The organism is Streptomyces sp. DI166 (genome assembly GCF_900091315.1).
GTDB lineage: Bacteria > Actinomycetota > Actinomycetes > Streptomycetales > Streptomycetaceae > Streptomyces > Streptomyces fuscus.
Genome location: NZ_FLSP01000072.1, coordinates 1 through 44,715, shown reverse-complemented (window position 1 = coordinate 44,715; position 44,715 = coordinate 1). Strand labels below are relative to the sequence as shown.

At 71.0% G+C, this 44,715-nt stretch carries 43 protein-coding genes and 1 pseudogene; 22 read left to right on the top strand and 22 right to left on the bottom strand.

Translation table 11 applies throughout. The features are described from left to right. Positions 1 to 67: 67 nt before the first annotated feature. Positions 68 to 757, bottom strand: a complete 690-nt coding sequence (locus tag GA0115233_RS28915; RefSeq protein WP_093723263.1) for an SDR family oxidoreductase — start codon at positions 755 to 757, stop codon at positions 68 to 70. Between the two features lie 225 nt (positions 758 to 982). Between GA0115233_RS28915 and GA0115233_RS28910 the strand changes: the two genes are divergently transcribed. The 8 genes and pseudogenes from GA0115233_RS28910 to GA0115233_RS28880 all read left to right on the top strand — a co-directional run bounded on the left by GA0115233_RS28910 (position 983) and on the right by GA0115233_RS28880 (position 6,730). Beyond that, entirely contained in the window at positions 983 to 2,548 is a 1,566-nt protein-coding gene (locus GA0115233_RS28910) for an acyl-CoA carboxylase subunit beta (RefSeq protein ID WP_093723262.1), read from the top strand. After that, on the top strand, positions 2,545 to 2,778 hold the full coding sequence (locus GA0115233_RS28905; protein WP_093723261.1) for an acyl-CoA carboxylase subunit epsilon: 234 nt from the start codon (positions 2,545 to 2,547) through the stop codon (positions 2,776 to 2,778). Before GA0115233_RS28910 ends, GA0115233_RS28905 begins: the two co-directional genes overlap by 4 nt. Further along, a complete protein-coding gene (locus GA0115233_RS28900) occupies positions 2,775 to 3,698 on the top strand; it encodes an MBL fold metallo-hydrolase (protein WP_093723260.1) in 924 nt (307 codons plus the stop codon). Before GA0115233_RS28905 ends, GA0115233_RS28900 begins: the two co-directional genes overlap by 4 nt. An 86-nt stretch (positions 3,699 to 3,784) precedes the next feature. Further along, positions 3,785 to 3,901, top strand: a pseudogene (locus tag GA0115233_RS40720) (YceI family protein); the annotation flags it as partial. Between the two features lie 103 nt (positions 3,902 to 4,004). Next, positions 4,005 to 4,388 (top strand): cell division protein SepF, encoded by a 384-nt coding sequence (locus GA0115233_RS28895; RefSeq protein ID WP_176711977.1) that lies wholly within the window; start codon positions 4,005 to 4,007, stop codon positions 4,386 to 4,388. A gap of 124 nt (positions 4,389 to 4,512) precedes the next feature. Further along, positions 4,513 to 5,700, top strand: coding sequence for an AAA family ATPase (locus tag GA0115233_RS28890; RefSeq protein WP_093723259.1), 1,188 nt, complete (start codon positions 4,513 to 4,515; stop codon positions 5,698 to 5,700). Beyond that, positions 5,697 to 6,023, top strand: a complete 327-nt coding sequence (locus tag GA0115233_RS28885) for a nucleotide pyrophosphohydrolase (protein ID WP_093723258.1) — start codon at positions 5,697 to 5,699, stop codon at positions 6,021 to 6,023. Before GA0115233_RS28890 ends, GA0115233_RS28885 begins: the two co-directional genes overlap by 4 nt. Before the next feature lie 230 nt (positions 6,024 to 6,253). Next, positions 6,254 to 6,730 (top strand): DUF6099 family protein, encoded by a 477-nt coding sequence (locus GA0115233_RS28880; RefSeq protein ID WP_093723257.1) that lies wholly within the window; start codon positions 6,254 to 6,256, stop codon positions 6,728 to 6,730. 469 nt (positions 6,731 to 7,199) lie between these two features. Here the strand turns inward: GA0115233_RS28880 and GA0115233_RS28875 are convergent, their stop codons facing one another. Next, entirely contained in the window at positions 7,200 to 7,409 is a 210-nt protein-coding gene (locus GA0115233_RS28875) for a hypothetical protein (protein WP_093723256.1), read from the bottom strand. A 200-nt stretch (positions 7,410 to 7,609) separates the two neighbouring features. On the opposite strand from GA0115233_RS28875, the gene GA0115233_RS28870 reads away from it, so the two are divergent. The 3 genes from GA0115233_RS28870 to GA0115233_RS28860 all read left to right on the top strand — a co-directional run bounded on the left by GA0115233_RS28870 (position 7,610) and on the right by GA0115233_RS28860 (position 12,672). Next, positions 7,610 to 8,530 carry an LLM class F420-dependent oxidoreductase gene (locus GA0115233_RS28870; protein WP_093723255.1) on the top strand — a complete coding sequence of 307 codons (921 nt, stop codon included), beginning with the start codon at positions 7,610 to 7,612 and terminating at the stop codon, positions 8,528 to 8,530. A gap of 147 nt (positions 8,531 to 8,677) precedes the next feature. Continuing rightward, positions 8,678 to 10,138: a 3' terminal RNA ribose 2'-O-methyltransferase Hen1 gene (locus GA0115233_RS28865; protein ID WP_093723254.1), complete on the top strand. Its 1,461-nt coding sequence runs from the start codon at positions 8,678 to 8,680 to the stop codon at positions 10,136 to 10,138. Further along, positions 10,135 to 12,672: a polynucleotide kinase-phosphatase gene (locus tag GA0115233_RS28860; RefSeq protein WP_093723253.1), complete on the top strand. Its 2,538-nt coding sequence runs from the start codon at positions 10,135 to 10,137 to the stop codon at positions 12,670 to 12,672. Before GA0115233_RS28865 ends, GA0115233_RS28860 begins: the two co-directional genes overlap by 4 nt. Before the next feature lie 90 nt (positions 12,673 to 12,762). Here the strand turns inward: GA0115233_RS28860 and GA0115233_RS28855 are convergent, their stop codons facing one another. Further along, positions 12,763 to 13,656: an NAD(+)/NADH kinase gene (locus tag GA0115233_RS28855; protein WP_093723252.1), complete on the bottom strand. Its 894-nt coding sequence runs from the start codon at positions 13,654 to 13,656 to the stop codon at positions 12,763 to 12,765. Continuing rightward, a complete protein-coding gene (locus tag GA0115233_RS28850) occupies positions 13,653 to 14,657 on the bottom strand; it encodes an SPFH domain-containing protein (protein WP_093723251.1) in 1,005 nt (334 codons plus the stop codon). Before GA0115233_RS28850 ends, GA0115233_RS28855 begins: the two co-directional genes overlap by 4 nt. A gap of 135 nt (positions 14,658 to 14,792) precedes the next feature. Between GA0115233_RS28850 and GA0115233_RS28845 the strand changes: the two genes are divergently transcribed. After that, positions 14,793 to 16,019: an arginine deiminase gene (locus GA0115233_RS28845; protein ID WP_093723250.1), complete on the top strand. Its 1,227-nt coding sequence runs from the start codon at positions 14,793 to 14,795 to the stop codon at positions 16,017 to 16,019. A gap of 75 nt (positions 16,020 to 16,094) precedes the next feature. After that, the gene (argF, locus tag GA0115233_RS28840) at positions 16,095 to 17,108 is read left to right on the top strand and encodes an ornithine carbamoyltransferase (protein WP_093723249.1); all 1,014 of its coding nucleotides are present in this window, start codon (positions 16,095 to 16,097) and stop codon (positions 17,106 to 17,108) included. A 195-nt stretch (positions 17,109 to 17,303) separates the two neighbouring features. Here argF and GA0115233_RS28835 read toward each other — a convergent pair whose 3' ends face one another. Continuing rightward, positions 17,304 to 17,744 (bottom strand): ATP-binding protein, encoded by a 441-nt coding sequence (locus GA0115233_RS28835; protein WP_176711976.1) that lies wholly within the window; start codon positions 17,742 to 17,744, stop codon positions 17,304 to 17,306. A gap of 311 nt (positions 17,745 to 18,055) precedes the next feature. On the opposite strand from GA0115233_RS28835, the gene GA0115233_RS28830 reads away from it, so the two are divergent. After that, a complete protein-coding gene (locus tag GA0115233_RS28830; protein ID WP_093723248.1) occupies positions 18,056 to 18,883 on the top strand; it encodes an enoyl-CoA hydratase family protein in 828 nt (275 codons plus the stop codon). Between the two features lie 3 nt (positions 18,884 to 18,886). After that, positions 18,887 to 21,217 (top strand): bifunctional salicylyl-CoA 5-hydroxylase/oxidoreductase, encoded by a 2,331-nt coding sequence (locus GA0115233_RS28825; protein WP_093723247.1) that lies wholly within the window; start codon positions 18,887 to 18,889, stop codon positions 21,215 to 21,217. A 4-nt stretch (positions 21,218 to 21,221) separates the two neighbouring features. Here GA0115233_RS28825 and GA0115233_RS28820 read toward each other — a convergent pair whose 3' ends face one another. The 5 genes from GA0115233_RS28820 to GA0115233_RS28800 form a co-directional block, all read right to left on the bottom strand. Beyond that, the gene (locus GA0115233_RS28820) at positions 21,222 to 22,439 is read right to left on the bottom strand and encodes a sulfate adenylyltransferase subunit 1 (RefSeq protein ID WP_093723246.1); all 1,218 of its coding nucleotides are present in this window, start codon (positions 22,437 to 22,439) and stop codon (positions 21,222 to 21,224) included. Between the two features lie 2 nt (positions 22,440 to 22,441). Further along, positions 22,442 to 23,341 carry a sulfate adenylyltransferase subunit CysD gene (cysD, locus tag GA0115233_RS28815; protein WP_093723245.1) on the bottom strand — a complete coding sequence of 300 codons (900 nt, stop codon included), beginning with the start codon at positions 23,339 to 23,341 and terminating at the stop codon, positions 22,442 to 22,444. After that, positions 23,338 to 23,889, bottom strand: a complete 552-nt coding sequence (gene cysC, locus GA0115233_RS28810) for an adenylyl-sulfate kinase (protein WP_093723244.1) — start codon at positions 23,887 to 23,889, stop codon at positions 23,338 to 23,340. The genes cysD and cysC overlap by 4 nt, the downstream gene beginning before the upstream one ends. A 119-nt stretch (positions 23,890 to 24,008) precedes the next feature. Further along, positions 24,009 to 24,830, bottom strand: a complete 822-nt coding sequence (locus GA0115233_RS28805; RefSeq protein WP_093723243.1) for a PaaX family transcriptional regulator — start codon at positions 24,828 to 24,830, stop codon at positions 24,009 to 24,011. Between the two features lie 15 nt (positions 24,831 to 24,845). Further along, on the bottom strand, positions 24,846 to 26,450 hold the full coding sequence (locus GA0115233_RS28800; RefSeq protein WP_093723242.1) for an AMP-binding protein: 1,605 nt from the start codon (positions 26,448 to 26,450) through the stop codon (positions 24,846 to 24,848). A gap of 143 nt (positions 26,451 to 26,593) precedes the next feature. On the opposite strand from GA0115233_RS28800, the gene GA0115233_RS28795 reads away from it, so the two are divergent. Further along, the gene (locus tag GA0115233_RS28795; protein ID WP_093723241.1) at positions 26,594 to 27,748 is read left to right on the top strand and encodes an acyl-CoA dehydrogenase family protein; all 1,155 of its coding nucleotides are present in this window, start codon (positions 26,594 to 26,596) and stop codon (positions 27,746 to 27,748) included. Further along, on the top strand, positions 27,745 to 28,143 hold the full coding sequence (locus GA0115233_RS28790; RefSeq protein WP_093723240.1) for a RidA family protein: 399 nt from the start codon (positions 27,745 to 27,747) through the stop codon (positions 28,141 to 28,143). Before GA0115233_RS28795 ends, GA0115233_RS28790 begins: the two co-directional genes overlap by 4 nt. A gap of 7 nt (positions 28,144 to 28,150) precedes the next feature. Here the strand turns inward: GA0115233_RS28790 and GA0115233_RS28785 are convergent, their stop codons facing one another. Next, positions 28,151 to 28,336 carry a DUF5999 family protein gene (locus GA0115233_RS28785; protein ID WP_093723239.1) on the bottom strand — a complete coding sequence of 62 codons (186 nt, stop codon included), beginning with the start codon at positions 28,334 to 28,336 and terminating at the stop codon, positions 28,151 to 28,153. A gap of 244 nt (positions 28,337 to 28,580) precedes the next feature. Here GA0115233_RS28785 and GA0115233_RS28780 point away from each other — a divergent pair, with 244 nt between their 5' ends. Beyond that, entirely contained in the window at positions 28,581 to 29,006 is a 426-nt protein-coding gene (locus GA0115233_RS28780) for a DUF6299 family protein (RefSeq protein ID WP_093723238.1), read from the top strand. A 55-nt stretch (positions 29,007 to 29,061) separates the two neighbouring features. Here the strand turns inward: GA0115233_RS28780 and GA0115233_RS28775 are convergent, their stop codons facing one another. Next, positions 29,062 to 29,613: a DUF305 domain-containing protein gene (locus tag GA0115233_RS28775; RefSeq protein ID WP_093723237.1), complete on the bottom strand. Its 552-nt coding sequence runs from the start codon at positions 29,611 to 29,613 to the stop codon at positions 29,062 to 29,064. 77 nt (positions 29,614 to 29,690) lie between these two features. Next, complete coding sequence (locus GA0115233_RS28770; protein ID WP_093723236.1) at positions 29,691 to 30,086, bottom strand: DUF6153 family protein; 396 nt, start codon at positions 30,084 to 30,086, stop codon at positions 29,691 to 29,693. 147 nt (positions 30,087 to 30,233) lie between these two features. Here GA0115233_RS28770 and GA0115233_RS28765 point away from each other — a divergent pair, with 147 nt between their 5' ends. Then, positions 30,234 to 31,916: an N-6 DNA methylase gene (locus GA0115233_RS28765; RefSeq protein ID WP_176711975.1), complete on the top strand. Its 1,683-nt coding sequence runs from the start codon at positions 30,234 to 30,236 to the stop codon at positions 31,914 to 31,916. 10 nt (positions 31,917 to 31,926) lie between these two features. On the opposite strand, the gene GA0115233_RS28760 is transcribed toward GA0115233_RS28765, so the two are convergent. Genes GA0115233_RS28760 through GA0115233_RS28750 form a run of 3 tightly spaced genes read right to left on the bottom strand, consistent with a single transcriptional unit; the run spans position 31,927 to position 37,173 of the window. Further along, complete coding sequence (locus GA0115233_RS28760; RefSeq protein WP_093723234.1) at positions 31,927 to 34,065, bottom strand: UvrD-helicase domain-containing protein; 2,139 nt, start codon at positions 34,063 to 34,065, stop codon at positions 31,927 to 31,929. A 52-nt stretch (positions 34,066 to 34,117) separates the two neighbouring features. Then, entirely contained in the window at positions 34,118 to 35,365 is a 1,248-nt protein-coding gene (locus tag GA0115233_RS28755) for an McrC family protein (protein ID WP_093723233.1), read from the bottom strand. After that, positions 35,362 to 37,173, bottom strand: coding sequence for an AAA family ATPase (locus tag GA0115233_RS28750; RefSeq protein WP_093723232.1), 1,812 nt, complete (start codon positions 37,171 to 37,173; stop codon positions 35,362 to 35,364). Before GA0115233_RS28750 ends, GA0115233_RS28755 begins: the two co-directional genes overlap by 4 nt. Before the next feature lie 78 nt (positions 37,174 to 37,251). On the opposite strand from GA0115233_RS28750, the gene drmB reads away from it, so the two are divergent. Beyond that, positions 37,252 to 38,598: a DUF1998 domain-containing protein gene (gene drmB / locus GA0115233_RS28745; RefSeq protein ID WP_218063560.1), complete on the top strand. Its 1,347-nt coding sequence runs from the start codon at positions 37,252 to 37,254 to the stop codon at positions 38,596 to 38,598. A gap of 5 nt (positions 38,599 to 38,603) precedes the next feature. Continuing rightward, complete coding sequence (locus GA0115233_RS28740) at positions 38,604 to 39,704, top strand: AAA family ATPase (protein ID WP_093723231.1); 1,101 nt, start codon at positions 38,604 to 38,606, stop codon at positions 39,702 to 39,704. Positions 39,705 to 39,744: 40 nt separating this feature from the next. Here GA0115233_RS28740 and GA0115233_RS28735 read toward each other — a convergent pair whose 3' ends face one another. The 4 genes from GA0115233_RS28735 to GA0115233_RS41230 form a co-directional block, all read right to left on the bottom strand. Next, the gene (locus tag GA0115233_RS28735) at positions 39,745 to 40,608 is read right to left on the bottom strand and encodes an immunity 49 family protein (protein ID WP_255310388.1); all 864 of its coding nucleotides are present in this window, start codon (positions 40,606 to 40,608) and stop codon (positions 39,745 to 39,747) included. Next, on the bottom strand, positions 40,605 to 41,465 hold the full coding sequence (locus tag GA0115233_RS28730; protein ID WP_255310387.1) for an immunity 49 family protein: 861 nt from the start codon (positions 41,463 to 41,465) through the stop codon (positions 40,605 to 40,607). Before GA0115233_RS28730 ends, GA0115233_RS28735 begins: the two co-directional genes overlap by 4 nt. A 180-nt stretch (positions 41,466 to 41,645) precedes the next feature. Further along, a complete protein-coding gene (locus GA0115233_RS28725) occupies positions 41,646 to 42,506 on the bottom strand; it encodes an immunity 49 family protein (RefSeq protein ID WP_093723229.1) in 861 nt (286 codons plus the stop codon). Beyond that, positions 42,481 to 42,645 (bottom strand): hypothetical protein, encoded by a 165-nt coding sequence (locus GA0115233_RS41230; RefSeq protein ID WP_176711974.1) that lies wholly within the window; start codon positions 42,643 to 42,645, stop codon positions 42,481 to 42,483. Before GA0115233_RS41230 ends, GA0115233_RS28725 begins: the two co-directional genes overlap by 26 nt. Positions 42,646 to 42,934: 289 nt before the next feature. On the opposite strand from GA0115233_RS41230, the gene GA0115233_RS42450 reads away from it, so the two are divergent. Continuing rightward, positions 42,935 to 43,306: a hypothetical protein gene (locus GA0115233_RS42450; protein ID WP_369691385.1), complete on the top strand. Its 372-nt coding sequence runs from the start codon at positions 42,935 to 42,937 to the stop codon at positions 43,304 to 43,306. Between the two features lie 167 nt (positions 43,307 to 43,473). Here GA0115233_RS42450 and GA0115233_RS42445 read toward each other — a convergent pair whose 3' ends face one another. Both GA0115233_RS42445 and GA0115233_RS28710 read right to left on the bottom strand, forming a co-directional pair. Further along, the gene (locus tag GA0115233_RS42445) at positions 43,474 to 43,707 is read right to left on the bottom strand and encodes a hypothetical protein (RefSeq protein WP_313895838.1); all 234 of its coding nucleotides are present in this window, start codon (positions 43,705 to 43,707) and stop codon (positions 43,474 to 43,476) included. Between the two features lie 301 nt (positions 43,708 to 44,008). Then, positions 44,009 to 44,488 (bottom strand): ATP-binding protein, encoded by a 480-nt coding sequence (locus GA0115233_RS28710; protein ID WP_093723227.1) that lies wholly within the window; start codon positions 44,486 to 44,488, stop codon positions 44,009 to 44,011. Positions 44,489 to 44,715: the final 227 nt, after the last annotated feature.

Here is a 44,715-nt window from a genome sequence, read left to right as displayed (position 1 = left end):
ACCCGACCGCCGCGCGGACCGGAACGAGGGCCCTGCACCGCCCCCGGAGCACGAACCGGCCCCCGGATCAGGCACGCCCCGTAAGTGCCTGCCCCGTCGGTCGGTGGGTCCGTACCATCGCCAGGACCGCCTCCGCCACCCGTTCCGGTGCGGACGGGTCCGCGCTGTCTGTCGGGCCGGAGGCCACGGCGTGCACCCGTACCTCGGAGCCGGTCAGTGCCGCCAGCATGCGGGTGATGTTGTTCAGGGCCGTCCTGCTCACGGCGTACGGGACGGAACCGTCGGCCGGGTCCTCCTCCGTCACCGTCGCCACATTGACCACGCACCCGTCGCCGCCCGCCCGCAGATACGGCATCGCGGCCACGCACATCTGCCAGGTCCCGAGCACATTGACGTCGAAGACCTCGCGCAGCACCTCGGCGTCCGCCGCCCGCTCCCGCCGTACCGCGCCCGCGGAGTTCACCAGCACATCCAGCCGCCCGTACCGCGCCACTACCGCCGCGACCAGCCCCTCGGCCTCCTCGCGCACCGACACGTCCGCCGTACGCCACATCGACCCCGGCAGCCGACGCGCCAGCCGCTCCGCGGCCCGCCGGCCCGGCGCGCAGTTCACGACCACCCGCATGCCCTCGGCCGCCAGCCGCCGCGCGACGGCCGCGCCGACCCCGCAGGCGCAGTCCGTCACCAGGGCGACCGGCGCCCCGGCCGAGGGAGTGGGACCGGCTCCGAGGGGCTCTGCACCGGACGGGTACGTCATGAGACCACTTCCCTTCGTCCCCCGAGGCTTTCCCCCGTACAGGTCCGCGCACGTTTCCGTGCGGACGCCCTGATTCTGCTTCGCCCCGGTGGAGCCCGGCTCGACGCCGTCGCGGACGCGCTTAAGCCCCACTCCACCAGCGCTCCAGCCCCCCGACGCACTCTGTCCGCCACGCGTTCCGAGAAGGGGCCGAACTCGCCTCTGGACGACTTGTGAGGAGCGTCAATGGACCGCACTACCCCTCCACTCCGGGAACGGACGGCCGAACTCCTTGAACTGCGCGAGTCGGTGCACCGCGGTCCCTCGGAGCGGGCGACCCAGGCGCAGCACGCCAAGGGGAAGCTGACCGCACGTGAACGGATCAACCTGCTCTTCGACAAGGGCACCTTCACCGAGACCGAGGGACTGCGCCGCCACCGCGCCACCGGCTTCGGCCTGGAGGCCCGCCGCCCGCACACCGACGGAGTGATCACCGGCTGGGGCCGCATCAACGGCCGCACCGCCTTCGTCTACGCGCACGACTTCCGGATCTTCGGCGGCGCCCTCGGCGAGGCGCACGCGCAGAAGATCCACAAGCTGATGGACCTCGCGACGGCGGCCGGTGCCCCGGTGATCGGCCTGTGCGACGGTGCGGGGGCGCGGATCCAGGAGGGCGTCACCGCGCTCGCCGGATACGGCGGCATCTTCTCCCGCAATGTGCGCAACTCCGGGGTCATCCCGCAGATCAGCGTGATCATGGGCCCGTGCGCGGGCGGCGCCGCCTACTCGCCGGCGCTCACCGACTTCGTCTTCATGGTCCGCGGCACCTCGCAGATGTTCATCACCGGCCCGGACGTCGTCCAGGCGGTGACCGGCGAGGAGATCACCATGGACGGGCTCGGCGGCGCCGACCCGCACTCCACCTCCTCCGGCGTCGCCCACGCCGTCTTCGACGACGAGGAGGAATGCCTGGAGAACGTCCGCTTCCTGCTCTCCCTGCTGCCCGCCAACAACCGCGAGGCGGCCCCCGCCGTCGCCGAGTCCGACCCCGCCGAGCGGCGCACCGAGGCACTGCTCGACCTGGTCCCGGCCGACCCGCGCGCCTCCTACGACGTCCGGGACGTGATCGAGGAGATCGTCGACGACGGCTTCCTCTTCGAGGTGCACGAGAACTGGGCCCGCAACGTGGTCTGCGCCCTGGTCCGGATGGGCGGCGAGGTCACCGGGGTGGTCGCCAACCAGCCGATGGTGCAGGCCGGCGCGCTGGACATCCAGGCGTCGGAGAAGGCGGCGCGGTTCGTGCGGTTCTGCGACTCCTTCAACATCCCGCTGCTGACACTGGTGGACGTGCCCGGCTTCCTGCCCGGCGTGGACCAGGAGCACGGCGGGATCATCCGGCACGGCGCGAAACTGCTGTACGCGTACTGCGACGCGACCGTCCCGCGGGTGCAGCTGATCATGCGCAAGGCGTACGGCGGCGCGTACATCGTCATGGACTCGCGTTCCATCGGCTGCGACGTCTCCTTCGCCTGGCCGGTCAACGAGATCGCGGTGATGGGCGCGGAGGGCGCCGCGAACGTGGTGTTCCGGCGCGAGATCGCCGCCTCAGACGACCCGCAGGCCACCCGCGAGCAGCTGGTGAAGGAGTACCGCTCGGAGCTGATGCACCCCTACTACGCCGCCGAACGCGGCCTGGTGGACGACGTCATCGACCCGGCGGAGACCCGCGCCCGGCTGATCGACGCCCTGCGCACGCTGCGCCGCAAGCACGCCGACCGGCCGTCCCGGAAGCACGGGAACCAGCCCCAGTGAGCGCGACGGACTCGGAGGAACGGGTGATACGAGTGCTACGAGGCGAACCCACACCGGAAGAGCTCTCGGCCGTGCTCACGGTCCTGCTGGCCCTCTCCGGCCGGCCGGAGGGCCAGGCGGAGGGCGAACCCCTGCCGACCCAGCCGCCCGCGGTGTCCTGGGCCCGGACCACCGGAGGGGGGACGAGCTGGGCGGCGCCGGGCTTCCCGTACTGGGCGGCCCTGTCATGAGCGTCACGACCCTGCGCACCGAGCTGACCGAGGTCGCGGACGGTGTGTACGCCCACCTCCAGCCGGACGGGGGCTGGTGTCTGAGCAACGCGGGCGTGGTCGCCGGTCCCGAGGGCCTGGTCCTCGTCGACACGGCGGCCACGGCGGCCCGCGCGGCGGCCCTGCGCGAGTCCGTCGAGGGCCTGCGGCGCGGTCCGGTGAAGGTGCTGGTCAACACCCACCACCACGGCGACCACACGCACGGCAACGGCGCCTTCCCCGGCGCCACGGTGGTGGCGCACGCCCGCACCCGCGCCGAGATGGCCCGCAACGGCCTTGCCCTGACCGGGGTCTGGCCGGACGTGTCCTGGGGTGAGCTGTCGGTACGGCTGCCCGACCTCACCTTCACCGACCAACTCACCCTGTACCAGGGCGAGAAGGAGATCCGGCTGCTCCACCTGGGCCCCGCGCACACCAACGACGACGTGGTGGCGTGGCTCCCTGAGGACCGGGTCCTGTTCGCCGGGGACATCGCGATGTCGGGGGCCTCCCCCTTCGTCCTGATGGGCTCGGTCTCCGGCTCCCTGGCGGTGCTGGCCCGGCTGCGCGCGCTGCGCCCCCGCACGGTGGTGTGCGGCCACGGGCCGGTGCGGGGGCCCGAGGTGCTGGACGAGACCGAGGAGTACCTGCGCTGGATCCAGCGGGTCGCGGCGGAGGGCAGGGCCCAGCGGCTGACCCCGCTGGTGGCGGCCAAGGAGGCGGGCAAGGGCGCCTTCGGTCATCTCTCGGAGTTCGAGCGGATCGTCGGCAACCTGCACCGCGCCTACGCCGAGCTGGACGAACGGGAGGCGATCGCCTCCGGCCGGACGGTGGACGTGGCCGAGGCGTTCGGCGAGATGATCACGTACAACGACGGCAGGCTGCCGACCTGCCACGCCTGAGTCCGGGGCCGGCCGCCCTCAGTCCCCGGCCAGCCCCGGCACCAGCCCCCACACGGCCTCGCGCTCGGCCACCCCGGACGCCGCGGGACACCGAATTCACCGTGGGCCGCGAGCAGTTCGGCAGGAGCTGGAACCGGCTCGGTATGATGCGCGGCCCGGCCACGGTCACCGCCACCCTGCGCTTCACCCGCCGCGACGCCTGAACCCGGCCCGTCGCGGTCCGTGTCGCTGTTGGGCCGAACGGGTGACTTGGCGTAAGAATTGGCTGGTGCAGGCATTGAGTACCAGTCAGTTCGGGGGGAGCCGGTGAACCGCTACGACGTCACCGATGAGCAGTGGGAAGGGCTTGCCCAGGTCGTACCGCTGCGGGGCCGGGACGCGTGGCCGTCCGCCGTCGACCACCGCGCCCACCCGGAGGCCGACACGGAGCCGCGCCGCCGCTTCGTGGTCCTCAGGGTGAACGTCTTCGGCGACGCCCGCGAGGTCGCCGAGACCCTGATGGCCGGTATCCCGGTCCTGCTCGACCTCACCGGAGCGGAGGGCGAGGTCGCCAAGCGCGTCCTCGACTTCAGCACCGGCGTGGTCTTCGGCCTCTCCAGCGGTATGCACCGGGTCGACCGCAATGTGTTCCTGCTGACCCCGAACGGGACAGAGGTCAGCGGGATCATGGAGGGCGCGGGAGTGCAGTAACCCGGGACCCGGGACCCGGGACCCGGGACCCGGGTCACGGAGCGCGGGGGCGGGCGTCCCCCGATCGTAGGAAGCTGCCGCCGCCAAAACGGTTCCCCCTCCACCGGAGTCCTACGGTCCGCATATGGCCGTCCCCTCCAGTTCCGTACAGGTCGGCGCCCAGCGCGCGCCCCTGACCGCCGCCGCCCAGCAGGCCGGACCCGTCCGGCCCTGCCTCAGTGAGTTACGGCTCGCCGCGTTCGCCGGGCACCGGAGGGTCTCGGTGCCGTTCGGCGCGTGCACACTGATCGCCGGTCCCAGCGGCAGCGGGAAGAGCACGGCACTGAGGGCGTACGAGGCGCTCGCCCGGCTCGGCGGCGGGGCAAGGCTCGTCGAGGCGTTCGCGGACGCCGGTGCCTGTGTGCCCGACGGGGCCCGTCCGGACGCCCAGCGGCGCCGGGGGTTCCGGATCGGCTGCACCGCCGACGGGCCCGAGGGGCCGGTCCGGCTCGAACTCGCCGTGCAGGCCGAGCCCGAGCTGCGGATCGTCGGGGAACGGCTCACCGCGGACGGGGTGACGCTGCTGGAGACCGCCCTGCGCGACCCCGGGCGGCGCGCGGTCCAGGCCGCCTGGCACACCGGCGGGTCCGCGCCCGTCACCCGCGCCCCGCTCCCGGACGACCGGCTCGGCACCGCCCTGCTGCCGCTGCGTGTCGCCGGGAAGACCGACGGACAGCGCCGGGTCCTCGCTGCCGCCGAGCAGATGGTCGTCGCCCTGCGCTCGGTCTTCGCCTGCGATCCACGCCCCGACTGGATGCGCGTCCCTGTCCCCACCGGCTCCGGGCGGCTCCTCGGCGGCTGCGACAACCTCGCCGACGTCCTGTGGCGCACCCGTCACGAATGCGCCCGCCGGCACCAGCAGCTCGTCGCCGCGGCCCGCGCCGGCTGCCTCGGCCCCGTCACCGATGTCCTCGCCGAGCACCTCGGCGACGGCACCGTCACCGGCGTCCTGGACCGCGGCGACGGCAGCCGTACCGACTTCGGCCGCCTCGGCGACGGCGAACTGCGCTATCTCGCCCTCGCCCTGGTCCTGCTCACCGGCCCCGGTGTGCTGGAGGTCGACCCGCCCGGCGAGGTACCGCCCGCCATGCGCACCCTCACCGTCCTCACCGACGGCCTCGAACGCTGCCTCGACCCCCACCAGCGTGCCGAACTCCTTCACCTCGCCGCCCGGATGGGCGACCGCGGCCACATCCGCCTCGTCGCCACGGTCAGCGACGCGGCCTGGGCCTGCCGGACGCCCGGCGTCACGGTGGTACACCTGAACCCGTGACACAGGACCTGGACCTCGCGACCCTCCAGCGCAGGCTGGCCGAGTTCGCCGCGGCGCGCGACTGGCAGCCGTACCACACCCCCAAGAACCTCGTCTCCGCCCTCAGCGTGGAGGCCGCCGAACTGGTCGAGATCTTCCAGTGGCTGACCCCCGAGGAGTCGGCCCGGGTGATGGACGACCCCGACACCGCGCACCGCGTCACGGACGAGGTCGCCGATGTCCTTGCCTACCTCCTCCAGCTCTGCGAGGTACTCGGCGTCGACCCGCTCACGGCCCTGGCCGCGAAGATCGATCGCAACGAACAGCGTTTCCCCGCACCGTAGTTGCGGGCCGTAGTTGCGGGCCGTAGTTGCGGGCCGGTCCCCACCAGATAAGGGAGTGAATCAGTCCACTTTTACTCTCCGTATGCATTCATCGATCCGAAACCGATTTGTTGTCCACAGATTTCCGTCTTCCTCTGGCTTTTCGTCCCACACACCCTCACTCTGGGTAGTGGACAAGGGAGTTCGGGCGGAGACGTGCCGTCGGCGCGTCGGACGGACGGGGGCAGCGCATGGACGCTGTGCGGCTCATCGTGACGAGCAGGCGCGCCCTGGCAGGCACCGAACGCGCGCCGGACCTGATGACGGAGGTGTGGCAGGCCCAGGCCCTGGCGCAGGCGATAGGCAGCCGGCTCGCGGTCTTCGGACCGCCCGAACTGCGCGGCGAGGCACTGGGGCTGACGGAGCTGGCGGGCCGCGGCTGCGGGGTGCTGGACACCCCCGAACTCGACACCAAGGACCTGCGCGCGGCCCAGCTCAGCGAACTCGGCGACGCCCGGCAGGCGTTGATGTACCTCGGCTCCCTCCTCGGCGAGGTCGGCATCGCCCTCGTCGGCCTGGCGAGCGCCGCGGACGACGAGGGCACGTACTGGCAGTGCATGGAGGCCATCGACGCGGCCGACGAATCCCGCGACCGCGTCCTGGAAATGCTCCGCAGACTCGCGGACCGGGACCAGCCGCTCCACCAGCACCAGAGAGAAGCGGGCTGACCCCCGCAACCGGTCACCCTCCGACCGGTCACCCCAGCCCCCGTCAGCCCTTGACGGGCCAATGCCCGGCCGGTCAGCCCCTGGCGGGTCGGCGCTCGGCTGGTCAGTCCCCGGCGGGGGCAGCCTTCGGGCGGGTCGGGCCTTGGCGGGTTGGCCCCCGGCGCGCCAGCCTCCCGGCGGGTTGGCCCTCGACCGGTCAGCCCTTGGAGGGTTAGCGCCGTGGTGGGCCAATGCCCGGCCGGTCAGACCCTGGCGGGTTAGCCCCCAGCCGGTCGCCCTCGGCGGGTTCGCCTCCCGGCGGGTTCGCCCTCCGGCGGGTCGGCCCCCCCGGCGGGTCGGCCCCCGGCCGGTCACCTCCCGACGGTCACCCCTTCGACTGCTCAGCCCCCGGCCGGTCAGCCCCCGGCCGGTCAGCCCCCGGCCGGTCAGCCCCCGGCCGGTCAGCCCCCGGCCGGTCAGCCCCGGCCCGTCAGCCCCCGACCGCTCGGCCCCCGTCCTCCGCGCCCCCGGCGCCCCGTCGCGTTCCCGAAGTCGACTGCAGGTCCGCGTCCAGTGCGGAAAGGTCCGCGTTCAGGGCCGCCATCAGTTCCTCCATCTGCTGCAACAGCCCCTTCGGCTGACCGGAGGCGCCCCCGGCACCCCCCGCCCCGCCCTGCTGCGGCACGGACTCTTCGGACATGACGGCCTCCTCGGCCTCCGGCCCCGCCACCTGTGCGGCGGGCCGGTACGGGTGAACACCCCGGCGGCAGACAGGCCGGTGCGGGAGCCGGGCGGTCCGGCTCCGCCCGAGCCAACGATCATCAGTTCACCTGGTCACTGGCCCGTCGCACCGCGAGGTCCGACACCCCGGAATTTCACCCGACCGTGCAGGATGGAGTCATGGATCTTCGCATCTTCACCGAGCCCCAGCAGGGGGCCACCTACGACACCTTGCTCACCGTGGCGAAGGCCACCGAGGACCTGGGCTTCGACGCCTTCTTCCGGTCCGACCACTACCTGAAGATGGGCGGCGTGGACGGACTGCCCGGCCCCACCGACGCCTGGATCACCCTCGCCGGACTCGCCCGCGAGACCAAGCGCATCCGCCTCGGCACCCTGATGACCGCGGCCACCTTCCGCCTCCCCGGCGTGCTCGCCATCCAGGTCGCCCAGGTCGACCAGATGTCCGGCGGCCGGGTCGAACTCGGCCTCGGGGCGGGCTGGTTCGAGGAGGAGCACAAGGCGTACGGCATCCCCTTCCCGAAGGAGAAGTTCGCCCGCCTCGAAGAGCAGCTCGCCATTGTCACCGGCCTGTGGGCCACCGAGGTCGGCAAGACCTTCGACTTCCACGGCACCCACTACGACCTGACCGACTCGCCCGCGCTGCCCAAGCCCGCGCAGTCGAAGATCCCGGTGCTGATCGGCGGCCACGGCGCCACCCGCACCCCCCGCCTCGCCGCCCAGTACGCGGACGAGTTCAACATGCCGTTCAGCAGCATCGAGGACACCGCGCGCCAGTTCGCCCGGGTCCGCGCCGCCGCCGAGGCCGCGGGCCGCGCCGACGCGCTCACCTACTCCAACGCCCTCGTCGTCTGCGTCGGCAAGGACGACGCCGAGGTCGCCCGGCGGGCCGCCGCCATCGGCCGCGAGGTGGACGAGCTGAAGACCAACGGCCTGGCAGGCTCCCCGGCCGAGGTCGTCGACAAGATCGGCCGCTACGCCGAGACCGGCTCCACTCGCTTCTACCTCCAGCTTCTCGACCTGTCCGACCTCGACCACCTGGAGCTGATCGCCTCCCAGGTGCAGGCGCAGCTGTCGTAGAGCACATGGGAATAAACAAAGGCGCCGGTCGCACCCCATGTGGGATGGTGTGACAAGTCGTCCTGAAGGCCCCCGGGATCACCCTCCTGGGGGCCTTCGTACGCACGGCGACACCCACTGTCCACCGAGCCTCAAAGGGCCCTGCCCATGTTCCTGACGATCAGTACCACCGGCACCCCGGAACGCCCCGCCACCGACCTCGGCTACCTGCTGCACAAGCATCCCGATAAGGCCCAGGCGTTCTCCACCTCCTACGGCAAGGCGCACGTCCTCTACCCCGAGGCGAGCCCCGAGCGCTGCATGGCGGCGCTGCTGCTGGAGGTCGACGCGGTGGCACTGGTCAGGCGCGGCAAGGGCAAGGGCCGCGGCGGCGCCCCCGACGCGGCCCTCGCGCAGTACGTCAACGACCGCCCCTACGCGGCCTCCTCACTGCTCGCGGTGGCCCTGAGCGGCGTCTTCTCCAGCGCCATGCGCGGCGTGTGCACCGCCCGCCCGGAGCGCGCCGCCGAACCGCTGCCGCTGCGCATCGAGGTGCCCGCACTGCCCGCCCGCGGCGGCCCGGAGCTGGTGCGACGGCTCTTCGAACCCCTGGGCTGGACGGTCACCGTCGACCAGATCGCCCTGGACGAGCAGTTCCCCGAGTGGGGCGCCTCCCGGTACGTACGGCTGCTGCTGGAGTCCGACGGGCGCACCCTCGCCGAGGCACTGCGCCACCTGTATGTGCTGCTCCCGGTGCTGGACGACGCCAAGCACTACTGGGTCGCCCCCGACGAGGTCGACAAGCTGCTGCGGGCCGGTGAGGGCTGGCTGGCCGATCACCCGGAGCAGAAGCTGATCACCACCCGCTACCTGTCCCGCCGCTGGTCCCTGGCGCGCGCGGCGATGGAGCGGCTGGAACTGGTCCGGCTCGCCGAGACCGACGACAGCGAGGTCGAGGACATCGACAACGCCGTCGAGGCCGACAGCGAGGAGGAGGAGAAGCCCACCCCGCTCGCCGTGCAGCGCCGGGAGGCGATCCTCGCCGCGCTGCGCGCCGCCGGAGCCGCCCGGGTGCTCGATCTCGGCTGCGGACAGGGCCAGTTGGTGCAGGCGCTGCTGAAGGACGTGAGCTTCACCGAGATCGTCGGCGTCGACGTGTCGATGCGTGCGCTCACCATCGCCTCCCGCCGGCTGAAGCTGGACCGCATGGGCGAGCGCCAGGCGTCCCGCGTCAAGCTCCTCCAGGGCTCCCTCGCCTACACCGACAAGCGCCTCAAGGGCTACGACGCCGCCGTGCTCAGCGAGGTCATCGAACACCTCGACCTGCCGAGGCTGCCCGCCCTGGAGTACGCGGTGTTCGGCGCCGCACGCCCCCGCACCGTCCTCGTGACCACCCCGAACGTGGAGTACAACGTCCGTTGGGAGTCCCTCCCGGCCGGGCACGTCCGGCACGGCGACCACCGCTTCGAGTGGACCCGCGCCGAGTTCCGCGCCTGGGCGGACGCGGTGGCCGGACGGCACGGCTACGGCGTGGAGTTCGTACCCGTGGGACCCGACGACCCGGAGGTCGGCCCGCCCACCCAGATGGCCGTGTTCACCCGTACCGAGAAGGAGGCGAAGGCCGCATGACCGAGACCCAGGGGCGCACCCTGCCCGTCACCGACCTGTCCCTCGTCGTCCTCGTCGGCGCCTCCGGCTCGGGCAAGTCCACCTTCGCCCGCCGCCACTTCAAGCCCACCGAGGTGATCTCCTCCGACTTCTGCCGGGGCCTGGTCTCCGACGACGAGAACGACCAGGGCGCCACCCGCGACGCCTTCGACGTCCTGCACTACATCGCGGGCAAGCGGCTCGCGGCCGGCCGCCGTACCGTCGTCGACGCCACCAGCGTCCAGTCCGACGCCCGCAAGCAGCTCATCGCGCTCGCCCGGCAGTACGACGTGCTGCCCATCGCGATCGTGCTGGACGTGCCCGAGGAGGTGTGCGCCGAGCGCAACGCCGCCCGCACCGACCGCGCCGACATGCCGGTCCGGGTCATCCGCCGGCACGTGCGCGAACTGCGCCGCTCCCTGCGGCACTTGGAGCGCGAGGGCTTCCGCAAGGTGCACATCCTGCGCGGCGTGGCGGAGGTCGAGCAGGCCACCGTCGTCACCGAGAAGCGCTTCAACGACCTGACCCACCTGACCGGCCCCTTCGACATCATCGGCGACATCCACGGCTGCTCCGCCGAACTGGAGTCCCTGCTGGGCAAGTTGGGCTACGTCGACGGCGTGCACCCCGAGGGCCGCACCGCGGTCTTCGTCGGCGACCTCGTCGACCGCGGCCCGGACAGCCCCGGCGTACTGCGCCGCGTGATGAGCATGGTCGAGTCCGGCAACGCGCTGTGCGTCCCGGGCAACCACGAGAACAAGTACGGCCGTTACCTGAGCGGCCGCAAGGTCCAGCAGACCCACGGACTCGCCGAGACCGTCGAGCAGATGGAGGGCGAGAGCGAGGAGTTCAGGCAGAAGGTACGCAAGTTCATCGACGGACTGGTCAGCCACTACGTCCTCGACGGCGGACGGCTGGTGGTCTGCCACGCCGGTCTGCCGGAGAAGTACCACGGCCGCACCTCCGGCCGCGTCCGCAGCCACGCCCTGTACGGCGACACCACCGGGGAGACCGACGAGTTCGGGCTGCCGGTGCGCTACCCGTGGGCGGAGGACTACCGGGGCCGGGCCGCCGTGGTCTACGGTCACACTCCAGTGCCCGAGGCGACCTGGCTGAACAACACCATCTGCCTGGACACCGGCGCCGTCTTCGGCGGCAAGCTGACCGCGCTGCGCTGGCCGGAGCGGGAACTGGTCGACGTACCGGCCGAGCGCGTCTGGTACGAGCCGGCCAAGCCGCTGCGCACCGAGGCGCCGGGCGGGCACGACGGACGCCCGCTGGACCTCGCCGACGTGCACGGACGGCGGGCCGTGGAGACCCGGTACGCGGGACGCGTCGCCGTTCGGGAGGACAACGCGGCAGCGGCCCTGGAGGTCATGAGCCGTTTCGCGGTGGACCCGCGGCTGCTGCCGTACCTGCCGCCGACCATGGCGCCGACCGCGACCTCGCAGGTCGAGGGGTATCTGGAGCACCCGCTGGAGGCGTTCGCGCAGTACCGGGAGGACGGGGTCGCGCGGGTCGTGTGCGAGGAGAAGCACATGGGTTCGCGCGCGGTGGCCCTGGTCTGCCGCGACGCGGACGCCGCCCGGCGCCGGTTCGGCGTCGACGGCCCGACCGGCGCGCTCTACACCCGTACCGGGCGGCCGTTCTTCGACGACGAGTCGGTCACCGAGGAGATCCTCGGCCGGGTCCGGCAGGCCGTCGGCGAGGCCGGACTGTGGGACGAACTCGCCACGGACTGGCTCCTGTTGGACGCCGAGCTGATGCCTTGGTCGCTGAAGGCGTCCGGGCTGCTGCGCACGCAGTACGCGGCCGTCGGCGCCGCGTCCGGGGCGGTGTTCCCGGGCGCGCTGGCCGCGCTGGAGGGCGCTGCGGCGCGCGGCGTGGACGTGTCCGGCCTGCTGGGCCGCCAGCGCGAACGGGCCGCCGACGCGGCCGCGTTCACCGAGGCGTACCGGCGCTACTGCTGGACCACCGAGGGCCTGGAGGGCGTCCGCCTGGCGCCGTTCCAGATCCTCGCCGTCCAGGGCCGCAGCCTCGCCGCGCTTCCGCACGACGAACAGCTCGCCCTGCTCGACCGGCTGGTGGAGCACGACGGCTCCGGGCTGCTCCAGACCACCCGGCGCCTGTACGTCGACACCGCCGACGAGGAGTCGGTGCGGGCGGGCGTCGACTGGTGGCTGGAGATGACCGGCCGCGGCGGCGAGGGCATGGTCGTCAAGCCGGTCGGCGCGCTGGTCCGCGACGGACAGGGCCGCCTGGTGCAGCCCGGCATCAAGTGCCGGGGCCGCGAGTACCTGCGGATCATCTACGGCCCGGAGTACACCCGCCCCGACAACCTGGCCCGCCTGCGCCACCGCTTCCTCAACCACAAGCGCTCCCTCGCGACCCGCGAGTACGCGCTCGGCCTGGAGGCCCTGGACCGACTGGCCGACGGCGAGCCGCTGTGGCGCGTCCACGAGGCGGTGTTCGGGGTCCTGGCCCTGGAGTCGGAGCCGGTGGACCCGCGTCTGTGACGCGGGGGCCTGCCGGCCGGGTTCCGGGTGCGGGTTCGTGGGGGCTGGTCGCGCAGTTCCCCGCGCCCCTTGAGGTGGGTCCGGTTGACCCTAGCCCGCCAATCGCAGCCGGTCCCCGCACACCCCCACCCGGACCGACTGGCCCCAGGTCAGTTCCAGGGCGTCGGACTCCATGCCGTCGCCGAAGGCCACCAGGCGTTCGGACTCGGCGGTGAGGACCAGGTGGGTCTCGGCGGTCAGGATCCCGGACACCAGGGTCGTCCCCGTGGCCGGGGACGGCCAGGCCTCGCGGACGTACCACAGCAGGCGGTTCTCGACCGGGGTGGGCAGACGCAGCCGCCCACCCCGGTTCTGCCACACCGACCGGAGCCATCCGGTCGCCCCCGTCCCGGTGCCGACCAGCACACCGGAGGAGGCCTGGGCCTCGACGACACCCCCGTCGCCCTCCAGGCCCAGGCGGTACCGGGCCGTCTGGTGTCCGGCCGCGCCCAGGTAGATCTCGTTCAGCGCGACCAGGCGCTGCGTGTCGTCGGCGACGGCCTCGACCATGGTCAGTTCGTCGACCGAGACACTGGCCGCGGACGCCAGCAACTTGGCGGCGTCGGACGGCCGGTGCCGTACCAGGACCCCCGGATTGCGACCGGGGTCGGAGTCGATGCCGACCACCGGCTGCCCGGTGAGGTACTTGGCCACGTTCGCCACCAGACCGTCCTGTCCGACGACGACCACCACGTCCTGCGGCGCGAACAGGAACCGGTCCAGGTCGGCGCGTTCCACCCGCGCCTGCCGCCAGGTCAGCGGAATCGCGGCGGTCACCTCGGCGAGCGCACGCCGGGTGCGCTGGTGCCGTTCGGCGACCTCCTCGATGTCCCGGCCCCGGCTGCGCAGGAAGTAGGCGGCCTGGCCGTGCGTGCCGTGGTGGGCCACCAACTCCTCGTACTCCGTGGTGCGATGGACCAGCACCGCGCGCGGCGCGAGACTCACGCCCGCTCCCCGTCACCGAGCTTGGCGAGCAGTCCGGTGAGCACGTCCGGCGAGATCGTCACGCTGTCCACGCGCGGCAGGTTCTCCGCGAGCCGCGTCCCGGTGAGGGCGCGCAGGACGGCGACGTCCACGTCCGAGTGCACCCGCAGCCAGGCGGCCTGCGCCTCGGCCTTGGCCTCGCCCACCGTGCGGGCGCTCTCGGCCTCGGCCTTGGCGAGCCGTACGGTCCGCGCGGCCTCCGCCTCGGCGCGTACGGCGTCGGCGGCGGCGCGCTCCTCGGCCTTGCGGCGCTCGTTGGTGCCGCGCTGCTCGACCAACTGCTCCTCGCGGCGGGCGAGTTCGATCTGGCTGGCCAGTTCGTTCTCGGCGATGGCCCGCTCCCGCTCGACGGCCACGGCCCGGCGTTCGTAGGTGGCCCGGTCGGCCTCCTGCTGGATCAGCTCGCGGGCCGGCGTGCGCAGCGCCCGCTCCACCTCCGGCTCGGGGCGCAGCGCGACGACCCGTACGGCCACGATCTCGATTCCGGTGGCGGGCAGTCGGGGCTCGGCGGCGAGCCCTTCGGCGACCCGTTCCCGTACCGCGCTCACGCCGTCCACCAGCGCCTCCGACAGCGGGGTGCGGGCGAGGACGTCGAGGGCGTGCTGCTGGGCCGTCTCGGTCAGCAGGGTGCCGAGCTGCTCCAGCGGGGTGCCGCGCCAGGCGCCGGTGTCGGGGTCGATGGAGAAGTCCAGGCGGGCCGCCGCCACGGCCGGGTCGCTGATCCGGTAGGTGACCGTCGCCTGCACCGCCACGTCCTGGAAGTCGGCCGTGCGGGCGTGGAAGGTCATCGCCAGCTCGCGGTCGTCGACCGGCACCTCGGACAGCGCCGCGCTCAGCGCCCGGAACCAGAAGCTGATGCCGGGCCCGTCGTGGGTCAGCCGGCCCTTGCGGTGGTACCGGATGTGCGCGGTCGGCGCGCCCCGCAGATGGCGCCAGCCGAAGCGGCGCGTGATGTCGGCCATGAGGACCCCTCCCTGATTTTCGTCAAGAGGACGATAAGCGGACCCATGGGTTCTCGTCAAGGGGACGAGAATCGGTCGGCGGCGAAGTAATGCAACAAGGGGGTGAACACGGCGTTCGATGGTCAGGATGGAGGCATGGGATTCCATGTCGACTCCGAGGCCGGCCGGCTCAGCCGCGTCATCCTGCACCGGCCCGATCTTGAGCTCAAAAGGCTCACCCCCAGCAACAAGGACGCGCTGCTCTTCGACGACGTGCTCTGGGTTCGCCGGGCGCGCGCCGAGCACGACGGCTTCGCCGACGTCCTGCGCGACCGCGGCGTCACCGTGCACCTCTTCGGCGACCTGCTCACCGAGGCCCTGGCGATCCCGGAGGCCCGCACCCTCGTCCTGGACCGGGTCTTCGACGAGAAGGAGTACGGCGTCCTCGCCACGGACCATCTGCGCGCCGCCTTCGAGAACCTGCCCGCCCCCGAACTGGCCGAGGCCCTGGTCGGCGGCATGACCAAGCGGGAGTTCCTGGACGCCCACCCGGAGCCGACCTCCGTGCGTTTCCACGCCATGGAACTGGACGACTTCCTGCTGGCGCCGCTGCCGAACCACCTCTTCACCCGGGACACCTCCGCCTGGATCTACGACGGTGTCTCCGTCAACGCCATGCGCTGGCCCGCCCGGCAGCGCGAGACGGTGCACTTCGAGGCGATCTACCGGCATCATCCGCTGTTCCGCGACGAATCGTTCCACTTCTGGTCCGAGGGGCAGGCCGACTACCCGTCCACCATCGAGGGCGGCGACGTCCTGGTGATCGGCAACGGCGCGGTACTGATCGGGATGAGCGAGCGCACGACGCCCCAGGCCGTGGAGATGCTCGCTCACAAGCTGTTCGCGGCGGGCTCCGCCCAGACGATCGTGGCGCTCGACATGCCCAAGCGGCGCGCCTTCATGCACCTCGACACGGTGATGACGATGGTCGACGGCGACACCTTCACCCAGTACGCCGGGCTCGGCATGCTCCGCTCCTACACCATCGAACCCGGTGTCGACGGCAAGGAACTGAAGGTCACCGACCACCCGCCGGAGCACATGCACCGCGCCATCGCGGCCGCCCTCGGACTGAGCGAGATCCGGGTGCTGACCGCCACCCAGGACGTGCACGCGGCCGAGCGGGAGCAGTGGGACGACGGCTGCAACGTCCTCGCGGTCGAACCGGGCGTGGTCGTGGCCTACGAACGCAACTCCACCACCAACACCCACCTGCGCAAACAGGGCATCGAGGTGATCGAGATCCCGGGCAGCGAACTGGGCCGGGGCCGGGGCGGACCGCGCTGTATGAGCTGCCCGGTGGAGCGGGGGTCCGTGCACTGAACAGGGCCTGTATAGAAATGTGGAACATCGTATAGACTTCCATAGTCATTGTCCGCACATCCCTGGAGCGCCCCCATGGCGACTGTCCCGACCGCCCTCGCCGGCCGCCACTTCCTCAAGGAGCTGGACTTCACCGCGGAGGAGTTCCGCGGTCTGGTCGAGCTGGCCGCGGACCTGAAGGCGGCGAAGAAGGCCGGGACCGAGACGCAGTACCTGCGCGGCCGGAACATCGCGCTGATCTTCGAGAAGACCTCCACGCGCACCCGGTGCGCCTTCGAGGTCGCCGCGGCGGACCAGGGCGCCGCGACGACGTACCTGGACCCGGCGGGCTCGCAGATCGGGCACAAGGAGTCGGTCAAGGACACCGCGCGGGTGCTCGGGCGGATGTTCGACGGCATCGAGTACCGGGGGGACAGCCAGGAGAAGGTCGAGGAGCTGGCCGCGTACGCGGGGGTGCCGGTCTACAACGGCCTCACCGACGACTGGCACCCCACCCAGATGCTGGCCGACGTGCTCACGATGCTGGAGCACTCCGACAAGACCCTCGACGACACCATCGCCTTCGCCTACCTCGGCGACGCCCGCTTCAACATGGGCAACTCCTACCTGGTCACCGGCGCCCTGCTCGGCATGGACGTACGGATCGTCGCGCCCAAGGCGTACTGGCCGGCCGAGCCGATCATCACCGAGGCCCGTCGGCTCGCCGAGGCCAGCGGCGCGCGCATCACCCTCACCGAGTCCGTCACGGAGGGCGTCCTGGGCGCCGACTTCGTCGCCACGGACGTCTGGGTGTCGATGGGGGAGCCCAAGGAGGTCTGGGACGAGCGCATCAAGGCCCTGTCCCCGTATGCGGTGACGATGGACGTCCTGCGGGCCAGCGGCAACCCGGACGTCAAGTTCCTCCACTGCCTCCCGGCCTTCCACGACCTCGGCACGAAGGTGGGCCGCGAAATCTTCGAGACCCACGGCCTCGACTCCCTGGAGGTCACGGACGAGGTCTTCGAATCCCCCCACTCGGTGGTCTTCGACCAGTCGGAAAACCGCCTCCACACGATCAAGTCGGTCTTGGTAGCCACCCTGGCCCGCTAGGGGCCTTTCAGGGGCGCGGGGAACTGCGCGCCCAGCCACAACGCACCCGCACTCGGCAGGAGACCGCCGCCCCCACCCCGATGGCCGCCGCAGCGCGGGAACGGTGGCCGCCCACGGCGACTGTTCCCACTTCAGGGGCGCGGGGAACTGCGCGCCCAGCCACAACGCACCCGCACCAAGCCGAGAACCCTGCCCCTACGCCAGAGGCCTCCGCGGCGCAGGCACGGACGGCAACCGGAACCACACCGCCTTCCCCGACGGAGTCGCCCGGTGCCCGCACGAAGAGCTGAGCGCGCGGATCAACAGCAACCCCCGCCCGTGCTCCTGCCAAGGATCCGGCTCCCCGGCGACGGGATGCGTCAGATCCCCCGGCGGCGCCGGATCCGGATCGTGCACCTCCACCTTGCAGCCGTTCGGCAGCAGCTCCACCACCAGCTCTATGGGCCCGTCACCCGCCGTGTGCTCCACCGCGTTCGCGACCAGCTCCGCGGTCAGCAGCTCGGCGGTGTCGCCGTCCGCGGTGTGCTCCAGCTCGGCAAGGGCGGTACGGACCAGGGCACGCGCGACCGGCACCGCCGCGGTGGTGTGCGGCAGTGCGATGCGCCAGGAGGCGGGGGTGGGGAGGCGATCGTGCACGGCGGGTCCGTTCTCAAAGCAGACGGTGCTGCTTTCAACCGTATGAATGGTACGGGGCCCCACGTCAGAGTCTTCGGTCAGGCCCCGCCCGGGACCTTCGGCCCCGTAGCGAGCGGCTTACCCCGGACAACGCCCCGCCTCGCGCCCCCGATCCCACCGTTACCGCCGCGTGGACGATCCGTGACACGCGGACCGCGCCTGTGACGTATCGCGCCATCCTGACGACAGTCACGGATGAGTGATAACTTCGAGGGGTACACCTCAGTGAGACAGCGCAGCCCCCGCAGTCCGCCCGAGGAGGCCCGTCCGCCATGAGTCCCTTCACCGGCTCCGCCGCCCGCACCGACCCTTGGCGGCACCTGCGCGTGGAGCTGGCCGACGGCGTCGCCACGGTCACCCTCGCCCGCCCGGAGAAGCTGAACGCCCTCACCTTCGGTGCCTACGCCGACCTGCGCGACCTGCTCGCCGAGCTGTCCAGGGAACGGGCGATACGGGCGCTCGTGCTCGCGGGGGAGGGGCGCGGCTTCTGCTCCGGCGGCGACGTGGACGAGATCATCGGCGCGACCCTCTCCATGGACACCGCCCAGCTCGTCGACTTCAACCGGATGACCGGCCAGGTGGTCCGCGCGATCCGGGAGTGCCCGTTCCCGGTGATCGCCGCGCTGCACGGCGTCGCGGCCGGCGCCGGCGCCGTGCTCGCGCTGGCGGCGGACTTCCGCGTCGCCGACCCCACCGCCCGCTTCGCCTTCCTCTTCACCCGCGTCGGCCTGTCCGGCGGCGACATGGGCGCCGCCTACCTCCTGCCCCGCGTCGTCGGCCTCGGCCACGCCACCCGCCTGCTCATGCTGGGCGAGCCGGTGCGCGCCGCGGAGGCCGAGCGCATCGGCCTGATCAGCGAGCTGACCGAGGAGGGCGACGCCGACACGGCCGCCGCGGCTCTCGCCCGCCGCCTCGCCGACGGACCGGCCCTCGCATACGCCCAGACCAAAGCCCTGCTCACGGCGGAACTGGACATGCCGCTGGCCGCGGCCGTCGAACTGGACGCCTCCACACAGGCCCTGCTGATGACGGGGGAGGACTACGCGGAGTTCCACCGGGCGTTCACCGAGAAACGCCCCCCGAAGTGGAAGGGGCGCTGAACCATGGCTCCCTTGCGTGTGGCCGTCATCGGCGGCGGCCCCGGCGGACTGTACGCCGCCGCCCTCCTCAAACGCCTCGACCCGGGTCGGGAGATCACCGTCTGGGAGCGCAACGCCCCCGACGACACCTTCGGCTTCGGCGTGGTCCTCTCCGACGAGACCCTCGGCGGCATCGAACACGCCGACCCCGAGGTCTACGCCGCCCTCCAACAGCACTTCACGCGCTGGGACGACATCGTCATCGGCCACCGCGACCACCGCCACACCTCCGGCGGCCACGGATTCGCCGCCCTGGGCCGCAAACGGCTGCTGGAGATCCTGCACCGCCGCTGCCGCGGCCTCGGCGTCGACCTCCGCTTCACCTCCGAGGCCCCGCCCCCGGACGAACTCGCCGCGACCCACGACCTGGTGATCGCCGCCGACGGCGTGCACAGCACCACCCGCGAGGCCTACGCCGAGGTCTTCCGGCCCCGGGTGACCACCCACCGCTGCCGCTACATCTGGCTCGCCACCGACTTCGCCTTCGATGCCTTCCGCTTCGAGATCGCGGAAACCGAACACGGCGTGATGCAACTCCACGGCTACCCTTATGCCCGCCCGTCACCCGACCGCCACCCCTCAACGAGGCCCTCCGGGCCGCAGAATCAATTCGGCGCCTCCACCGTCATCATCGAGATGCGCGAAGAGGTCTGGCGCGCCGCCGGCCTCGCCGACATGGACACCCGCGACTCCATCGAGGCCTGCGCCAAGATCTTCGCCGACGTGCTGCGCGGCCGCCCCCTGCGCTCCAACAACTCCGCCTGGACCACCTTCCGCACGGTCGTCAACGCCCGCTGGTCGCACCGGAACGTCGTCCTGCTCGGCGACGCCGCCCACACCGCCCACTTCTCCATCGGCTCCGGCACCAAGCTCGCCGTCGAGGACGCCCTCGCCCTCGCCGCCTGCCTGGAGGAGCAGCCCGACCTGCCGAGCGCGCTGACCGCGTACGAGGAGGAGCGCAAGCCGGTCGTCGCCTCCACCCAGCGCGCCGCCCGCGCCAGCCTGGAGTGGTTCGAGAACATCGCCCTCTACCTGGACCAGCCGCCGCGCCAGTTCGCCTTCAACCTGCTCACCCGCAGCCGCCGGGTCACCCACGACAACCTGCGGCTGCGCGACGCCCGCTTCACCGAGTCCGTCGAGCGGGACTTCGGCTGCCTGCCCGGCACGCCGCCGATGTTCACCCCGTTCCGGCTGCGCGGACTGACCCTGCGCAACCGGGTCGTCGTCTCACCCATGGACATGTACTCCGCCGTGGACGGCATGCCCGGCGACTTCCACCTCGTCCACCTGGGCGCGCGGGCCCTCGGCGGCGCCGGTCTGGTGATGACCGAGATGGTGTGCGTCAGCCCCGAGGGCCGGATCACCCCCGGCTGTACCGGCCTCTACACCGCCGCCCAGGGCGAGGCGTGGCGGCGGATCACCGACTTCGTGCACACGCAGGCGCCGGGGACCGCGATCGGCGTGCAGCTCGGCCACAGCGGACGCAAGGGCTCGACCAAGCTGATGTGGGAGGGCATCGACGAACCCCTGCCCGACGGCAACTGGCCCCTCGTGGCCGCGTCCCCGATCCCGTACCGCCCCGACAGCCAGGTCCCACGCGAACTGAGCCGCGCCCAACTCACCGACATCCGCGAGCAGTTCACCTCGGCGGCAACGCGCGCGGCCCGCGCAGGCTTCGACCTGCTGGAACTTCACTGCGCGCACGGCTACTTGCTCTCCGGCTTCCTCTCCCCGCTCACCAACCGCCGCACCGACGCCTACGGCGGCACCCTGGACAAGCGCCTGCGCTTCCCGCTGGAGGTCTTCGACGCGGTACGGGCCGTCTGGCCCGAGGAACGTCCCATGACCGTCCGTATCTCCGCCACGGACTGGGCCGAGGGCGGCAACGACGCCGAGGACGCCGTCGCGATCGCCCGCGCCTTCGCCGCGCACGGCGCCGACGCCGTCGACGTCTCCACGGGCCAGGTGGTCTACGACGAACACCCCGAGTACGGCCGCTCCTACCAGACGCCGTACGCCGACCGCATCCGCAACACCGTCGGCGTCCCGGTCATCGCGGTCGGCGCCATCTCTTCCTGGGACGACGTCAACTCCCTGATCCTGGCGGGCCGTACCGACCTCTGCGCCCTGGCCCGCCCCCACCTCTACGACCCCCACTGGACCCTGCACGCGGCGGCGGAACAGTCCTACGACGGCCCCGCGGCCCCCTGGCCGGCCCCGTACCGGGCGGGCAGCCGTCGTCCCCAGACGGGCCGCACCGACGCACCGAAGCCCCGCCTGACCCTCGGCGCGTGAGGTGTTACGGCTCGACCATCCCCGCGGTCAGCGTCGCCCCGTCCGCCGGGTCGATGACGATGAAGGCGCCGGTGCGGCGGGAGGCCGCGTAGGGATCGAGGAGGAGGGGGTCCGCCGTGCGCAGGGTGATATGGCCCAGGTCGTTCACGGACAGGGCGGGCGCGCCGCCCAGGTCCTCGACCACGGCCTTGACCGTACGGGTGGTGTGCCGGACGAGCACCCGGTCGCCGACCCTGAGCGGGCGCTCGGCCAAGTGGCAGACGGCTGCCCGCACTTCCCGGGTGAGCGCCGGTACGTCGACCCCGGCCGTGATCATGTCGCCGCGCGACACGTCCCGTTGGTCGGCCAGCCGCAGGCTGATCGACTGCGGCGCCCGCGCCGACTCCCGGGCCGTACCGAGGACGTCGATCCCGGCGATTTGCGACGTCTCCCCGGAGGGGTGGACGGTGACCTGGTCGCCGACATGCAGAACGCCGGACGCCAACTGGCCCGCGTAGTACCGCACTTCGCCGTCCCGGATCACGTACTGGACCGGGAAGCGGACCGGTGCGTCCGGTGCCTCGGCGCCCACCGGGACCTCCTCCAGGAACTCCAGCAGCGCCGGGCCCTCGTACCAGCCCATCGCCGTCGAACGCGCGACCACGTTGTCGCCGACGAGCGCGGACACCGGGATCGGGGTGAAACCGGGCAGCCCCGACTCCGCCGCGTGGGCGGCGAAGTCCTCCACGATCCGCTCGAACGGCGCCTGTTCGTACCCGACGAGGTCCATCTTGTTGACGGCGAGGACGACATGCGGGACGCGCAGCAGCGCGGCCACGGCGGCGTGCCTGCGGGTCTGCTCCACCACTCCCTTGCGGGCGTCCACCAGCACGATCGCCAGGTCGGCGGTGGAGGCGCCGGTGACCATGTTGCGGGTGTACTGAACGTGGCCGGGGGTGTCGGCGAGGATGAACCGGCGGCGCGGGGTCGCGAAGTAGCGGTACGCCACGTCGATCGTGATGCCCTGTTCCCGCTCGGCGCGCAGGCCGTCGGTGAGCAGGGCCAGGTCGGGGGTGTCCTGGCCGCGGTTGCGGGAGGCGTGCTCGACGGCCTCCAGCTGGTCGGCGAGCACCGACTTGGAGTCGTGCAGCAGGCGGCCGACGAGCGTGGACTTGCCGTCGTCGACCGAACCGGCCGTGGCGAACCGCAGGGTGTCGATGGTCGTGTCGATGGTCGTGCTCATGCTTAGAAGTACCCCTCGCGCTTACGGTCCTCCATCGCGGCCTCGGACAGCTTGTCGTCCGCCCGGGTCGCACCCCGCTCGGTGAGCCGGGACGCGGCGATCTCGGCGATGACCTTCTCGACGGTGTCGGCGTCGGAGTCCACCGCGCCGGTGCAGGACATGTCGCCCACCGTCCGGTACCGGACCTGCCGCTTCTCCACGGTCTCCGCGGACCGGGGCCCGCCCCAGTCGCCCGCCGTCAGCCACATCCCACCCCGCGCGAACACCTCCCGGTGATGGGCGAAGTAGATGGACGGCAGTTCGATGCCCTCGCGGGCGATGTACTGCCACACGTCCAGCTCGGTCCAGTTGGACAGCGGGAAGACACGGACGTGTTCGCCGGGTGCGTGCCGCCCGTTGTACAGGTTCCACAGCTCGGGCCGCTGGCGGCGCGGGTCCCACTGCGAGAACTCGTCGCGCAGCGAGAACACCCGTTCCTTGGCGCGCGCCTTCTCCTCGTCGCGCCGCCCGCCGCCGAAGACGGCGTCGAACTTCTCGCTCTGGATCTTCTCCGTCAGCGGCAGCGTCTGCAGCGGATTGCGCGTCCCGTCTGCCCGTTCACGCAGCACACCCCGGTCGATGTAGTCCTGCACGGAGGCGACATGCAGCCGCAGCCCGTGCTTCGCGACCGCGCGGTCGCGGTACTCGATGACCTCGGGGAAGTTGTGCCCGGTGTCCACGTGCAGCAGCGGGAAGGGAGTCGGGGCCGGAGCGAAGGCCTTGAGCGCCAGGTGCAGCATGACGACGGAGTCCTTGCCGCCGGAGAACAGGATCACCGGCCGCTCGAACTCCCCCGCCACCTCGCGGAAGATGTGCACCGACTCCGACTCCAACGCGTCCAGATGACCGAACCCGGGATTCACACCAGCCCCCGCTCCACGAGCAGCGCGTACACTGCGTCCGCGGACTGCCGGGGCGTCTGCTCCTGCGTCCGCAGCACCAAGTCCGGGTCCACAGGCGGTTCGTAGGGATCGTCCACGCCGGTCAGCCCGGACAGCTCACCCGCCGCCTGCCGCGCGTACAGTCCCTTCACGTCCCGCTCGCTGCACACCTCGACCGGGGTCGCGACATGCACCTCGATGTACGGCACTCCGTTGCGCTGGTGGCGTTCGCGCACCGCCGCGCGGCTGACGGCGTACGGTGCGATCACCGGCACCACGGACAGCACGCCGTTGCGGGCCAGTACCTCCGAAACCAGGCCGATGCGCCGGACGTTGGTGTCGCGGTCCTCCTTGGAGAAGCCCAGCCCGGCGGAGAGGAAGCGGCGTATCTCGTCGCCGTCGAGCACCTCCGTGCGGAGCCCTCCGCCCTTCAGCCGGTCACCGAGCAGGCGGGCGATCGTGGTCTTACCCGCGCTCGGCAGCCCGGTGAGCCAGATCGTGGCTCCCTGAGCCCTTGCCGTCGTGGTCATGCGCAACAGTCCTCTTTTTCCTCACCTGGCAGGCAACGCGCTGCACGCTAGGTGAGGAATCTGAGAGGAGTGACGGAAGAGCCTGAGTGTTCTCTAAGCGCCCGGAGACGTGCGGAGGCTCACCCCTGGCCCACGCCCGCGAAGACCGCCCCCGCGTCCCGCAGCCGCTCGTGCAACGCCCGGAACACCGCCGCCGACCGGGCGCCCGGCCAGTCGGCGGGCAGCAGCCGGGCGGGCAGCCCGGGGTCGACGTAGGGCAGGTGGCGCCAGGAGTCCAGGGCGAGGAGGTAGTCGCGGTACGCCTCCTCGGGCGGGGTGTCGGTGCGCTGCTCCCAGGTCTGGAGGACGGGCGCGTGCCGGTCGAGGAACGCGTCGTGCTGCTTGGCGATGGCCGCCAGGTCCCACCAGCGGGTGACGGCCTCGACCGTGGGCGTGAACCCAAGGTGCTCGCCGCGGAAGAAGTCCACGTACGGCTCCAGGCGCAGTCGCGCGAGCGTGTGCCGGGTCTCCTCGTACAGCCGCGCGGGGGCGATCCACACGCCGGGCGCCGCCGTGCCGAAGCCCAGGCCCGCGAGCCGGGAGCGCAGCACGTGCCGCTTCTGCCGCTCGGACTCCGGGACGGAGAACACGGCGAGGACCCAGCCCTCCTCGTCGGACGAGGTGGTGGCGTACACGCGCCGGTCGCCGTCGTCGAGCAACTGGCGTGCGTCGGGGGAGAGTTCGTACCCGGCCGCGCCCTCAGCGGTGCGGGCCGGCACGAGCAGGCCGCGTCTCTTCAGCCGGGACACCGACGAGCGCACGGAGGGAGCGTCCACGCCGACCGCGGCCAGCAGCCGGATCAGTTCGGCGACGGGCACCGGGCCGGGTACATGACGGCCGTAGGCGCCGTAGAGCGTGACGATCAAGGACCGTGGTGCATGCTGGTCGGACACGTTGATCATCTTAGGTCGTCGGCATCAGTGCCGGTCACCCGCGGCATCGGCCGCCACCCGCAGCTTGAACCGCTGGAGCTTCCCGGTCGCGGTGCGCGGCAGGGCGTCCAGGAAGACGATCTCCCGCGGGCACTTGTACGGCGCCAGCTCCGACTTCACGAACGCCCGCAGCTCCTCGCTGTCGCGCCGGGCACCCGGCCGGAGCACCGCGAACGCCACCACGATCTGTCCGCGCGCCTCGTCCGGACGGCCCACGACGGCCGTCTCCAGCACGTCCGGGTGGCGCAGCAGCGCCTCCTCGACCTCGGGGCCCGCGATGTTGTACCCGGCCGAGATGATCATGTCGTCGGCGCGGGCGACGTAACGGAAGTAGCCGTCGCTCTCCCGGACATAGGTGTCCCCGGTGATGTTCCAGCCGTGCCGTACGTACTCCCGCTGGCGCGGGTCGGCGAGGTAGCGGCAGCCGATCGGACCGCGCACCGCGAGCAGCCCCGGCTCCCCGTCGGGCCTCTCCCGGCCGTCCTCGTCGACCACGCGGGCCTGCCAGCCGGGGACCGGAACGCCCGTGGTGCCGGGCTTGATCGCCTCGTCGGCGGCGGAGACGAAGATGTGCAACAGCTCGGTGGCGCCGATGCCGTTGATGATCCTGAGCCCGGTCCGCTCGTGCCAGGCCCGCCAGGTGGCGGCGGGCAGGTTCTCGCCGGCCGAGACACAGCGGCGCAGCGCACCGATGTCGTACCCGTCCAACTCGTCGAGCATGGCGCGATAGGCGGTCGGCGCGGTGAACAGCACGCTCACCCGGTGCTCGGCGACGGCGGGCAACAGCTGCTTGGGGCCTGCCTGTTCGAGCAGCAGCGCGCTCGCCCCGGCGCGCAGCGGGAAGACCACGAGTCCGCCGAGCCCGAAGGTGAAGCCGAGCGGGGGACTGCCTGCGAAAACGTCGTCCGCGCGCGGCTGGAGCACATGCTTGGAGAAGGTGTCCGCGATGGCCAGCACGTCCCGGTGGAAGTGCATACAGCCCTTGGGCCGTCCGGTGGTCCCGGAGGTGAAGGCGATCAGCGCCACGTCGTCGGCGGCGGTCGGCACGGCTTCGTACGGGGTGTCCGGCGCCTCCCGGCGCAGCAGGTCGTCCGGACCGTCACCGCCGTACGTGGTGATCCTGAGCCCCGGTATCTCCGCCTTGGCCAGGTCGTCGACCGCGCGGATGTCGCACAGGGCGTGTCCCACCTCGGCGATCTCGCACATGGTGCGCAGCTCGCTCGGGCGCTGCTGGGCCAGGACGGTCACCGCGACCGCGCCTGCCTTCAGCACCGCCAGCCAGCAGGCGGCCAGCCACGGGGTGGTCGGGCCGCGCAGCAGCACCCGGTTGCCGGGGACCACTCCGAGGTCGCCGGTGAGCAGATGCGCCAGCCGGTCGACACGGGCGCGCAGCTCGCCGTAGGTCCAGGGGGGACCGGTCGGGGTGCGGAACACCGGGCGGTCGTCCGGGGGGCCGTGCAGTAGCTCGGCGGCGCAGTTTAGCCGTTCGGGGTATTGCAGCTCCGGCAGGTCGAAACTCAGTTCGGGCCACTGGTCCGGCGGCGGGAGGTGGTCCCGCGCGAAGGTGTCGAGATGCGCCGACTGGTTCATGGCGGTGCGCCCCCTTGCCTGGTGGGCTCCCTGGTGGGCTCGCTCGACGAGCGTATCGTGTTGGTGACGGCAGTCAACTGTGCGCGATACCGTTGGGGGAGCGGCTCCGCGTCACCTCGACAGCCGCGGGAGAGAGGACGGCGATGCCCGCATTCTCACTCGAACCGGACCAGCTCGCCTGGTGCGCCGAACTGCGCCGACAGGCCGCCGAGCGACTGCGCCCCCTCGCCGAGAAGGGCGAGCCCGGCCAGGTCAACCGCCCCCTCGTCGCCGAACTGGGCGCCCTCGGCCTGCTGCCCCGCCTGTTCACCTCCGGCGCCCTGGACCTCTGCCTGATGCGCGAGTCCCTGGCCTACGCCTGCACGGAGGCGGAGACCGCGCTCGCCCTCCAGGGCCTCGGCGCCCACCCCGTGCACGCCCACGGCACCCCGGAACAGCGCGCGCACTGGCTGCCCCGGGTGGGGGAGGGCCGGGCGGTGGCCGCCTTCGCACTGAGCGAGCCCGGAGCAGGCTCCGACGCCGCGGCCCTCACCCTGACCGCCGAACCCGACGGCCCCTCCGGCTGGCGCCTGACCGGCGAGAAGTGCTGGATCTCCAACGCCCCCGACGCCGACTTCTACACCGTCTTCGCCCGTACGACCCCGGGCGCCGGCTCCCGCGGCGTCACCGCCTTCCTGGTCCCGGCCGACCGCCCCGGCCTGACCGGCACCCCCCTCGACATGCTCTCCCCGCACCCCATCGGCACCCTCGACTTCGACGCGGTCCCGGTCACCACCGCCGACCTCCTGGGCGAGCCCGACCGCGGCTTCCGGGTCGCGATGGGCACCCTGAACCTGTTCCGCCCCAGCGTCGGCGCCTTCGCGGTGGGCATGGCCCAGGCCGCCCTGGACGCCACCCTCGCCCACACGGCCCAACGGGACGCGTTCGGCGGCAAGTTGAGGGACCTCCAGTCGGTCTCCCACCAGGTCGCCGAGCTGGCCCTGCGCACGGAGGCGGCCCGCCTCATGGTCTACGCGGCGGCCACGGCGTACGACGAGGGCGCCCCCGACGTGCCCCGCCGCTCGGCGATGGCGAAACTGCTGGCCACGGAGACCGCGCAGTACGTCGTCGACCAGGCGGTCCAACTGCACGGCGCCCGAGCCCTGCGCCGCGGCCACCTGCTGGAACACCTGTACCGGGAGGTCCGCGCCCCGCGCATCTACGAGGGGGCGAGCGAGGTGCAACGGGGCATCATCGCGAAGGAGTTGTACAAGGAGTTGTACAAGGAACCGCACGCCGGACCGGAGGCCGACGCATGACCGCCGAGCGACTGAACCCGCCCGAACTCTCCCCGCCCACGGGCTTCTCGCACGCCGTGGTGGCCACCGGCACCCGGCTCGTGTTCCTGGCGGGCCAGACGGCACTGGACACCGACGGCAAGGTGGTGGGGGACAGCCTCCCCGAGCAGTTCGAGAAGGCGCTGACCAACCTCCTCACGGCCCTGCGAGCGGTCGGCGCCACCCCGGCCGACCTGGCCAGGGTCACGGTCTACGCCACGGACATCGAGGAGTACCGCGCGCACGCCCGTGAACTGGGCGCCGTCTGGCGGAGGCTGGCGGGCCGGGACTACCCGGCGATGGCGGTCGTGGAGGTCGTACGCCTGTGGGACGGGCAGGCGCTGGTGGAGCTGGACGGCTTCGCGGTATTGCCGTAGGGGACGGTCAGGCGGCGACGGCCACTGCAACCCGGTGCGGTGCGACGGCCCGCCCGTCCGGCAGCAGCTCCCCGGAGTCGTCGAAGACGATCGTGCCGTCGCACAGCAGGCTCCACCCCTGCTCGGGGTGGGCGGCGACGACCACGCCGGCGTGCGGACCGGTCAGCGGACAAGAAGCCTGGTGAGCACCCATGACGCACCTCCACGGAGAGGGTCGAAGTCTTCGTTCGGAGTCTTCGTACGGTCAGACCATGCGCCCACCGCGAACGCATCGCCAGCGTCCACCCGAGAGCGTGACAAGACAGGGACAACTCCCGGACGCCACGCGGACGCTCGGCGCCAACTCGCCACCGAAGGGGTGACGATCACACGCGCGCGGGCGCGCGCCCGGTACAGGTGGAGCCTCCCCGAGTTCCGATCGTTCCCGGAAGGTCCCCATGCCCGTGCGCACCGCCGCTCTCGGCGCGGCCTCAGCCACCGCCCTGCTCCTGCTCCTCGCCCCCACGACCCCCGCCGCCCCCTTCGAGTCGGTGACCGTCGACCCCACCGGCACGATCGCCGCCGACGGCACGGTCACCCTCTCCGGCACCTACCGCTGCACGGGCGGCACCGGCCCGGTCTTCGTCAGCTCCTCGGTCGGCGCCCCCGACGCCGACGTCCGCCACGGCATCGGCGGCACCCGGGCGATCTGCGACGGCACGGAACACCGCTGGCAGAACACGGGCAAGCCCCGCCCGGCCGCGGTGAAGCCGGGCCCGGCACAGGTGGAGGCGACGCTGATGGAACTGAGGACGGGCGGGGGCCTGCCCCTGCCGGCGTTCCACGCGCAGAGCAAGCAGGACGTGACGCTGGTGAAGTCCTGACGCCCTCGACCGGGGCCGGGGAGGAAACCCCCCCGGCCCCGGTTCCCGCACCCCCTCAGAGCCGCTCGACGATCCCCTTCAGCTCCTCGACCTCACCGGACTGCCCCTTCACGACAGCCTCGGCGAGCCTCTTGGCATCGGCGTTCTCGCCCTTCTCCTTCTCCTCCTCGGCCATGGCGATGGCACCGTTGTGGTGCTCGATCATCAGCTCGGCGAAGGCCTTGTCGAAGGCGGTGCCCTTGAGGCCCTTCAGCCCGGCCATGTCCGAGCCGGACATCATCCCGTGCCCGCCGCCGTGCCCGGCCCCGTGCCCGGAGACAGGCTGATCCCAGTCCTCCAGCCCCCCCTTCATGGTCCGGATCTCCGGCTCCTGGGCCCGCTCGATGCGCTCGGCGATGTCCTTGACGGCGGCGTCGGAGGCCCGCCCGTCGGCCAGCTCGGCCATCTCCAGGGCCTGTTCGTGGTGCGGAATCATCATCTGAGCGAAGGTGACGTCGGCGTCGTTGTAGTCGGCGGCAGCCTTCTCCTCACCCCCACAGCCCACGAGGCCCAGGAACCCCCCGAGGAGAAGTCCGCCCACGGCGATACCGCCCTTGCATGCACGCATGGTTGCTCTCACTTCGTCTGTCGTTCCGTTTTCCGGCATGCCGAGTCACGGGCTGAACGCCCGTGGCAGGAATCGGCCTATTGCCGCAGAACCGACAGCTCGGTGAGATCGGGCGCCCCGCGCGGCGGAGGACGCGGCCGCGAAACGGCGGCGACCTGCGCGAACAGCAGCTCCGCCCAGTCCCGATGCCGCGTGAACGCCGAATTCACCAGCGCCGCGAGCACCCACACCCCGAACAGCACGGCCACACACAGGGAGGCCATGTCCATCGACATCAGCGGCTCATGCGTGGACACCCCGTCCGCCACCGGATGCTCCATGGACGCCGCATGCGGGGCACTGACCACCCCGGAGTGCGCGGGCTCTTCCGGATGCCCCAGGGTGTGCATCACGAACACCCCCACCGCGAGCACGACAACGAGCAGGAGCTGCGCCAGGGCGGCTCCTGCTCGTACATGCGTGATGGCTCGCACGGTCAGACCGTACCGAATACGGAGCGGCGGTCTGCGGAGGCCTTCGGGAGGCTCTCCGTGTAGGCGGTGAAGAGCGACATATGTATGTGTACGTCGTCAACGGGATCAATCCTCGGAGTCGGTAATCCGCCCGTGTACGCTGGAGGTATGACGGACGCTGCCGCATCTTCGGTCGGGCCTCTGGTCACCGGCGCAGAGATCGCCCGGATGGCCGGAGTCACTCGTGCGGCCGTCTCCAACTGGCGTCGGCGCTACGACGACTTCCCCGCACCTGCGGGAGGCGCCGCGAACAGTCCGCTCTACGCGCTGGCGGAGGTCCAGGAATGGCTGGACAAGCAGCGCAAGGGCCAGGAGGTGTCACCCGAGGTCGAACTCTGGCAGGCCATGCGGGCCGTGTACAGGGAGCAGATGATCGCGGGTCTCGCCCGGGTGGCCGCCTTGCTGTGCGGGCAGGACGAGGACGACGTGCCGGAGGACGTCGCCCAGCGTGTCCAGGCACTCGCGCGCACCGAATCATCGACCGATCTTGTGAACGGACTGACCGCGCGCTTCATGGACTCGGCGCGGCGCGCGGGCTCCGACCAGGTGACGCCGGAGCGGGTAGTGCGTGCTCTGTGTCATTTCGCTCCCGAGCTGTCGGCCGACGCCACGGTCTTCGATCCCGCCTGCGGAATCGGGGTGTTGCTCCTGTCCGTCGCCTCTGAGGCCGGAACGCGGTGCGTGGGCCAGGAGTTGGACTCCGACAGCGCCCGCTTCGCGCAGCTGCGTGCGGACCTGCTGGGCCGGTCGGACGTGCAGATCGTGGAGGGCGACTCACTGCGCGCGGACCAGTGGCCGGACCTCAAGGCCGATCTTGTTGTCTGCGACCCTCCGGCCGGCGTGACCGAGTGGGGGCGGGACGAGCTGTTGCTGGACGCCCGTTGGGACCTCGGCACTCCGTCCAAGGCCGAGAGCGAGCTGGCCTGGCTCCAGCACGCCTACGCGCACACCGTGCCCGGCGGCCAGGTACTCATGGTCATGCCGGCCTCGGTCGCCTACCGCAAGGCGGGCCGCCGTATCCGGGCGGAGCTGGTGCGGCGGGGCATCGTGCGCCAAGTGGTCGCTCTTCCCCCCGGCACGGCGACCTCCCACGCTCTTCCCGTACATCTGTGGTGTCTCAAGCGTCCCGAGAACACGGGAGCGGCGGACCCGCAGCACACCGTGCGCATGGTCGATCTGACGGACAACAGTCCCGACGGGGACCTGGAACCGCGCCCCGACCAGGTGGCCGACGTACCGCTGATGCAACTCCTGGACGACACGGTGGATCTGACACCGGGGACCCACCTGCGCTCCCGGCGCCGCGACTACCCCGGCGAGTACGCGGCGCTGCGCGAGGAGCTGGAGCACGAGATCCGCCGACTGGCCGCGATGCTTCCCGGACTCACGGAAGGCGGCGGGCCGGACTCGCTGGACGGAGCCGCCACCAGTGTCGCGGAACTCGCCCGTGCCGGACTTGTGGCGTACGAGGGCCAACAGCCGGTCTCGGTGAGCGAGCAGCTGGACACCGACTATCTCCAGGGCTTCCTGCGCAGCTCCCTCAATGTCCGTAGGTCCACGAGTGCGAGCGGGACGTACCGCTTCGACGTCAAGGGCGCCCGCATCCCCCGTATGAGCGTCGACGATCAGCGGCGATACGGTTCTGCCTTCCGGGCTCTGACCGAGTTCGAGGCAGGCGTGCGCCGGGTTGACGAACTGAGCCGACGGCTCGCCGAGGTGGCCCGTGAGGGTCTCGCGTCCGGCGCCCTGGCCCCCAACGGCGGGGCCAAGGCGGGGCGGCCGGTGGACTGACCGGAAACGGTCAACTGACCTGTGCGAGGAACGGGCTGGCCGTTCCGCTCCAGGACACGTTCAGGGTTTCACGGGCCCTGGTGCACGCGACGAACAGCAGGCAGCGCTCACGAAGTAGGTCGGCGTCGTGCTGCGGAGCGTCCACCTCCCGCGGGGTGATCTCACGGGTGAACGGAACGGAGCCCTCGGCGACACCGAGCACACACACCGCGCGGAATTCCAGCCCCTTCATCGCGTGCATCGTCGCCAGGCGCACACCCTCGGCCCCCTGCGTCACCTGTCCCTTGACCCGGAGCACAGGGACACCGGCGGCCTTCAGCTTCTCCTCGGCCGCGTCCAGGGAGAGGTTGAATCGCGCGCACACCCCGATCTCGTGCGGTGCGAGACCCTTGTCCAGCAGTGTCCGGACCCACTCCACCAGCGCCTCGGTCTCCTCCTGCCGCGAGGAGTACCCCCGCGCCTGAGGACGGTGACCGTGCAGCAGTGAACGGTAACCGGCGAGCGAGTCCGACCCCTCGCCGTCCAGCGCTTCGATGTCGACCGGGGCGAGGAGACGGGCCGACCAGGCCAGGATCTCCTCGGTGGACCGGTAGTTGACCCGGAGCCGGAAGCTCCGGCCGGCCGTGGTGATGCCCAGCGAGCCCAGCGACACACGGGAGTCGTAGATCCGCTGATGCGGGTCACCGGTGATGAACAAGTCGTCCGGGCCGGGAGCGACGGCGGCTCGCAGGACCCGCCACTGTGCGGGATGCAGGTCCTGCGCCTCGTCGACGACGACATGGGTGTACGGGGCCGGGCGGTCGGCGAGGAGTCCCGCCGCGCGGGCGCAGACACGCAGGTGGGTGGTCTCGCCGCGGTCCCGCAGGAACTGCTCGAACCGTTCCACGGCCCGCCACACCTCCCTGCGGCGTGCGGGCCCCAGACCGGTGCCGCGGCCCCGGCGGCTCGCGCCGAGGTAGGCATCGAGATCGCGCAGGTTCTGGCCGAGAACGACGTGCCGGTACTCCTGGGCGAGGAACTGGGCGCTGAACGGCAGGGCGAGCTGTTTGACGACCTTTTCCCACAACTGCCGCTGCTCCCGGTCCCCGAGAGGCTTGGGCGGCGTGCCGGTCGAACCGGCCCGGACGACGCCGTGGGCGAAGGAGTCGACCGTGGTGACGTCCACCCGTGCCAGCAGCTCCTCGTCGTCGTCAAGGAGAAGCCCGAGCATGTCGCGCAGCCCCGCGGCCAGTGCGTTCGTGTACGTGGTGAGCAGAATGCGGCTGTCCTCCGAGCGGCCGAGCAGGTGCTTGACGCGGTGCAGGGCCGCCACCGTCTTGCCCGTGCCGGGGCCGCCGGTGACCTGGACGGGACCGCCGTAGGAGGCCCGGTAGGCGACCCTCCGCTGGGAGGGGTGAAGGAAGACCCTCCAGGCCGCGAAGGGCTTCTCCAGGATCTCTTCCAGTTCCTGCGGTCCGGTGACCAGCCGGATGCGGGCCGAGGTGTTGGCGATGACGGTGGCCAGGTCCTCCACCGGTTCGGCGGGCGCGTCGGCGGGGCGGCGGACGGCCACGACGTCCCGGTAGACCTCGTCGGGGCTGAAGCCCTCCGCGAGGTACTGCAGTACCTCCAGTTGGTCCTCCGGCAGCAGGGTCGCGAACGCCTCCAACTGGGCCTTGTCCACCAGGGAACGCGCGGCGCGCAGTACTTGGTCGTCGATACCGAGTTCGCGCAGAGTGCCGTCCGAGACGTCGGTGAAGAGCAGACGGGGCGCTGTGCGGGCGGCCGTCTCGTACAGCGGCGTGAGCTCGTCCAGAGCGACGGCGTTGCGCACCTCCAGTGCCCGCGTGGCCGAGTTCTGGCTGTACAGGCGCTTCGCTGCCCAGGTGTAGGCGTCGTCGTGGGGCAGGACGTTGACCAGGAGGAAGGTGTCGCTGCCGTCGTCGGGGGCGAGGACGACGCCCCGCCAGAAGTCCGTGATGCGGATGGTGCGCATACGCGGGTCGCGGGCGTTCTCGACGGATTCGAGGTGCAGTCCCTTGTCCGCGTTGAGTTCGGCGACGCTCATGGCCTGGAACTTGGCCATGGCTTTGCGCACTCCGGCCCGGATCGGCTTCTCCAAGGTGTCATAGCCGTCCCAGAAGCTCTGGGCGAAGGCGAGCCGGGGCATGGTCGCTTCCTTTCTGCCTGTTCTTGCTCTGCGTGATCGGTCCGGAGGATCTCTAACGGCTGTCGTCCTCGGCCAGCCGTCGGGCGAGCTGTCGAAGACGGGTCAGGAGCCGCGTCGGCTCTTCGGAGAGGTCGAGGCTGTGCTGATAAAGGCGTACTCCTCTGCCGTCGCTCCCCGCTGTGCCGCGTACCTCGTGGAAGCGTTCGGGCCGCTGCCCGGCCGCGTACACGAGATGCGCCGCGCGCAGTCCGAGGACCGTGGCGTAGGTGAGGGCCTGGTAGAGGTCGGCATGGGGAAACCCGTCGGCCTTCTCGACCTTGTACTTGGCGTCGACGACGGCGACCGGTACCCGGCCGTCACCGGTGCGTACGACGAGATCCGGGCGCATCCGCACCAGACCCGCCACATCGAGGCGGTGGGTGTCCTGGAGCCGGGCGGTCAGGCCGTGCTCCCGCAGGGCCTCCCGCAGCGCCACCGTGACGAAGTCCTCGAAGAGCCTGTTCATGTCCAGCAGGAAGCCGTCCACGGTGAGTGGGGTGCCCGTGGCCGGGCGGTGTTCCGGGGAGGCACCGCGCAGGACGGCCTCGGCGAGGCGGAGCGCGGGCCAGTAGCGCGCATTGAGACGTGAGGGCTGCCATGGCGGCAGGTGCTGTCCCCGTACCAGCGGCTGGGCGTCGGCCAGCCGGGCGCGCTGATGGGCGAGGCGGCGCCGGACGGGACCCGGCACGTCCGGCAGCCGCAGCAACCGCTCGGTGGCGGCCCGCAGGATGCGGTTCTCCGCGGTGTCGGCTGTGTAGGCGTCGTAGGCGATTTCCGCGGGTGGTGTCCGGCCGAAGTGCCGCCGGATCTGCTCGGCTTCACGCAGGCGGCCTCGTACGACCAGCGCCGACTCCTCCACCTCTCGGTAGCCCTGGAGCACGCCTTGGCGCAGCGCCCGGTCGATCTGGCGCTCGACGGCATGGGCGAGAGCGGGGACGACGTCGTCGTACGCGCCCGTGTCGACAGTGCCTTCCTTGCTGTCCCGCCACGCTCGCGCCGGGTCGAGGCTGAACCCCAGCAGGAAGAACAGCCGCGTCACCGGCGTCTTGGGCATGATCCGTACGACCGCGCCGCCGGGGGTGCGTACGGCGCCGACCCGGCTGCCGGCGCGCAGCAGCCAGTGGCCGTCCCGGCCGGGGTCGGGAGTGGCGCTCAGCAGGATTTCCGAGGCGGCCAGGGCTCTGCCCGCCTGCGCGGTGAGCGGGACGGACTCGGCCGGCCCGTACTCGCGCAGCCGGATGTCGGCCGGGGGTGCCTTCACGCGAGGCCTTCACGCAGTGCGCGCAGGCCGTAGCGTGCGTCGGTGTCCAGACCTTCCCCGTAGTGGTGTTCCTCCAGCAGGGGCAGGATCTTCGTCCGCCAGACCCGTTCCAGACCGCCGTCGCGGTACGCGCCGGGCTTCATCAGGTACGACGGCCCGATGGCGAAGTCCGGGTCGTCAATACGGGAGTTGAGCGCGTCGAGGAGGTGTGCGGGCTCGGGATCCTTGCCTTCCCGCTCCAGCCAGCGGGCGAGCAGACCGGCGGTCGGCTCGGTGCGCGGGGAAAGTTCCACGAAGGCGAAGCGCCGTCGCATCGCCGCGTCCACGAGGGCGATGGACCGGTCGGCGGTGTTCATCGTGCCGATCACGAACAGGTTGCGCGGGAGCCAGAAGTCGTCTCCGGAGTGGGTCAGGCGCACCGATCTGTCGCGGTACTCCAGCAGGAAGTACAGCTCACCGAAGACCTTCGCCAGGTTGGCACGGTTGATCTCGTCGATGATCAGGAAGTGCGGGATGTGCCGGTTGCCCTCGCGCGCGGCGAGGTCGGCCAGCTCCCGCAGCGGACCCGCGGTCAGCCGGAAGGCCACCTCGCGGGTCTCGGGGTCCTCGACGGGCCGGAAGCCCTCGAAGAAGTCCTCATAGGCGTACGAGGGGTGGAACTGCACGATCTTGACCTGCTCGGGGCCGCCGCCGAAGTACTCTGCCAGCTTCAGCGCCAGATAGGTCTTGCCGGTGCCGGGCGGGCCGTACAGGACGATCTGCCGTTCGTCGACGAGGAGTTCGCGCAGTTCCTCCAGCCACGCCCGGTCGTGGACGAGGAGGTCGGCGGCCAGCGCCTGGGTGACGGGCGGCAGTTCCACGCCCCGCGGCTCCACCCGCTCCACGGCGGGTACGTCACCGGGCGTGGACGGCGTGGGCGGAAGGTCCTCGCCGAGGCGGTCGAGGACTTCCAGGACGCCCGTGAGGTCGACGACGTCGTGCTGCACGGACAGCTTCTGTTGCACCTCCTGGGCCAGGTCCTCGTAGGCGTGCGGCTTCGGGAACCAGGTGACGGACCTACGGATGTTCGACAGTCCGCCCGGGGACGAGGTCTGCACCGCGTCGCCGGTGATCCGGCCGAGGTGCAGCCACCCGTCCGCGATGGTGGCCACGGTGTCGCCCATGCGCATCTGGGTCAGGAAGGCGTGCAGCTCGTCGACCAGGCCGCGCTTCTGGTTGTACGACGCCGCCCCTTCGTACGCCTCCTCGACGTACCGGCGCAGCGTGCTCTTCGTCGGGTCGTTCTCGTCCAGGGGCGGCAGGTATGTGGCGGCGAGGGAGACCAGGCCCTCCTTGAGCCACAGTTGCCGCACCAGGTTGTGCCCGGAGACGTTCGAGCCGCGCACCAGCCACGCCTTGCGTGGCGGCCGCCATCCGCTGGAGAGGTAGTCGGCGAGCGGATGCCCTTCCGAGGTGCGCCAGGTCTCCGGCCCGGAGGCGTCGTACCCGAGCACGAGCCCGGCGGCTGCGGACGAGGAGTTGCACTCGATGTCGTGGGCGGCCACCCAGCGTTTCGGTGCGCCCACGCCGCCGGGAGGGGCGTCGACGAGGGCGCCGCTGGCCCGGAGTTCGGACCGGTTGCGCCGGTTGTGACGCCCCAGACCGGGCCACTCCTCGGCCGCGACGACGGACCCGCCGTGCAGCAGGAACTTGTTCGTCCCGTTGTTCCCGAACTCCGCCAGCAACCGGCCGCGCGCCAGGGCGCCGTCCTGCTGCAACTTGATGCGGAACTCGGGAGTGCCGGGCAGGAGTCCGGGCTGCTGTTCCATTGGGCGACCTTCGTGTCATCGAGCCCTGCGGTGGGTCTCACACCTTACCTGTTGACGCCGTCAAGGGATCCCTCGCGGATGTGTGTAAACATCATGCTCGAATCTGTTGACGATGTAAACGCAGTGCCTTTACAGTCTCGACTGCACCCGGAGCGACGGCTTGCCGAGAACCGGGTCCCCGAACGCTCAAGTGGGGGGCACTATGAGTGGAGCAACGACATTGGACTCCCGACGGAGCACGCTTGCGGCGGAATTGCCGTCGGTCATCGAGCGGCTGAAGAGTCTGGCCACCAGCGGGGGGCCGAAAAGGGCCTGGAGGAGGCCGTTCTCGGGCATGACCACTGGGAGGACCTGCTCAACGCTCTGGGCAAGCGCCGCGAGGCCAACTACCGCGACATGATCAAGGAGGAGACCGACGCGCCGGACAGCCTCCTGGACCGGCTCGTCGCAGAGGCCACCGGAGCCGCCGCCACACCGCCCGCCGACGCATCGCGGCCCGCGCCCCAGGACCAGCTCGACCTGAGCCGCGACGAGTGGAACGCCCTCACCGCCGGCCGACTCCCCGAGCCCACGCGGGAGTTCGCGGTCCGTCGCGGCGGACTCGGCCTCGACGGCGAACAGGCCGAGCCGTGGGCCGCTCTCGGCGCGCACATCGGCGGCGTCGTCCTGGCCGACCGCCTGCGTGAGGTGCGGGCCCTGACCGGGTTCCGCCGGTACTCCCCGAACGGCACCCTCGTGCCCGCCGACACCAGCCGCCGCCGACGCTGGTTGCCCGCCGTCGAGGTCTTCGGTGAGGGCATCCTCCTCACCCTCGACGAGGAGCGGCTGACCGAGTGGGAGAACGACGACCGGGTCAGGGCGCACGTCCTCGGTGTACGCGACGATCTGGACGCCTCGTTCCGCAAGGACCAGCTCGCCGCCGCCTACGGCATCTCGCTCACCCCCAGGTACGTGCTCCTGCACACCGTCGCCCACCTCCTCATCCGGCAACTCGCCTTCGACTCCGGCTACACCACCGCTAGCCTGCGAGAACGGGTCTACGGCCGCCCCGAACACGGCCAGTACGGACTGCTCATCTACACCGCCGCAGGTGACGCCGAGGGCACCCTCGGCGGACTCGTCCGGCAAGGCGAAGCGCCGCACTTCGCCGAGACCCTGGTCCGGATGCTGGAGGCCGCCGCCTGGTGCTCGGCCGACCCGCTGTGCGCCGAACACACCGGACAGGGCTTCGACAACCTCAACCGGGCCGCCTGCCACGCCTGCACCCTGCTGCCCGAGACGAGCTGCGAGACCGGCAACACCCTGCTCGACCGCGCCTTGGTCGTGGGTTCGGCCCGTGTCCCCGGCTACTTCACCGACGTCCTGCACGCGAGCCGCGAATCCGCCGCGGCCACCGCCACCGACGCGACCGGCGCCCAGGAGTGACGGCCATGACCACCGCGAACACCCCCGTCCTCCACCCGGACCTCACCCCGGTCCAGCACGACTGCCTGGACGGCCTGCCACTGACCGGCAATCACGTGGTCAGCGGCCCGCCCGGCAGCGGCAAAAGCCTGCTCGCCGCCCACCGAGCGGTCCACCTCGCCCTGACCGGCCACCCCACGGTGCTGCTCACCCGCTCCCGGCTGCTCCGCCGGCTCCTGCACGACACGTTGAACGGACTCACCGTCCCCGGCGCCCCCGTCGGGGCGGCCACCGCACACAGCTGGATCCTGCGCAGGTTCGGCCGGGACGCTCCGCGCACCGAGGACGGCTGGTTCGACTGGAAGGCCCTCATCGGCGAGGCCGCCGACATCCCCGACACCGACCCGCACGTCGTTGTCGACGAGGGACAGGACCTCCCACCCGGCTTCTACCGCCTCGCCCGGCTCACCGCCGCATCCGTCACGGTGTTCGCGGACGAGTGCCAGCGCCTGACCGAGACGAACTCCACCCTCGCCGAGATCACCGAGACCCTCGGCCGCACCACGGGCCGCGCGGAGATCACCGGCAACCACCGCAACGCCCGTCAAATCGCCGCTCTCGCCGAGCACTTCCGTACCGGAGGCGGTAGGCCGGACCTCCCCTTCCGCAGCGGGGATCGGCCCGTCATCCGCCAGTACACCGACCTGCAGGACCTGACGGAGCACATCACCGCCCTGGCAGAGCACAACCCCCGACACCGCATCGGTGTCATCGTCAACTCGCTGCGCCTGGGCGCCGACCTGATGGCCCGTCTGGAACGAGCGGCCCTTGCCCAGGAGCCGCAGCTGTACAGCTCGGCGGCAACCTCCGGCCGTTACCGCGATCTCGACCTCACCCGCCCCGGCGTGGTCGTCGTCCACCGCGCCAGCGCCAAGGGCCTCGACTTCGACACCGTTGTCATCCCCGACACCGAGTCCGATGCCGCCGCAGACCCGTCCTCGGCGACGCTGCGCATGGCGTACTACGTGATGGTCACGCGGGCCCGCGAGCGAGTAGTGATGGGGTGGCAGGGGTGCCGACTGCCGCGGCATGTGGAAGGGCTGGAGGCGTGGATGCGCGATCAGTGACCGACCGAGCGGCGTTCGGACAACATGTCGTGCCGCTCCGTCAGACTGGAAACTCGCCTACCCAGGTTCGCCGCAGCAAGTGATGAGGCAGATAGTCGGACTCGACCTCAATCGGGAAGCCCGCATCATAGGCGAGACAGGCAACGGCAAGAGGGCCCAGGGCGAGGCAACCTTCGATGTCGTCTGACCGCTCTTCGTTCGTGGTCCAGTATCTCTTGTGCAGTTCCAGCGCCTCGGCCAACGCGGCATTGAAGGCGCCGTGCTCCTTGCGCAGGAAGCGATAGAAGAGATTGATCGGCGGGTAGAGAACGTTTTGCAGGAGATCCCGCGGCGCGATCGTTGCCACGTCTGGATGCGATGTCTCGATGGCCGCGGTCAGCTTGTCGACCAATCCCGGCTCCTCCAGCCAATACGTCTGCAGCGCGTCGACCCAGTGGTAGAGGTAATCATCTCCTTCAACACCCGATGCGCGAAGGACCCCGATAGGAACTCGGCACAAATGAGTCATGCGTTCCTGGTCCCGGCAGGTGACCGCGAGCCAAAAAGCAGTCAGCCAATTACCCGCATGGGCGTAGAACTGAGGGCCGGTGGCCGGAATGCTGCGCATCTCGCCTGCGATGCGGCGTTCAACTGATCCTTCCGAAACCGCCGCTGCGGCGAATGCCGCCTCACTGACCTGCATGGCGGAGACAGCGGCCTCCCAGGTCTCCAGGAGGTTAGCCCGAGGATTCATCTCGACCTGCGCTCGTACCAGGAGGAGCGCCTCGTTCACCGCCATGCCGAACAGCATCGGTGACCGCCCCAGGCCCTGAGCCCCCTCCTTCACCTCGTCAGCGAGCTCTTCTACAGCGGCCGCATCCACCTGCCGAGCCCTGCTGTGGCGTGCCACGGCGTGGGCGGTCACGTGGGGAACTCGCCGAGCCAGCTGTGCTCGATGAGGTGCTTGGGGAGGTAGTCGGACTCCACGCCGAGGGGGACCTGGCCGTCGTAGGCCCAGCAGGCCATGGCGAGGGGGCCGAGGGTGATGCTGCCGTCGATGTCCGACGCCCGGTCCTCGTTCAGGGTCCAGTACGCCTGGTGCAGCTTCAAAGCGTCGACCATGCCGGCCGCGAAACCGTCCCAGTCCCTCGCAATCAAGCGGGAGAAGAGGTGGATGGGCGGGTAGAGCACGCCGTCCAACAGGTCACGCGGGGCGATACGGGCCACATCCGGGTGGGACATCTGCAGCGTGTTCGTGAGCTTTTCCACCAGACCCGGGCGGCGGAGCCAGTACGTCTGGAGCGTGTCCACCCAACTGTAGATGTACTCGTCGTACGACCCCGGAGGGGACAGCAGTCGGTCCAGCGGAATCTCGCAGAGCTGCGTCATGCGCTGCGTATCACGGCAGATCACGGCCAGCCAGAACGCGGTAAGCCAGTTACCGGCACATGCCGTGGACAGGGGGCCGACAGCCGGGATCCTGCGTACCTTGTGGCTGATACGGCACTCGACAGCGCCCTCGCTGACTCCGGTCACCTCGAACAGCGCCGAGCCCAACTGCATGGCCGTCACAGCCGCTTCCCAGGTTTCAACCTGCGCCGCATGCGGATCGTTGACACAGCGGGCATACAGGTTCAGTACGGCCGTATTGAACGTGAAGTCGATCAGGACAGGTGCGCCTTCGAGGCCATTAACGCCCTCGGTCAGGTTCTCCCCGAGCCCGGCCAAAAATTCCGCAGCGTCGGGACGCGGTGCGAGGTGCCGGGGGATGTGAACGGTCACTGAAGGGGCCCCTAGTGATGTCAAACCGTCGATACTGGTAACCAGCATACGTGCCCGAGTTTCTCTGGCCCCGAACAGCCACACATTCCAGTTTGCCTGCGGAAAAAGCCTACTTGATATCCAACACCGACCTCGACTCACCGCGCTTCTCCATCGCCGAATGATGTCGTCGAAGTATTCTCAGGTCTCGAACTCCCCCACCCAGGAACGGTGCAGCAAAGCCCGGGGCAAGTAATCGGACTCGACGTCGATGGGGAACCCGGAATCATAGGCGAGGCAGGCAATGGCCAACGGCCCGAGGGCTACGGCCCCTTCGGCGCTGTCAGCCCGCTGCGCGTTGGCGGTCCAGTACTGCCGGTGGTGTTCAAGAGCCTCCACGAGGGCTTCATTGAACCCATCGTGATCCTTACGAAGGAAGCGGTGGAACAGGTTGATCGGCTGATAGAGGATCTTCTCCAGGAGTTCCCGGTCCGTGTTGCCGGCGACATCGGGATAGGAGGTGTCGATAGTGACGATCAGCTTGTCGACGAGCCTCGGATCCTCTTGCCAGTAGGTCTGCAGGGAGTCAACCCAGTGGTAGATGTATTCGTCGTACCCGGCCCCTGAGGCTCGCAGAAGGCTGATGGGGAACCGACTCAGCTGGTCCATGCGACTGGACTCACGGCAGACAGCGGCCAGCCAGAACGCTTTGATCCAGTTGCCCGCGTTCGCATAGTACTGCGGGCCCACGGCGGGAATCACGCGCACCTTATCAGCGATGCGGCAATCGACGGTCCCCTCGCTTATAACTGCGGCATTGAAGAGCGCACTTCCGACCTGCATGGCGGAGATGAAAGCCTCCCAGGTCTGAAGCCGACTCACAGTTGCGTCCGTGGCGCACAAGGATCGTGCGAACGTCAGGGACGAGTCAAAAGTCCGATTGAAGCCGCTCGGCGAGTTTTCCAGCCTGTCGATGGAACGAGTTAGGCTGCCGTGCAGGATTTCCAGCGCCTCCGGGGATGAGGCGGTAGGAATTTCATGGCGCAGCAGTTGTGTCGGCACCGGTCACCCCCTCCAGTGGGTCGATAGCAAACTTCTTCATGACATAGTCGGCGTAAGTGTGCGTCCCGAGATCCTGAACCGAGCCCCCGGTGCTCTTCCCGAGTTCCGCCAGGGTCGTCGACCCCATGTCGAACTTCATCGCGCCTCCCCCGTAGGCCACTTGCGTCACAGCACGTTCAGCATATCGAACACGCTCTCGTACATCTGCTTGCACTCGCAACGCAGTTGACGCACCGTTGGCTCAATCCGGACGGAACCTGTCCAGACCTGCCTGTCCGTATCCCGTTGTGGTTCGGGACCGCTGCTCGCAGACCGGTAGCTCATGGAGGGCTTTAACAGGGCCTCTGGCGCAGCGGGTTAGGTAGTGCGCGCGTCGTATGAAGTGCCGTCAGTTGTACGTATTCGTGTGTGTCGGATGCGGCGCCGAGTTGACCGTTCCGCTGAGCCGGGTCGTCCTGCCCACCCACGCCCGTCAAAGCTTCGGGGACGGCGTCCGGCTTCCGGTGTTCATGGAGTCGGGGACGTTCGCCGTCGATCCGGACCCGTGGGGAGGGCCCTGGCGATCGTGGGACGAGGCCGAGCCGGGTGAGGCGGAGCCACGCGGCCTCTACGCGCCGGTCCCCGTCCTCCTCGACGGCACCCCCGGAGAGATCGCGATCGCCCCCGGCGACATACGCGGCACCCGTCTGATACCCGAGAGGCTCGGCGATTCCTGCTGCGGTCTCGACGGGGCCGACGGCTCCAACTCGGCCTGCGAGGCGTGCGGTTCGCTCGTCGCGACCCGGTTCGACAGCTGCTAGCTGTGGCAGGCGGTACGCCTCGAACCGGACGCCGTGCGCCGCGTACCCGTCGACGGGGCCGGGGCCGCGCTCCCGTCGTGGGAGGAACTGGCAGAGCACGGGGAGAGGACACCTCCGGTCGAACCCATCGTTCCCACCTAATCCATCGGGCGCCTCGGCCTGGGCGGCTACTGGTCCTGGAGTCCTCGCTGGGAGGCGGCGGCCGCCTCGCCCTGGCCCACCTGCTGGCGGCCTCCCGGCGCCAGCCCGTCCAGGTCCCGAGCGGCCTGACCGCCGACATGTTCCAGCGCGCCCTGGACACCCTGCTGCCCGGCGATGCCCCACCCCGGCGCGCCGTCCTGGCCGGACCGGGACAGCCCGCCCCAGACCCGGACGCCGACATCCTCCTCGTGCCGATCCACCCCGTGACGGGCGACACTTGGGCTCCCACCGGCCCGGCGGCCACGGCGTACCGGGTTCCGCTGCCGCTGGGCGTGTGGCGGTGGCTGGTCGACCCGGAGCCGCATCCGCCTCTCACCGCGTCGGTCCGCGTACCCCGTGACGACCTTCACGACGGTCGGCCTCCCGAGGTACCGAATCGGTTGCTGCGGGCCGACCGGGGAGTCTTCGGGCACACCCTGGCCAGGCTGCCCGAGGCCCGCGCCGCGTGGCTGCGCACGATCCTGACCGACGTCGGACACTGCGAGCCCCGGACCTCTTCTGCTAACCGCCGGGCGTTAACGCTCCTGGCGTGTGCAGCACCGCCCGCACGGTCTTCCCGCTCGGCGGGTACGGCACGCAGTCCCAGTGGTCGGCCACGGCCGCGACGAGCACCAGGCCCCGGCCGCCCCTCGACAGCGCGCCGGCCTCCGCCGGGCCGGTCACGATCTGCGGATACAGGTCACCACGGGCGTCACTGACCTCCACCCGCAACAGTTTCGACGCCGCGTCGAGCACGAGGGTCAGCCGGAAGCAGCGGCCCCGTACATGTCCGTGCAGGACGGCGTTCGCGGCGAGTTCGGCGATCACGACCTCGGCACGCTCCGTGAGCGTCGGATGGACGTCCCAGGCGCACAACTGCCCCACCCCGAGCAGCCGCGCCAGCCGGGCGCCGCGCCGCGTCGCCGAGAACAGTTGGCTGAAGGTGCGCGAGCGGGCGGTGGGTTGAGGGGGCGTGAGCTGCGGGGGAGCGGTTTGCGTCATGAGGCCAGCGTGGCGGCCGATTCGCCCGTACACGAGACCTGAACCCCGTACGCTGAGTCAGCGTACGGGCACGGGGAGTGGACAGTACGGGGGGCGGCGCTCACGATGAGTTGCGTGCGCGGGGGTCAACGGGCCTGAGAGCCAAGGCGTGGCAGAGAGGGGCGGCGGATGGACATCGCCGAGGCGGAAGCGACCATCACGGGTACGGACACCCCTGCGGTACCGCA

Excerpts from the sequence above, each read along its gene's own strand:
- GA0115233_RS28915 (WP_093723263.1), bottom strand. The coding sequence starts at position 757 with ATGACGTACCCGTCCGGTGCAGAGCCCCTCGGAGCCGGTCCCACTCCC.
- GA0115233_RS28910 (WP_093723262.1), top strand. The coding sequence starts at position 983 with ATGGACCGCACTACCCCTCCACTCCGGGAACGGACGGCCGAACTCCTT.
- GA0115233_RS28900 (WP_093723260.1), top strand. The coding sequence starts at position 2,775 with ATGAGCGTCACGACCCTGCGCACCGAGCTGACCGAGGTCGCGGACGGT.
- GA0115233_RS28890 (WP_093723259.1), top strand. The coding sequence starts at position 4,513 with ATGGCCGTCCCCTCCAGTTCCGTACAGGTCGGCGCCCAGCGCGCGCCC.
- GA0115233_RS28880 (WP_093723257.1), top strand. The coding sequence starts at position 6,254 with ATGGACGCTGTGCGGCTCATCGTGACGAGCAGGCGCGCCCTGGCAGGC.
- GA0115233_RS28875 (WP_093723256.1), bottom strand. The coding sequence starts at position 7,409 with ATGTCCGAAGAGTCCGTGCCGCAGCAGGGCGGGGCGGGGGGTGCCGGG.
- GA0115233_RS28870 (WP_093723255.1), top strand. The coding sequence starts at position 7,610 with ATGGATCTTCGCATCTTCACCGAGCCCCAGCAGGGGGCCACCTACGAC.
- GA0115233_RS28865 (WP_093723254.1), top strand. The coding sequence starts at position 8,678 with ATGTTCCTGACGATCAGTACCACCGGCACCCCGGAACGCCCCGCCACC.
- GA0115233_RS28860 (WP_093723253.1), top strand. The coding sequence starts at position 10,135 with ATGACCGAGACCCAGGGGCGCACCCTGCCCGTCACCGACCTGTCCCTC.
- GA0115233_RS28850 (WP_093723251.1), bottom strand. The coding sequence starts at position 14,657 with ATGGCCGACATCACGCGCCGCTTCGGCTGGCGCCATCTGCGGGGCGCG.
- GA0115233_RS28845 (WP_093723250.1), top strand. The coding sequence starts at position 14,793 with ATGGGATTCCATGTCGACTCCGAGGCCGGCCGGCTCAGCCGCGTCATC.
- argF (WP_093723249.1), top strand. The coding sequence starts at position 16,095 with ATGGCGACTGTCCCGACCGCCCTCGCCGGCCGCCACTTCCTCAAGGAG.
- GA0115233_RS28830 (WP_093723248.1), top strand. The coding sequence starts at position 18,056 with ATGAGTCCCTTCACCGGCTCCGCCGCCCGCACCGACCCTTGGCGGCAC.
- GA0115233_RS28825 (WP_093723247.1), top strand. The coding sequence starts at position 18,887 with ATGGCTCCCTTGCGTGTGGCCGTCATCGGCGGCGGCCCCGGCGGACTG.
- GA0115233_RS28820 (WP_093723246.1), bottom strand. The coding sequence starts at position 22,439 with ATGAGCACGACCATCGACACGACCATCGACACCCTGCGGTTCGCCACG.
- cysC (WP_093723244.1), bottom strand. The coding sequence starts at position 23,889 with ATGACCACGACGGCAAGGGCTCAGGGAGCCACGATCTGGCTCACCGGG.
- GA0115233_RS28805 (WP_093723243.1), bottom strand. The coding sequence starts at position 24,830 with ATGATCAACGTGTCCGACCAGCATGCACCACGGTCCTTGATCGTCACG.
- GA0115233_RS28800 (WP_093723242.1), bottom strand. The coding sequence starts at position 26,450 with ATGAACCAGTCGGCGCATCTCGACACCTTCGCGCGGGACCACCTCCCG.
- GA0115233_RS28795 (WP_093723241.1), top strand. The coding sequence starts at position 26,594 with ATGCCCGCATTCTCACTCGAACCGGACCAGCTCGCCTGGTGCGCCGAA.
- GA0115233_RS28790 (WP_093723240.1), top strand. The coding sequence starts at position 27,745 with ATGACCGCCGAGCGACTGAACCCGCCCGAACTCTCCCCGCCCACGGGC.
- GA0115233_RS28785 (WP_093723239.1), bottom strand. The coding sequence starts at position 28,336 with ATGGGTGCTCACCAGGCTTCTTGTCCGCTGACCGGTCCGCACGCCGGC.
- GA0115233_RS28780 (WP_093723238.1), top strand. The coding sequence starts at position 28,581 with ATGCCCGTGCGCACCGCCGCTCTCGGCGCGGCCTCAGCCACCGCCCTG.
- GA0115233_RS28775 (WP_093723237.1), bottom strand. The coding sequence starts at position 29,613 with ATGCGTGCATGCAAGGGCGGTATCGCCGTGGGCGGACTTCTCCTCGGG.
- GA0115233_RS28765 (WP_176711975.1), top strand. The coding sequence starts at position 30,234 with ATGACGGACGCTGCCGCATCTTCGGTCGGGCCTCTGGTCACCGGCGCA.
- GA0115233_RS28760 (WP_093723234.1), bottom strand. The coding sequence starts at position 34,065 with ATGCCCCGGCTCGCCTTCGCCCAGAGCTTCTGGGACGGCTATGACACC.
- GA0115233_RS28750 (WP_093723232.1), bottom strand. The coding sequence starts at position 37,173 with ATGGAACAGCAGCCCGGACTCCTGCCCGGCACTCCCGAGTTCCGCATC.
- drmB (WP_218063560.1), top strand. The coding sequence starts at position 37,252 with ATGTGTGTAAACATCATGCTCGAATCTGTTGACGATGTAAACGCAGTG.
- GA0115233_RS28740 (WP_093723231.1), top strand. The coding sequence starts at position 38,604 with ATGACCACCGCGAACACCCCCGTCCTCCACCCGGACCTCACCCCGGTC.
- GA0115233_RS41230 (WP_176711974.1), bottom strand. The coding sequence starts at position 42,645 with ATGAAGTTCGACATGGGGTCGACGACCCTGGCGGAACTCGGGAAGAGC.
- GA0115233_RS28710 (WP_093723227.1), bottom strand. The coding sequence starts at position 44,488 with ATGACGCAAACCGCTCCCCCGCAGCTCACGCCCCCTCAACCCACCGCC.